At 71.4% G+C, this 55,539-nt stretch carries 57 protein-coding genes, 1 tRNA gene and 1 riboswitch; of the genes, 28 read left to right on the top strand and 30 right to left on the bottom strand.

The features are described 5' to 3' along the window. Positions 1-243 precede the first annotated feature (243 nt). The 7 genes from ACTJKO_RS07190 to ACTJKO_RS07220 all read left to right on the top strand — a co-directional run bounded on the left by ACTJKO_RS07190 (position 244) and on the right by ACTJKO_RS07220 (position 9,398). A complete protein-coding gene (locus ACTJKO_RS07190; protein WP_440687151.1) occupies positions 244-1,083 on the top strand; it encodes a PhzF family phenazine biosynthesis protein in 840 nt (279 codons plus the stop codon). Between the two features lie 167 nt (positions 1,084-1,250). Continuing rightward, complete coding sequence (locus tag ACTJKO_RS07195; RefSeq protein WP_440687153.1) at positions 1,251-2,606, top strand: extracellular solute-binding protein; 1,356 nt, start codon at positions 1,251-1,253, stop codon at positions 2,604-2,606. Positions 2,607-2,687: 81 nt separating this feature from the next. Continuing rightward, positions 2,688-3,638, top strand: coding sequence for a carbohydrate ABC transporter permease (locus ACTJKO_RS07200; RefSeq protein WP_440687155.1), 951 nt, complete (start codon positions 2,688-2,690; stop codon positions 3,636-3,638). After that, positions 3,638-4,537, top strand: coding sequence for a carbohydrate ABC transporter permease (locus tag ACTJKO_RS07205; protein WP_440687157.1), 900 nt, complete (start codon positions 3,638-3,640; stop codon positions 4,535-4,537). The genes ACTJKO_RS07200 and ACTJKO_RS07205 overlap by 1 nt, the downstream gene beginning before the upstream one ends. Positions 4,538-4,577: 40 nt before the next feature. Continuing rightward, the gene (locus tag ACTJKO_RS07210; RefSeq protein WP_440687159.1) at positions 4,578-7,691 is read left to right on the top strand and encodes an alpha-mannosidase; all 3,114 of its coding nucleotides are present in this window, start codon (positions 4,578-4,580) and stop codon (positions 7,689-7,691) included. Between the two features lie 107 nt (positions 7,692-7,798). Next, entirely contained in the window at positions 7,799-8,548 is a 750-nt protein-coding gene (locus ACTJKO_RS07215; RefSeq protein ID WP_440687161.1) for a histidine phosphatase family protein, read from the top strand. Next, the gene (locus ACTJKO_RS07220) at positions 8,538-9,398 is read left to right on the top strand and encodes an NAD(P)H-hydrate dehydratase (protein WP_440687163.1); all 861 of its coding nucleotides are present in this window, start codon (positions 8,538-8,540) and stop codon (positions 9,396-9,398) included. Before ACTJKO_RS07215 ends, ACTJKO_RS07220 begins: the two co-directional genes overlap by 11 nt. A gap of 103 nt (positions 9,399-9,501) precedes the next feature. Here ACTJKO_RS07220 and ACTJKO_RS07225 read toward each other — a convergent pair whose 3' ends face one another. Then, entirely contained in the window at positions 9,502-9,939 is a 438-nt protein-coding gene (locus ACTJKO_RS07225; protein ID WP_440687165.1) for a YdeI/OmpD-associated family protein, read from the bottom strand. Between the two features lie 180 nt (positions 9,940-10,119). Between ACTJKO_RS07225 and ACTJKO_RS07230 the strand changes: the two genes are divergently transcribed. From ACTJKO_RS07230 to ACTJKO_RS07245, 4 genes are read left to right on the top strand one after another with little or no spacing between them, the layout of a single operon-like run. Then, a complete protein-coding gene (locus tag ACTJKO_RS07230; protein WP_440687167.1) occupies positions 10,120-11,262 on the top strand; it encodes an ABC transporter substrate-binding protein in 1,143 nt (380 codons plus the stop codon). Between the two features lie 5 nt (positions 11,263-11,267). Further along, positions 11,268-12,257: an ABC transporter permease gene (locus tag ACTJKO_RS07235; RefSeq protein WP_440687169.1), complete on the top strand. Its 990-nt coding sequence runs from the start codon at positions 11,268-11,270 to the stop codon at positions 12,255-12,257. Further along, on the top strand, positions 12,254-13,150 hold the full coding sequence (locus tag ACTJKO_RS07240; protein WP_440687171.1) for an ABC transporter permease: 897 nt from the start codon (positions 12,254-12,256) through the stop codon (positions 13,148-13,150). The genes ACTJKO_RS07235 and ACTJKO_RS07240 overlap by 4 nt, the downstream gene beginning before the upstream one ends. Next, positions 13,147-14,217: an ABC transporter ATP-binding protein gene (locus ACTJKO_RS07245; RefSeq protein ID WP_440687173.1), complete on the top strand. Its 1,071-nt coding sequence runs from the start codon at positions 13,147-13,149 to the stop codon at positions 14,215-14,217. The genes ACTJKO_RS07240 and ACTJKO_RS07245 overlap by 4 nt, the downstream gene beginning before the upstream one ends. A 324-nt stretch (positions 14,218-14,541) precedes the next feature. Here ACTJKO_RS07245 and ACTJKO_RS07250 read toward each other — a convergent pair whose 3' ends face one another. Then, positions 14,542-15,021 carry an NUDIX hydrolase gene (locus ACTJKO_RS07250; RefSeq protein WP_440687175.1) on the bottom strand — a complete coding sequence of 160 codons (480 nt, stop codon included), beginning with the start codon at positions 15,019-15,021 and terminating at the stop codon, positions 14,542-14,544. A gap of 59 nt (positions 15,022-15,080) precedes the next feature. Here ACTJKO_RS07250 and nagB point away from each other — a divergent pair, with 59 nt between their 5' ends. Then, positions 15,081-15,866 carry a glucosamine-6-phosphate deaminase gene (nagB, locus tag ACTJKO_RS07255; RefSeq protein WP_440687177.1) on the top strand — a complete coding sequence of 262 codons (786 nt, stop codon included), beginning with the start codon at positions 15,081-15,083 and terminating at the stop codon, positions 15,864-15,866. Positions 15,867-15,875: 9 nt separating this feature from the next. Here the strand turns inward: nagB and ACTJKO_RS07260 are convergent, their stop codons facing one another. Next, a complete protein-coding gene (locus tag ACTJKO_RS07260; RefSeq protein WP_440687179.1) occupies positions 15,876-17,063 on the bottom strand; it encodes a MalY/PatB family protein in 1,188 nt (395 codons plus the stop codon). A 42-nt stretch (positions 17,064-17,105) separates the two neighbouring features. After that, positions 17,106-17,678, bottom strand: a complete 573-nt coding sequence (locus ACTJKO_RS07265; RefSeq protein ID WP_440687181.1) for a TetR/AcrR family transcriptional regulator — start codon at positions 17,676-17,678, stop codon at positions 17,106-17,108. A 68-nt stretch (positions 17,679-17,746) separates the two neighbouring features. On the opposite strand from ACTJKO_RS07265, the gene ACTJKO_RS07270 reads away from it, so the two are divergent. Further along, positions 17,747-18,640, top strand: coding sequence for an SDR family NAD(P)-dependent oxidoreductase (locus ACTJKO_RS07270; RefSeq protein WP_440687183.1), 894 nt, complete (start codon positions 17,747-17,749; stop codon positions 18,638-18,640). A 667-nt stretch (positions 18,641-19,307) separates the two neighbouring features. On the opposite strand, the gene ACTJKO_RS07275 is transcribed toward ACTJKO_RS07270, so the two are convergent. Beyond that, on the bottom strand, positions 19,308-19,484 hold the full coding sequence (locus ACTJKO_RS07275; RefSeq protein WP_440687185.1) for a hypothetical protein: 177 nt from the start codon (positions 19,482-19,484) through the stop codon (positions 19,308-19,310). Between ACTJKO_RS07275 and ACTJKO_RS07280 the strand changes: the two genes are divergently transcribed. Then, positions 19,474-19,677, top strand: coding sequence for a hypothetical protein (locus ACTJKO_RS07280; RefSeq protein ID WP_440687187.1), 204 nt, complete (start codon positions 19,474-19,476; stop codon positions 19,675-19,677). The genes ACTJKO_RS07275 and ACTJKO_RS07280 overlap by 11 nt on opposite strands. Positions 19,678-19,688: 11 nt before the next feature. On the opposite strand, the gene nagA is transcribed toward ACTJKO_RS07280, so the two are convergent. From nagA to clpS, 7 genes are all read right to left on the bottom strand, one after another. After that, the gene (gene nagA / locus ACTJKO_RS07285; RefSeq protein ID WP_440687618.1) at positions 19,689-20,852 is read right to left on the bottom strand and encodes an N-acetylglucosamine-6-phosphate deacetylase; all 1,164 of its coding nucleotides are present in this window, start codon (positions 20,850-20,852) and stop codon (positions 19,689-19,691) included. A gap of 8 nt (positions 20,853-20,860) precedes the next feature. Then, entirely contained in the window at positions 20,861-21,265 is a 405-nt protein-coding gene (locus tag ACTJKO_RS07290; protein WP_440687189.1) for a YrdB family protein, read from the bottom strand. Positions 21,266-21,273: 8 nt separating this feature from the next. Then, on the bottom strand, positions 21,274-22,143 hold the full coding sequence (gene purU, locus ACTJKO_RS07295) for a formyltetrahydrofolate deformylase (RefSeq protein ID WP_440687191.1): 870 nt from the start codon (positions 22,141-22,143) through the stop codon (positions 21,274-21,276). Between the two features lie 71 nt (positions 22,144-22,214). After that, positions 22,215-23,687, bottom strand: a complete 1,473-nt coding sequence (locus ACTJKO_RS07300) for an MFS transporter (RefSeq protein ID WP_440687193.1) — start codon at positions 23,685-23,687, stop codon at positions 22,215-22,217. Positions 23,688-23,712: 25 nt separating this feature from the next. Then, positions 23,713-24,138, bottom strand: coding sequence for a MarR family winged helix-turn-helix transcriptional regulator (locus ACTJKO_RS07305; RefSeq protein ID WP_440687195.1), 426 nt, complete (start codon positions 24,136-24,138; stop codon positions 23,713-23,715). 106 nt (positions 24,139-24,244) lie between these two features. Beyond that, a complete protein-coding gene (locus ACTJKO_RS07310; protein ID WP_440687197.1) occupies positions 24,245-24,721 on the bottom strand; it encodes a DUF2017 family protein in 477 nt (158 codons plus the stop codon). Further along, a complete protein-coding gene (gene clpS, locus ACTJKO_RS07315; protein ID WP_440687198.1) occupies positions 24,718-25,005 on the bottom strand; it encodes an ATP-dependent Clp protease adapter ClpS in 288 nt (95 codons plus the stop codon). Before clpS ends, ACTJKO_RS07310 begins: the two co-directional genes overlap by 4 nt. Positions 25,006-25,042: 37 nt before the next feature. Beyond that, positions 25,043-25,128: riboswitch (ZMP/ZTP riboswitch) on the top strand. Positions 25,129-25,186: 58 nt separating this feature from the next. On the opposite strand from clpS, the gene glyA reads away from it, so the two are divergent. The 3 genes from glyA (at position 25,187) to ACTJKO_RS07330 (ending at position 28,083) form a co-directional block, all read left to right on the top strand. Beyond that, the gene (gene glyA, locus ACTJKO_RS07320) at positions 25,187-26,470 is read left to right on the top strand and encodes a serine hydroxymethyltransferase (RefSeq protein WP_440687620.1); all 1,284 of its coding nucleotides are present in this window, start codon (positions 25,187-25,189) and stop codon (positions 26,468-26,470) included. Then, the gene (locus ACTJKO_RS07325; RefSeq protein ID WP_440687200.1) at positions 26,467-27,390 is read left to right on the top strand and encodes a tetrahydrofolate dehydrogenase/cyclohydrolase catalytic domain-containing protein; all 924 of its coding nucleotides are present in this window, start codon (positions 26,467-26,469) and stop codon (positions 27,388-27,390) included. The genes glyA and ACTJKO_RS07325 overlap by 4 nt, the downstream gene beginning before the upstream one ends. A 186-nt stretch (positions 27,391-27,576) precedes the next feature. Next, the gene (locus tag ACTJKO_RS07330) at positions 27,577-28,083 is read left to right on the top strand and encodes a hypothetical protein (RefSeq protein WP_440687202.1); all 507 of its coding nucleotides are present in this window, start codon (positions 27,577-27,579) and stop codon (positions 28,081-28,083) included. A gap of 111 nt (positions 28,084-28,194) precedes the next feature. Here the strand turns inward: ACTJKO_RS07330 and galK are convergent, their stop codons facing one another. Further along, positions 28,195-29,331 (bottom strand): galactokinase, encoded by a 1,137-nt coding sequence (gene galK / locus ACTJKO_RS07335; protein WP_440687204.1) that lies wholly within the window; start codon positions 29,329-29,331, stop codon positions 28,195-28,197. Further along, positions 29,328-30,437, bottom strand: a complete 1,110-nt coding sequence (gene galT / locus ACTJKO_RS07340; protein WP_440687206.1) for a galactose-1-phosphate uridylyltransferase — start codon at positions 30,435-30,437, stop codon at positions 29,328-29,330. Before galT ends, galK begins: the two co-directional genes overlap by 4 nt. Before the next feature lie 64 nt (positions 30,438-30,501). Here galT and ACTJKO_RS07345 point away from each other — a divergent pair, with 64 nt between their 5' ends. Both ACTJKO_RS07345 and ACTJKO_RS07350 read left to right on the top strand, forming a co-directional pair. After that, positions 30,502-31,347 carry a DeoR/GlpR family DNA-binding transcription regulator gene (locus ACTJKO_RS07345; RefSeq protein ID WP_440687208.1) on the top strand — a complete coding sequence of 282 codons (846 nt, stop codon included), beginning with the start codon at positions 30,502-30,504 and terminating at the stop codon, positions 31,345-31,347. Beyond that, positions 31,344-32,276: an aldose 1-epimerase family protein gene (locus ACTJKO_RS07350; RefSeq protein WP_440687210.1), complete on the top strand. Its 933-nt coding sequence runs from the start codon at positions 31,344-31,346 to the stop codon at positions 32,274-32,276. Before ACTJKO_RS07345 ends, ACTJKO_RS07350 begins: the two co-directional genes overlap by 4 nt. 348 nt (positions 32,277-32,624) lie before the next feature. Here ACTJKO_RS07350 and ACTJKO_RS07355 read toward each other — a convergent pair whose 3' ends face one another. The 4 genes from ACTJKO_RS07355 to ACTJKO_RS07370 form a co-directional block, all read right to left on the bottom strand. Beyond that, the gene (locus ACTJKO_RS07355; protein ID WP_440687212.1) at positions 32,625-32,945 is read right to left on the bottom strand and encodes a hypothetical protein; all 321 of its coding nucleotides are present in this window, start codon (positions 32,943-32,945) and stop codon (positions 32,625-32,627) included. A gap of 130 nt (positions 32,946-33,075) precedes the next feature. Further along, on the bottom strand, positions 33,076-34,605 hold the full coding sequence (locus ACTJKO_RS07360) for a DUF2142 domain-containing protein (protein ID WP_440687214.1): 1,530 nt from the start codon (positions 34,603-34,605) through the stop codon (positions 33,076-33,078). Between the two features lies 1 nt (position 34,606). Beyond that, a tRNA-Lys gene (locus ACTJKO_RS07365) sits at positions 34,607-34,679 on the bottom strand. A gap of 54 nt (positions 34,680-34,733) precedes the next feature. After that, a complete protein-coding gene (locus tag ACTJKO_RS07370; protein WP_440687216.1) occupies positions 34,734-34,895 on the bottom strand; it encodes a hypothetical protein in 162 nt (53 codons plus the stop codon). Between the two features lie 127 nt (positions 34,896-35,022). Here ACTJKO_RS07370 and ACTJKO_RS07375 point away from each other — a divergent pair, with 127 nt between their 5' ends. The 3 genes from ACTJKO_RS07375 (at position 35,023) to ACTJKO_RS07385 (ending at position 37,582) form a co-directional block, all read left to right on the top strand. Then, entirely contained in the window at positions 35,023-35,652 is a 630-nt protein-coding gene (locus ACTJKO_RS07375; protein ID WP_440687218.1) for a DNA-directed RNA polymerase subunit beta, read from the top strand. Between the two features lie 461 nt (positions 35,653-36,113). Further along, positions 36,114-36,713 (top strand): sigma-70 family RNA polymerase sigma factor, encoded by a 600-nt coding sequence (locus ACTJKO_RS07380; RefSeq protein WP_440687219.1) that lies wholly within the window; start codon positions 36,114-36,116, stop codon positions 36,711-36,713. Continuing rightward, positions 36,710-37,582, top strand: a complete 873-nt coding sequence (locus tag ACTJKO_RS07385) for an anti-sigma factor (RefSeq protein WP_440687221.1) — start codon at positions 36,710-36,712, stop codon at positions 37,580-37,582. Before ACTJKO_RS07380 ends, ACTJKO_RS07385 begins: the two co-directional genes overlap by 4 nt. Before the next feature lie 426 nt (positions 37,583-38,008). On the opposite strand, the gene pstB is transcribed toward ACTJKO_RS07385, so the two are convergent. The 8 genes from pstB to ACTJKO_RS07425 all read right to left on the bottom strand — a co-directional run bounded on the left by pstB (position 38,009) and on the right by ACTJKO_RS07425 (position 47,257). Then, positions 38,009-38,788: a phosphate ABC transporter ATP-binding protein PstB gene (gene pstB, locus ACTJKO_RS07390; RefSeq protein WP_440687223.1), complete on the bottom strand. Its 780-nt coding sequence runs from the start codon at positions 38,786-38,788 to the stop codon at positions 38,009-38,011. A 17-nt stretch (positions 38,789-38,805) separates the two neighbouring features. Further along, a complete protein-coding gene (pstA, locus tag ACTJKO_RS07395) occupies positions 38,806-39,891 on the bottom strand; it encodes a phosphate ABC transporter permease PstA (protein ID WP_440687225.1) in 1,086 nt (361 codons plus the stop codon). A gap of 15 nt (positions 39,892-39,906) precedes the next feature. After that, positions 39,907-40,854, bottom strand: a complete 948-nt coding sequence (gene pstC / locus ACTJKO_RS07400; RefSeq protein WP_440687227.1) for a phosphate ABC transporter permease subunit PstC — start codon at positions 40,852-40,854, stop codon at positions 39,907-39,909. Between the two features lie 136 nt (positions 40,855-40,990). Then, on the bottom strand, positions 40,991-42,103 hold the full coding sequence (pstS, locus tag ACTJKO_RS07405; RefSeq protein WP_440687229.1) for a phosphate ABC transporter substrate-binding protein PstS: 1,113 nt from the start codon (positions 42,101-42,103) through the stop codon (positions 40,991-40,993). Between the two features lie 368 nt (positions 42,104-42,471). Next, a complete protein-coding gene (locus ACTJKO_RS07410; RefSeq protein WP_440687231.1) occupies positions 42,472-43,419 on the bottom strand; it encodes an NUDIX hydrolase in 948 nt (315 codons plus the stop codon). Then, positions 43,416-45,581 (bottom strand): RNA degradosome polyphosphate kinase, encoded by a 2,166-nt coding sequence (locus ACTJKO_RS07415; protein WP_440687233.1) that lies wholly within the window; start codon positions 45,579-45,581, stop codon positions 43,416-43,418. Before ACTJKO_RS07415 ends, ACTJKO_RS07410 begins: the two co-directional genes overlap by 4 nt. A gap of 90 nt (positions 45,582-45,671) precedes the next feature. Next, positions 45,672-46,589 carry a mycothiol synthase gene (mshD, locus tag ACTJKO_RS07420; RefSeq protein ID WP_440687235.1) on the bottom strand — a complete coding sequence of 306 codons (918 nt, stop codon included), beginning with the start codon at positions 46,587-46,589 and terminating at the stop codon, positions 45,672-45,674. After that, complete coding sequence (locus ACTJKO_RS07425) at positions 46,586-47,257, bottom strand: response regulator transcription factor (RefSeq protein WP_440687237.1); 672 nt, start codon at positions 47,255-47,257, stop codon at positions 46,586-46,588. Before ACTJKO_RS07425 ends, mshD begins: the two co-directional genes overlap by 4 nt. A gap of 237 nt (positions 47,258-47,494) precedes the next feature. On the opposite strand from ACTJKO_RS07425, the gene ACTJKO_RS07430 reads away from it, so the two are divergent. The 3 genes from ACTJKO_RS07430 (at position 47,495) to ygfZ (ending at position 49,647) form a co-directional block, all read left to right on the top strand. Further along, entirely contained in the window at positions 47,495-47,776 is a 282-nt protein-coding gene (locus tag ACTJKO_RS07430; protein ID WP_440687239.1) for a hypothetical protein, read from the top strand. A gap of 199 nt (positions 47,777-47,975) precedes the next feature. After that, positions 47,976-48,578, top strand: a complete 603-nt coding sequence (locus tag ACTJKO_RS07435) for an FABP family protein (protein ID WP_440687241.1) — start codon at positions 47,976-47,978, stop codon at positions 48,576-48,578. Between the two features lies 1 nt (position 48,579). Then, positions 48,580-49,647, top strand: a complete 1,068-nt coding sequence (gene ygfZ / locus ACTJKO_RS07440) for a CAF17-like 4Fe-4S cluster assembly/insertion protein YgfZ (RefSeq protein WP_440687243.1) — start codon at positions 48,580-48,582, stop codon at positions 49,645-49,647. 187 nt (positions 49,648-49,834) lie between these two features. Here the strand turns inward: ygfZ and ACTJKO_RS07445 are convergent, their stop codons facing one another. After that, positions 49,835-50,608, bottom strand: a complete 774-nt coding sequence (locus tag ACTJKO_RS07445; protein ID WP_440687245.1) for a class I SAM-dependent methyltransferase — start codon at positions 50,606-50,608, stop codon at positions 49,835-49,837. Positions 50,609-50,651: 43 nt separating this feature from the next. Between ACTJKO_RS07445 and ACTJKO_RS07450 the strand changes: the two genes are divergently transcribed. Next, on the top strand, positions 50,652-51,398 hold the full coding sequence (locus ACTJKO_RS07450) for a phosphoglyceromutase (protein WP_440687246.1): 747 nt from the start codon (positions 50,652-50,654) through the stop codon (positions 51,396-51,398). Positions 51,399-51,449: 51 nt separating this feature from the next. Here the strand turns inward: ACTJKO_RS07450 and ACTJKO_RS07455 are convergent, their stop codons facing one another. Together ACTJKO_RS07455 and phoU are read right to left on the bottom strand one after the other, a co-directional pair. Continuing rightward, positions 51,450-51,998, bottom strand: a complete 549-nt coding sequence (locus tag ACTJKO_RS07455; RefSeq protein WP_440687248.1) for an AAA family ATPase — start codon at positions 51,996-51,998, stop codon at positions 51,450-51,452. Positions 51,999-52,029: 31 nt separating this feature from the next. Beyond that, positions 52,030-52,698 (bottom strand): phosphate signaling complex protein PhoU, encoded by a 669-nt coding sequence (gene phoU, locus ACTJKO_RS07460; RefSeq protein WP_440687250.1) that lies wholly within the window; start codon positions 52,696-52,698, stop codon positions 52,030-52,032. Between the two features lie 158 nt (positions 52,699-52,856). Here phoU and ACTJKO_RS07465 point away from each other — a divergent pair, with 158 nt between their 5' ends. Both ACTJKO_RS07465 and ACTJKO_RS07470 read left to right on the top strand, forming a co-directional pair. Beyond that, positions 52,857-54,023, top strand: a complete 1,167-nt coding sequence (locus ACTJKO_RS07465) for a sensor histidine kinase (RefSeq protein ID WP_440687252.1) — start codon at positions 52,857-52,859, stop codon at positions 54,021-54,023. Then, a complete protein-coding gene (locus ACTJKO_RS07470) occupies positions 54,020-54,700 on the top strand; it encodes a response regulator (RefSeq protein ID WP_440687254.1) in 681 nt (226 codons plus the stop codon). Before ACTJKO_RS07465 ends, ACTJKO_RS07470 begins: the two co-directional genes overlap by 4 nt. 79 nt (positions 54,701-54,779) lie before the next feature. Here ACTJKO_RS07470 and ACTJKO_RS07475 read toward each other — a convergent pair whose 3' ends face one another. Then, positions 54,780-55,424, bottom strand: a complete 645-nt coding sequence (locus ACTJKO_RS07475) for a hypothetical protein (protein ID WP_440687256.1) — start codon at positions 55,422-55,424, stop codon at positions 54,780-54,782. Positions 55,425-55,539: the final 115 nt, after the last annotated feature.

Consider the following 55,539-nt stretch of genomic DNA (forward strand, 5'->3'; position numbering starts at 1 on the left):
CGTCGCTGTCGTACGACGGCGACAACGTCGCTCGTTGCGCGCGCGGGCGTGCCGCGTGGCCGGTGCGACATTGTCGCTGCCGTACGACGGCGACAACGTCGCTCGTTGCTCGCGCGGGCTGTGGGCGTGCGGCCGGTGCGACATCGTCGCTGTCGTACGACGTCGACTTCGGCGTACGACAGCGGTCCACCCGCCGCCGATCGGCCCGCGCGACCCCGGCCCGACCCCGGCTACCGTCGCAGCATGAGCGTCGAGATCCTCCGGTACACCGCCTTCGCCGCAGAGCCGGGCGGCGGCAACCCCGCCGGCATCGTGCTGGACGCAGGCGACCTGTCCGACGACGACATGCTCGCCATCGCGCGCGACGTCGGGTACCCCGAGACCGCGTTCGTCGTCGGGTGGACGCCGTCCGGTCCGCGGGTCCGGTACTTCTCGCCGGGCGCCGAGGTCCCGTTCTGCGGTCACGCGACGATCGCCACCGCCGTGGTGCTCGCCGAGCGCGAGGGCCCCGGCCGCCGGGTGTTCACGACGAACGCCGGCGAGGTCGCGATCGACGCGGGAACGGATGACGACGGCAGGGTCCAGGTCGCGATGACGAGCGTCGAACCCGCGGTGCGGTCGATCGACCCCGCGCGGCTCGACCGGTTGTCGGCGCTCCTCGGACTCGTGCCGGGTGACGTCGCCGAGGGGTTCCCGGTGCTCGAGTCGTTCGCCGGCAACTGGCACCCCGTGGTGGTCCTCGCGGACGAGGAACTGTTCCACCAGTTCCGGTTCGCGCCCGCACCGCTCGCCGAACTCATGCGGGCCAGCGACTGGTCGGGGACGGTCACGGTGTTGCACCGCACGGGGCCGCTCGAGTACGAGGCGCGCAACCTGTTCCCGGTCGGCCGCATCACCGAGGACCCGGCGACGGGTTCGGCCGCGGCGGCGACGGGCGCGTACCTCCGCGAGGTCGGCGCGGTGTCGGCGGGGGACCGCGTCGTGATCCGGCAGGGGCGGCACGTCGGGCGTCCGAGCGTGCTGCTCGTCGACGTGCCGGAGACCGGCGGCATCACCGTGACGGGCGGCGCGACCCCGGTCTGACCCCGACGAACCACGGAACCGACGTCGAACCAGCACGTGCTCGTGGTTCGGCGTCGGTTTCGTGGTTCGACGCGGCAAACCTCTTGACAGCAATAAGTCCATACGGTGGACTAAGTGTGCGCGCGGGCGACGGAGCCCGCGGACATCACCCGTGCAAAGGAGCACCGATGAAACGCACCCGCATCATCGCCGGACTCGCAGCCGTGGCCGTCGCCGCGGTCGGCCTGGCAGGCTGCTCGAGCTCGGGGTCCGCCTCGAGCGACACGATCAAGATCGCGTACCAGAAGTTCGGCGCCTTCCAGCAGCTCGACGCCCAGATGAAGGTCGTCAAGAAGGAGTTCGAGAAGGAGCACCCGGGCAAGAAGGTCGAACTCGTGCCGATCCAGGCGCAGGAGAACGACTACTACACGAAGCTCGCGCTCATGAACAAGGCGCCCGCCACCGCGCCGGACGTCATGTACGAGGACACCTTCCTCGTGAAGTCGGACGCCGAGGCCGGGTACCTGCTGCCGCTCGACAAGTACACGGCGAAGTGGAAGGACTGGGACCAGTTCTACGACAACGCGAAGCAGGCCGGTCAGGGCGACGACGGCAAGATCTACGGCATCCCGATGGGCACCGACACCCGGGCGCTCTGGTACAACAAGGACATCTTCGCCAAGGTCGGCCTGCCGGTGCCGTGGCAGCCGAAGACCTGGGACGACGTCCTCGCCGCCGCGAAGACCATCAAGGAGAAGGACCCGGGCGTCATCCCGTTCAACCTGTACTCCGGCAAGCCGCAGGGCGAGGCGTCGACGATGCAGGGCTTCGAGATGCTCCTGTACGGGGCGGACGGCTCGGGCAACACGCTCTACAAGGACAACAAGTGGGTCGTCGGCTCGAAGCAGTTCCAGGACTCGCTGCAGTTCGTCAAGGACGTCTACCAGGGCGGCCTCGGCCCGACACCGCAGCAGGCGCTCGACAGCCAGGTCGGCACGACGATCGCGCAGACGTGGCTCCCGAAGGGCCAGCTGGCGATCGACCTCGACGGATCGTGGCAGTCCGGCACCTGGCTGAAGTCCGGCACCGCGCCGTGGGCTGACTGGTCCAAGGTGATGGGCCAGGCGCCGATGCCGACCCAGAACGGTCAGGACCCGGGCTACAACTCGATGTCCGGTGGCTGGACCCTCGCCGTCGGCAAGAACTCGAAGAACCCGCAGGCCGCGTTCGACTTCATCTCGACCTTCCTCAACCAGAAGGGCTCGCTGAAGTACGACATCGAGAACAGCCAGATCGCGGTCCGCAAGGACGTCGCCGAGGACCCGTCGTACGACGCCTCCAACCCGACGTTCAAGTTCTTCTCCGGCCTCGTGGAGCACACGAACTTCCGCCCGGCGACGACCAACTACTCCCAGGTGTCCAACGCCATCCAGGTGGCGATGGAGTCGGTCATGACCGGCCAGCAGACGCCGAAGCAGGCGGCGGCCGCGTACGACTCCTCGGTCGAGGGGATCGTCGGCAAGAAGAACACGGTCTCCGGCTGACGGACTGGAGGCGCGGTGNCGCCTCCCGTCAGCCCGACCCACCCACCTTCGGACCCTCTCCGCACCCGGAAGGCAACCCCCGTGTCCAGCACCCCTCTCGCGCCGACGCTGTCGGCGCCCGGCGCGCCGAAGCGCACCGATCCACCAGCACCGCGCAAGCGGCGCCCGCTGCGGAACGTGGGACGAGCCGTCCCGCTCCTCCCCGCCGTCGTCCTCCTCGTCCTCTTCCTGCTCGGCCCCGTCATCTCGTCGTTCTACGGGTCGTTCACCAACTCCGCCCTCACCGGCGTCGGCGCCGCGGACCAGCAGTTCGTCGGCCTGAAGAACTACGTCGAACTGTTCCAGGACCCGGACTTCCCGAAGTCGGTCATCCTCACCATCGTGTTCCTGCTCGCCTCGGCCGTCGTGGGGCAGAACGTGCTCGGACTGGGACTGGCACTGCTCATGCGGAGCGCGAACCGAGCCGTCCGGGCGATCGTCGGCACGTTCGTCGTCGCCGCCTGGGTCCTGCCCGAGATCGTCGCGTCGTTCGCCGCGTACGCGTTCTTCAACGACAAGGGCACGCTCAACACGTTCCTGGCCGGCATCGGCATCAGCGGCCCGAACTGGCTCTACACGTACCCGATGCTCGCCGTCATCCTGGCGAACATCTGGCGCGGGACGGCGTTCTCGATGCTCGTGTACTCCGCCGCCGTCCAGGAGGTGCCCGAGGAGATCACCGAGTCCGCCGAGGTCGACGGCGCGACCGGGTGGCAGCGGCTCGTCTTCATCACGCTGCCGGTGATCCGCCGGTCGATCTCGACGAACCTCATGCTCACGACGCTGCAGACCCTGTCGGTGTTCACCCTCATCTACGTGATGACGGCCGGCGGCCCCGGGACGAACTCGTCCACCCTGCCGATCCTGGCATACCAGGAGGCGTTCAAGTTCTCGCAGCTCGGGTTCGGGACCGCGATCGCCACGATCCTCCTCATCGTGGGCGCGGTGTTCTCGATCATCTACATCCGGGCACTCAAGCCGGAGGTGGACTGATGGCGCTGACCGTGTCGTCGCCCGACGCGACCACGACCCGTTCGGTGACCGCACCGGGCGCGCTCCACATGACGTCCCCGCGCGGCCGGACCATGCGGTGGGTGGCGAACGTCGTCCTGCTCGTCATCGCGATCTGCTTCGCCGTGCCGCTGCTGTGGCTCGTCCTCGCGTCGGTCGACCCGGACGCGTCGCTCTCCGTGAAGATCCCGTCGCACCTGACGCTCGACAACTTCACGAAGGTGCTCACCCCGGAGCTGTCGTTCATCCCGCTCGCGAACAGCCTGCTCATCTCGGGCGGGTGCGCGCTCGTCACGGTCGTCGTCGCGATCCTGGCCGCCTACCCGCTGTCCCGCTACAAGATGCGCGTGAACAAGCCGTTCCTGTACGGCATCCTGTTCGGCACCGGCCTCCCGATCACGGCGATGATGGTGCCGGTCTACAGCCTGTTCGTGTCGCTCAACCTCATCGACAACGTGTGGGGCTGCATCTTCTTCCTCGCCGCGACGAGCCTGCCGATGGCGATCTGGATGGCGAAGAACTTCATGGACTCCGTCCCGATCTCCCTCGAGGAGGCGGCCTGGACCGACGGCGCCTCGATGCTGACCACCCTCATGCGCATCGTCGTGCCCCTCATGCGACCGGGCATCGCCGTGGTGTTCATCTTCGTGTTCATCCAGGCCTGGGGGAACTTCTTCGTCCCCTTCGTCCTGCTCCTCTCGCCCGAGAAGGTGCCCGCCGCGGTGAGCATCTTCAACTTCTTCGGACAGTACGGGGCGGTGGCGTACGGGCAGCTCGCGGCGTTCTCGATCATCTACTCCGTGCCCGTCATCGCCCTCTACGTGCTCGTGTCCCGGGGCCTCGGCGGCGGCAACGCCCTCGCCGGCGGCATCAAGGGCTGACACGCGCCGTCCCACGATCCGTCCACCTGGAAGGAACCCCATGCACCACGACGAACCCCTCGTCGAAGCCCGCATCGCCCGACTCGTCCGGGACCGCATCGACCCAGCGGTCCACCGCCGGTCCGCGCCGGTCGAGATCGCGGCGTGGACCGTGCCGGACGAACCGGTGCCGTTCGACGTCGCGGTCGCCGCCGAGTACGAGCCGTTCGAGGTGGGCGGGTCCTGGGGCGGTCGCCCCTGGGGCACGACCTGGTTCCGCGTCCGCGGCACCGTGCCGGACGACTTCGGGACGGCGCCGGGCACCACCGCGGAACTCCTGGTGGACCTCGGCTTCACGAAGCGGCAGCCCGGCTTCCAGGCCGAGGGCCTCGCCTGGCGTCCGGACGGGTCGACGATCACGGGCATCGAGCCGCGGAACGACACGGTGCCCGTCGAGGTCGGACCGGGTGAGTCCTTCGAGCTGTACGTCGAGGCCGCCGCGAACCCGGACATCGGCGGCGACTCGTTCCAGGGCGCCACCCCGCTCGGGTCGCGGTCGACGGCGGGCACGGAACCGATCTACCGGCTCCGCGCACTCGAACTCGTCGAACGCGACGACACCGTGTGGGAGCTGCAGCAGGACTTCTGGGTGCTGCGGGGGCTCATGGCCGAGCTGCCGACCGACGGTACCCGCGGCGCCGACATCCTCCGGGTACTCGAACGCGCCGCCGACGCCATCGACCCCGACGACGTCGCCGGGACCGCCGCCGACGCCCGTGCCGTCCTCGCCCCGGCACTCGCCGTCCCCGCCAGCGCCGCCGCACACCGGGCGGTCGCGGTCGGGCACGCCCACATCGACTCCGCCTGGCTCTGGCCCGTCCGGGAGACGATCCGGAAGTGCGCCCGCACGTTCTCGAACGTGCTCGACCTGATGGACCGCGACCCGGACTTCACGTTCGCCTGCTCGTCCGCGCAGCAGTACGCGTGGATCCGGGACGGCTACCCGACGATCTGGGCGCGGATCAAGGAGCGCGTCGCCGAGGGACGGTGGATCCCGGTCGGCGGCATGTGGGTCGAGTCGGACACGAACCTGCCCGGCGGGGAGGCCCTCGCACGCCAGTTCGTCGCCGGCAAGCGGCTGTTCCTCGAAGAGTTCGGCATCGACACCCCCGAGGCCTGGCTGCCCGACTCGTTCGGCTACTCGGGCGCCCTGCCGCAGATCGTCCGGGCCGCGGGCTCGAAGTGGTTCGTCACGCAGAAGCCCTCGTGGAATGAGACGAACGTCATCCCGCACACCTCGTTCCACTGGGAGGGCATCGACGGCTCCCGCGTCCTGACCCACCTGCCCCCGGCGGACACGTACAACTCTGACGTCTCGCCCGCCGACCTGCACCGGGGTGAACGGCAGAACAAGGAACGCGGCGTCGCGAACACCTCGATGCTCCTCTACGGCTTCGGTGACGGCGGTGGCGGCCCCACCCGCGAGATGGTCGCCGCGGCACGTCGGCAGCACGACCTGGACGGTTCCCCGCGGGTCGACCTCGGCACCCCCGCCCAGGTGTTCGAGGACCTCGAGGCCGCGCTCCCCGCGCCGGCGGTGTGGTCGGGGGAGATGTACCTCGAGTTCCACCGCGGCACGTACACGTCGCAGATCCGCACCAAGCAGGGCAACCGTCGCTCCGAGCACCTCCTGCGCGAGGCCGAGCTCTGGGCGGCGACGGCGGCTGTCCGGCTCGGACTCGACTACCCGTACGACGAACTCGAGGAGGCCTGGCACACCGTCCTCCTGCAGCAGTTCCACGACATCCTGCCGGGCTCGTCGATCGCCTGGGTGTACGAGGTCGCCGAGGAGAACTACGCCCGCGTGGCCGAGGTGCTCGAGGGGCTCATCGGCAACGCCACGACGGCGCTCGCGAACGGCGGCGCCGCGGCGCTCGCCGGGGTCGGCGCGTCGTCGACCGCACTGGCCGGAGGCGGTGATGCGCTCCTCGACGCGCCGACGGGCCCGGACGCGATCGGCGGCACCGGCAGCTCCGGCACCGTCGTGTGCTTCAACGCCGCCCCGGTGTTGGCGGGGGACGTAACCGCCCTGGGTGGTTCCGTCGGTGAGGAGCCGCGAGCCGTGCCTCCCGTCCCGAACGGCGACCGCTTCGTGTTCGACACCGGTGTGGCGACCGCGACCATCGACGCCGACGGCCACCTCGTCTCGTTCCTCGACCACGCGACCGGACGCGACGCCGTCGCCCCGGGTTCGTCCGCGGCGGAGTACACCGTCTTCCGGGACACCCCGAACCAGTGGGAGGCGTGGGACATCGACCGCGCGTACCAGCGCAGCGGGACCGTGCTGTCGGCGACGTCCGTGTCCGTCTCCGGCGACGAGCTCGTGGTCGTCCGACCGTTCGGCTCGTCCACCGTCACGACCCGGTACTCCGCGGTCGCGGGCGAGCCCGAGCTGACGGTCCGGACCGAGGTCGACTGGCACGAGCACCAGAAGCTGCTGAAGCTGGCGTTCCCGCTGGACGTCCGGGCCTCGTCCGCGTCGAGCGAGATCCAGTTCGGGCACATCGAGCGACCGACGCACCAGAACACCTCGTGGGACATGGCCCGCTTCGAGACAAGCGCCCACCGCTGGGTGCACGTCGCGGAACCGGGCTTCGGCGTCGCCGTCGCGAACGACTCGACGTACGGGCACGACATCACCCGGGACACCCGGCCCGACGGCGGTACGACCACGCTCGTGCGCGAGTCGCTGCTACGGGCCCCGACGTTCCCGGACCCGCACGCCGACCAGGGGCACCACGTGTTCCACACCGTGCTGCGGATCGCGCCCTCGGTGCTCGACGCGGCGGACTCCGGGTACCGGCTCAACCTGCCGGTGCGCCGGGTCGCGGGGTCGTCCAGCGTCGAACCGCTCGTCACGGTGTCCTCGCCGCAGGTGTTCGTCGAGGCCGTCAAGCTCGCCGAGGACCGCTCCGGGGACGTCGTCGTGCGGCTCTACGAGGGGTCCGGCGGTCGCGCGGCGGACGTCGGCATCGACTTCGGGTTCGAGGTGGCGTCGGTCGCGGCCGTGGACCTCTTGGAACGCCCGGCGGGGGACTCGTGGGGAGCGGGGGAGCCGGTCGTGCTCACCCTCCGGCCCTTCGAGATCGTGACCCTGCGGGTGCGCCGGGCCTGAGGCAGCGGGTCCGGCCGGGAGACCGCGGCGCCGGACGGGACACGGGTGCGTTCCGTCCGGCGCCGTGCTGCGTGCGGGTGCAGGACCGCTCGGCTACCGTCCACCCCATGGCAGTCACCGAGATCTGGCTCGTCCGCCACGGGGAGTCCACCGCCAACGTCGCCGCGGCCCGGGCCGAGGCCGCAGGGGCGGAGGTCATCGAGGTCGACCACCGGGACGCCGACGTCCCGCTGAGTCCCCTCGGCGAGGAACAGTCCCGAGCGCTCGGCGCCGAGCTCGCCGACCGCGGCGTGGACGACGTCCCGGTGGCGCTCTGGGTGTCGCCGTACCTGCGGGCCCAGCAGACCATCGGGATCGCGCTCGAGGCGGGCGGACTGCGGGAACCGTCGCGCCGCGTCGACGAACGGCTCCGGGACCGCGAGCTCGGCGTGCTCGACCTGCTCACCAGCACCGGCGTCCGCAACCGGTTCCCGGACGAGGAGCGCCGCCGCCGGTGGCTCGGCAAGTACTACCACCGGCCCGCGGGCGGCGAGTCCTGGGCGGACGTGATGCTCCGGCTCCGGTCGCTGCTCGTCGACGTCGACCGGCTCGACGGCCCGGATCGGCTGCTCGTCGCGGCGCACGACGCCGTCGTCATGCTCACCGTCGCGGTGTGCCTCGACCTCGACGAGCCGGCGATCATGGAGTTCGCCCGGACGCACACGGTCGCGAACGCCTCGCTCACGAGACTGCGACGCGACGCGGTCGGCGCGCCGTGGACCCTCGAGGAGTTCTCCGCCGTCGAGCACCTCGCCGAGTCGCCCGACGCCGAGGTCACCGAGCACAGCGGCCGGAAGGACGACGCCCGTGTCCGCTGAACCGATCACTCCGAACGTCCTCCGCTCCTGGCCCCTCCCCGAGGCCGGGGCCGGCAAGTACGACCGCGGGCAGGTGCTCGTCATCGGCGGTGCCGCGCGCACCCCCGGCGCCGCGCAGCTCTCCGCCCTCGCGGCACTCCGGGTCGGCGCGGGCCGGCTCACCCTCGCCGTCGCCCGGAGCGTCGCGCACGAGGTCGCGGTCGCCGTCCCCGAGTCCGGCGTCGAACCGCTCGACGAGGACGCGGACGGCCACGTCGCCGTCGGTGCGATCGAGGGTGTCGCCGCGGACGCCGGCAGCGCCGACGCCGTCCTGGTCGGCCCCGGGCTCGACGAACCGGACGGCAGCCGGGACCTCGTCGCGGGCATCGCCGGCGTCGTCGGTCCGGACGCCACGGTCGTGCTCGACGCCTTCGCGCTCGGTGTCGCCGCGGACGTCCGGGACCGGCTCGAACCGTTGCGCGGTCGGCTCGTGATGACCCCGAACAGCGGGGAGGCGGAGCGGCTGCTCGGGCGCGAGTGCAGCGACGACGAGGCGGACGCCCGGGCGATCGCGGAGCGGTTCGGAGCCGTCGTCGCGCTCGCCGACGTCATCGCTGCTCCGGACGGACGGGCCTGGGTGAAGGGCACGGGGTCGGGCGGGCTCGGGACGAGTGGCAGCGGGGACGTGCTCTCCGGCGCGATCGTCGGACTCCTCGCGCGCGGTGCCGAGCCGGCGCAGGCAGCGGCGTGGGCGTCGTACGTGCACGCTGCCGCGGGGGACCGGCTGGCGGTGCAGGTCGGACCGCTCGGCTACCTCGCGCGGGAGCTCGTCACCGAGATCCCCCGCGTGCTGGTCGAACTCGGCGGCTGAGCGACCGCGACGCGAAGGACGCGCCCGGCACGCCCGCCGCGACGCGCAGGCCGGCCGCGACGCGCAGCCCGGCCGCGACGCGCAGCCCCGCCGCGCCGCCTGCTCAGGACCGCAGCGACTCCACCGCCTTCTCGATGCGCCGCTGCCGCGTCTCCGGCGCCTTCGCCTGCTCGACTGGGTCCACGATCGCCCGCTGCCGGGAGTTCGACAGCGTGTCGAACGCCGCCCGCACCCCCGCGTCGTGCAGCGCCGCGGCCAGGTCGGTCGGCACGTCGACGACCCGGGGCTGCGCGTCCACCTCGATCCGGACCTCCACCGTGTCCCCGGCCTCGAGGCCCGCTGCCGCCCGGTGCTCCGCCGACAGCGGCACGAGGAACTGCTCGTTCATCACCCCGACCGTGGACCGGTAGGTGTAGCCACCGTCCAGCGTGACCACCACGGGCGGACGCTTCCCCGCGCCCAGCGCGTCGATGACGTCGGACGGGACCGGCAGCCCGGTCGCCGTCTTCCGTGCCAGCAGGACCGTCGTCGTGAACTGCATGCGTGCCTCCAGGCCGTCAGTCGCGGCACAGCATCGCCGCTGCCACAGGCGAAACCGTACAGGCGCACCCGCTGTTCCGCCACCGTTCACCATCGCAGCACGGACCGGAAACCGGCCGCGTCCACGATCATCCAGAACCCGAACCCCGGGACCCACATCCCCTCCCGAAAGGCACATCCCGTGCAGCACAAGCGCACCCTGGCCGGCATCGCCCTGGCCGCCGCCGCGATCGTCACCCTGGCCGGATGCTCGGCGACGAGCTCCGCGAGCACGACGAAGGACGACACCGACTGGAAGACCGCCACCAGCGCCCAGTCCGCGGGCGGCATGGACGCCCTGGTGAAGGCCGCCAAGGCGGAGGGGCAGCTCAACGTCATCGCGCTGCCGCCGTCGTGGGCCAACTACGGCAAGATCATCGACGGCTTCACGAAGAAGTACGGGATCAAGATCAACTCCGCGAACCCGAACGGCTCGAGCGCCGACGAGGTCGCCGCGGTGAAGTCGCAGAAGGGCCAGTCGACGGCCCCCGACGTGCTCGACCTCGGCAACGCGGTCCTGCAGCAGAACCTCGACCTCCTCACCGACTACAAGGTGGCGAACTGGGACGACATCCCCACGACGCTCAAGGACAGCAAGGGCGCGTGGACCCGCGACTACACGGGCCTCATGTCGATCGGCTACGACTCCTCGAAGATCAAGGACGCGCCGAAGGACCTGGGCGACCTGCTCGGCAGCGAGTACAAGGGCAAGGTCTCGATCTCGGGCGACCCGACGCAGGCGAACCAGGCCGCGTCGGCCGTCTACCTCGCCGCGCTCGAGAACGGCGGCTCGGCGGACGACATCACCAAGGGCGTCGAGTACTTCGGCAAGCTCAAGCAGGCCGGCAACTTCCAGAACGTGCTGCCGACGCAGGCGACGGTCGCCTCGGGTGAGACCCCGGTCGTCATCCAGTGGTCCTACAACAACCTCGCCTGGGGCCCCGCTGCCGGCGCCTCCGGCAACAAGAACTGGAAGACGGTCGTCCCGGAGGGTCAGGCCCTCGGCTCGTACTACTCGCAGGCGATCAACAAGGACGCCCCGCACCCGGCGGCCGCGCGCCTCTGGCAGGAGTACATCGCCAGCCCCGAGGTGCAGAACCTGTACCTCCAGGCCGGCGCCTTCCCGTCCACCCTCGCCGCGCTCGAGAAGTCGGGCAAGGTCGACCAGGACGCCCTCGACGCCGCCGGCGGCGCACCGAAGGACTACGTGGAGCTGACCGACGCGCAGGCCACCGCGGCTGCCAAGGTGCTGTCGGCCAAGTGGGCCTCCACGATGGGTTCCTGAGCCGCATGACCAGCGCATCGGCACCGGGCGGGAGCGCGTTCGCGCCGGGCGCGACCCCCGCTCCCGCCACGGCCGGGCCGGCCGCCACCAGCGTCGCGCCGGCCTCCGCCGAAGCCGCCGCCCGCCGCGTCGCCGGACCCCGCGTCCGGCGCCGCGGCGGCGTCGCGTGGCTCGGCCTCACCCCCTTCGCGGCGTACGTCGTGCTCTTCCTCGCGGTGCCCGCGGTGATCGCGGTCGGCAGCGGGTTCTTCGACGCGGCCGGTCACGTCACCCTCGCGAACCTCGCGGCGTTCTCGGACCCGTCGGTGCTTCGTGCCTTCGGCGGCTCGTTCGCGCTGTCGGCCGTCTCCGCCGTGCTCGGGGCCGTCATCGGAGCGATCGTCTGCTGGGCGCTCGCCGCGCTCCGGCCCGACGGGCTCGTCCGCTCGATGATCGACTCCGCCGCCAGCGTCCTCGCGCAGTTCGGCGGCGTCATGCTCGCGTTCGCGTTCATCGCCACGATCGGCGTGCAGGGACTCGTCACGTCGTGGCTGGTGTCGGCGTTCCACATCGACCTCAACGCGAACGGCACCTTCCTCTACACGGTGCCGGGCCTCGTCATCCCCTACGTCTACTTCCAGGTGCCGCTGATGGTCCTCACGTTCATGCCCGCACTCGAGGGCGTCAAGGCGCAGTGGGGCGAGGCCGCCGCCACGCTCGGCGCCTCCCGTGCGACGTACTGGCGTCGCATCGGGCTGCCGGTGCTCGCGCCGGCGTTCTGGGGATCGCTGCTGCTCCTCTTCGCGAACGGCTTCTCGTCGTTCGCGACCGCCGCGGCGCTCATCTCGCAGGGCGGCATCGTGCCGCTGACGATCCGCGCGCAGCTCACCAGCGAGACCATCATCGGGCTGCAGAACGTCGCCGGGGTCCTGGCGTTCGGGATGGTCGTCGTGATGGCGGTCGTCATGGGCGCGTACTCGCTGCTCCAGCGTCGGGCCGCGAGGTGGCAGCGATGACCGCCGCGACGTCCGGTCCGTCGCGTGCGTCCGGTCGGTCGCGTACGTCCGCTCCGTCGCGTCGGCCTGGAGGCGCGGGTCGCCCCGGTGGCTTCGGCGTCGCCCCGTCACGGGTCACCGCCGCCGTCGTGCTCGTCGTCATCGGTCTCGTGTTCGCGGTCCCGCTCGTCGCCCTCGCGGAGTTCACCTTCCGGCAGGGCACGGACGGCTTCACGCTCGCGCACTGGTCGGCGATCACCGATCCGGTGAACGCGCCGACGTACCAGCCCGTGTTCGACGGCCTCGGGGCATCGCTGCTCATCGCGGTCCTCACCGTCGCGATCGTGCTCCTCGTGCTCCTGCCCGCGCAGATCATCACCGCGCTCCGCTACCCCCGCCTGCGCCGCGTGCTCGAGTTCGTGTGCATCGTGCCCATCACGGTGCCGGTCGTGGTGCTCGTCGTCGGGTTCATCCCCGTGTACCAGGTCGTCGCGCAGGTCTTCGGGTCGGACGCGTGGACGCTGGCCTTCGCGATCGGCATCGTCTCGCTGCCCTTCGCCTTCCGGCCGATCGCGGCGTCGATCACCGCGATGGACATGAACGTGCTCTCCGAGGCCGCGCGGTCCCTCGGCGCCTCGTGGTGGACGGTGACGTGGCGGGTGCTCCTGCCGAACCTCCGCCGGGGCATCACCGCCGCGTGCTTCCTCACGATCACGGTCGTCCTCGGCGAGTACACCCTCGCCTCGTTCCTCTCCCGCACGACGTTCCAGACCGCGCTCGTGCTCGTGCAGCAGACCGACCCGTACGTCGCCGCGATCTTCTCGCTCGGCGCCCTCGTGTTCGGGTTCGTGCTGCTCGTCCTCATCGGCCGCGTCGGGACCTCCCGCCGGTCCCGCTCCAAGGAGTCCGCATGACCGTCACCGCCCCCGCCGCCCCGGCGTCGCTCGCCACCGCCGGCGCGACCGTCGAGCTCGAGGCCGTCGAAAAGCACTACGGCACGCACCGCGCCCTCGCGGGCCTGTCGCTCCGGATCGAGCCCGGCGAGTTCGTGTCCTTGCTCGGCCCGTCCGGCTGCGGCAAGACGACCGCCCTCCGCGCCCTCGCCGGCCTCGAGGGGATCGACTCCGGCTCGATCCGCATCGACGGTTCCGACGTCGCGGGCACCCCCGTGAACAAGCGGGACATCGGCATGGTGTTCCAGCAGTACTCGCTGTTCCCGCACATGACCGTGCGGCAGAACGTCGCGTTCGGCCTCGAGATGCGCAAGGTCCCCGCCGCCGAACGCCGGACCCAGGTCGTGGATGCGCTCGACATGGTGCACCTCGCCGAGTTCGCCGACCGGTACCCGCACCAGCTCTCCGGCGGTCAGCAGCAGCGTGTCGCCCTCGCCCGCGCCCTGGTGACCCGCCCGCGCGTGCTCCTCCTCGACGAGCCGCTCTCCGCCCTCGACGCGAAGGTGCGGGTGTCCCTGCGCGACGAGATCCGCCGCATCCAGAGCGACCTCGGCATCACGACCGTGTTCGTCACGCACGACCAGGAGGAAGCGCTCGCCGTCTCCGACCGCATCGCCGTGATGAACGCCGGCGACATCGAGCAGGTCGGCACGCCGGAGGAGCTGTACCGCTCCCCGCGCTCGGCGTTCACCGCGGACTTCGTGGGGCAGTCGAACCGCCTCCGCGGGGACCTGCGCGGCGGCGACGTGTTCGTGTACGGGTTCCGGGTGCCGGCCCTCGACGCCACGGTCGGGGACGGGCCGGTGCTCGCCTACGTCCGCCCGGAGGACGTCGCCTTCGCGTCGGAGGGCGTCACCGGCACGGTGGTCGCGTCGAGCTTCCTCGGCTCCATCCGTCGCACGACCGTCCGGCTCGACGACGACACGGTCGTGACGGTGCAGCACGAGGTCGGCGACCGCCGGACGGCTGGCGACGCGGTGGCCGTGCGGCTGCTCGGCGCACCGGTGGCGGTCGCGTCGATCGCGTAGCCCCGCGGCCCGCGGGCGCGGACCCGTGGGCCCGCGGGCCCGCGCCCACGGCCCCGCGCCCGAGTCTCGGCGCAGCGGCGCCGAGACTCGCGCTGGGCGACACCGCTCGCGCTCCGAAGCCCGAGGACCGTCGCCAGGACCGAGTCTCGCCCGCGCCGGTGACGGACGGGAGGCGCGGTGCGGGCCGGCACCGCGCCTCCCGTCCGCGCGTGGTCGCGCCCGGCGGCCGTGCCGAGACTCGCGCTGGGCGACATCGCTCGTGCTCCGGAGCCCGAGGACCGTCGCCAGGACCGAGTCTCGGCGCCGGGCGGGCGAGACTCGGGGTCAGCGCTGGAAGCGGGCCGCCGGCTCGTCGGCGAGCGCTGCCTGCACACGCGCGAGCATGTTCGCGGACATCTCCGGCAGCGCGTCGACGGGCGCCCAGAACGCCTCGGTGTTCTCGCCGTCGGCCGGGAACGGCTCCCCGGAGACGTACCGGCACGCGAACACGAGGTCGAGGTACTGCGCACGGTCGCCGTTCGGGTACGTCATCTCCGGCAGCGTCTGCACCCACGCCAGACGTTCGGCGACGGCGACGACGTCCGCCTCCTCGAGCACCTCGCGCTCGGCCGCCACCGCCGGTTCCTCGCCGGGGTCGACGATCCCCGTCACCGGGGTGAACGCACGGGTGTCGGCCCGGCGCACGACGAGCAGCTCGCGATCCGGGCCCTCACCGCGGGTGACGACCGCGGTCACCCCGGTCAGCCAGAGCGGATCGTGCCCGATCTTCGAGCGGAGGGACAGGACGAAGTCTGGCGTCGGCATGCCGCCACGCTACCGATGGCACCCTGTCGCGGACTGGTCATGACCAGTAGGCTGTGCTCGTGGAGATCATCATCCTGCCCACGCCGGACGAGGTCGGTCGCGTCGCAGCGGCCAAGATCGCGTCCGTCGTCGCGAAGAAGCCGTCCGCCGTCATCGGAGTCGCCACCGGGTCCAGCCCCCAGGGCATCTACGCCGACCTCGAGCGTCGTGTCCGCGCCGGCGAGATCTCGTTCGCCGAGGCCCGCGCGTTCGCCCTCGACGAGTACGTCGGGATCCCGCTCGAGCACCCGGAGTCCTACGCGAGCGTGATCGCCCGCGACGTCACCGCGCCGCTCGGCTTCGACCCGTCGCGGGTGCGGGTGCCGGACGGCCGCGCCGACGACCTCGAGTTCGCGGCGAAGGAGTACGACGCCGCGATCCGTGCCGCCGGCGGGGTCGACGTGCAGATCCTCGGCATCGGCGCGAACGGTCACATCGGGTTCAACGAGCCGACGTCCTCGTTCGCGTCCCGGACGCGCATCAAGACGCTCGCCCCGTCCACGCGCGAGGCGAACGCGCGGTTCTTCGACAACCTCGACCAGGTGCCGACCCACTGCATGACCCAGGGCCTCGGCACGATCCTCGAGGCGCGCGAGCTCGTCCTCGTCGCACAGGGCCCGACGAAGGCCGACGCCGTCGCCGCCGCGGTCGAGGGACCCCTGTCGTCGTTCGTGCCCGGTTCGGCGCTCCAGCTGCACCAGCACGCCACCGTCGTTGTCGACGAAGAAGCAGCGGCGGGGCTCCGGCTCGCCGACTACTACCGGTACACCTACGAGAACAAGCCGGCCTGGCAGCGCTTCGAGTGACCCTTCGGCTCAGCCGTCGGCGCGCCGCTCGTACGCGCTGCGCAGGCGGCTGAGTCCCTCGTCGAGGGTCTCGGCCGAGCACCCGAAGTTGAGCCGCGCGAAGCCGTTGCCCTGGCGTCCGAACGCCGGCCCGCTGCCGAGCGCCACCTTCGCCTCGTCGACGAGCGCCGCGGCCGGGTCGTCGCCCCACGGCAGTGCGCGCAGGTCGAGCCACGCCAGGTACGACGCCTGTGGCTGCCGGTAGCCGACGCCGGGCAGTACCTCGCCGATCCGTTCGGCCAGGGTGCGCCGGTTCGCCGCGAGCTCGGCGAGCAACGATGCGAGCCAGGGGCCGCCCTCGCGGAACGCCGCGACGCTCGCCGTGTACCCGAGGATGCCGGTGCGCTCGACGACCTCGCCGGGCAGTCCGTCGAACCAGCCACGGGCACGGTCCGACGCGCCGACCATCAGCGCGCACTTCGTCCCCGCGAGGTTCCACGCCTTGCTCGCGCTCGTCAGTGCGACACCGAGACCCGCGGCCTCCTGGCAGGAGTCCAGGAACGGGGTGAACGTGGCGTCCGCGTGCACGAGCGGTGCGTGGATCTCGTCGGACACGACGACCGCGTCCCACTCCGCCGCGAGCCGGGCGAGCGCGGCGAGGTCGTCCCGGGCGTGCACGAGCCCGAGGGGGTTGTGCGGGTTGCAGAGCAGCACCGTGCGGGCTCCGTCGGCGAACGCCCGTGCGATGCCGTCGAGGTCCATGCGCCAGCCGGCGGTCGTGTCGAACGGGTCGGCGTCGCCCTCCGGCGCGAGCAGCGGGACCTCGGTGACGGAGCCGCCGGCCTCGGCGACGTACTCCCAGAACGGCGGGTACACGGGCGGCATGATGACGACCTGGTCGCCCGGCTCGATCACCCGGCGGAGCACCTCCACAGCAGCGACCGAGACGTCCGTGGTGGTCCGGACGAGGTCCGGGTCGACGTGCCAGCCCCAGCGGTCCTCGGCGAAGTCGGTGAAGGCCTCGGGCAGGGCCCGGCCGTGTCCGACGTACCCGGTGTCGCCGTTGGTGACAGCGGTCACGAGGGCGTCCCGGACGGGTTCGGCGAGCATCGTGTCCATCTCGGCGACGAACATCGGCAGCACCTCCGGCGGGTAGGCCGTGTACTTCTCGCTCGTGCGGGTGCGGTGTGCATCGAAGGCGGAGACCATCACGCTCATGGCCTCATCCTGGCAGCGTTCAGCACCGGGCGCCCGGGGTGCTCAGGCCGGACGCATGCCGGCGATCAGGACCTCGGCGAAGCGGTCCGGGTCGTCGACCGTCCGTCCACCGGCCACGGCCGCCGCGCGCATCCCGCACAGCAGCCGCCGGAGGTCGTCCGCGTCGAGGTCGGCGCGGACGAGGCCCGCCGCACGGCACCGCCCGAGCAGCTCGCCGACCTCGTGCACCAGGTCGCCGGCGAGCCCGAGCGTGTCCGCGCACGAGAAGCCGCCGCCGGTGAGCAGGTCGCCGAGGGCCGCGTCGCGCACCATGCTGCGGAAGGCCTCGAACACGACCGCGCGCAGGGACTCCGCCGGGTCCGGCAGGGCCACGGCGTCGCGGACCCGGTCGAGCATCTCCTCGAAGGCGTCGATGGCGAGCGCCTCGAGCAGGTGCTGCTGCGTGGGGAAGTGCCGGTAGGCGGTCCCGACGCCGACTCCCGCCTGGTGCGCGACGGCGTTGAGCAGCGCCGGTTCGCCGCGGTCCACCAGGGTCCGGGCCACGTCCAGCAGCGCGCTCCGGTTGCGCTGGGCGTCCGATCGCAGGGCTGCGGGGCGGGCCAGGGCGTCAGTCATGCGGACAGTCTATCCGGTTGTGCTAGCGTTCCGGATGAGTCATCCGATTTCAGACCCGAGGAGCCGCCGTGCCCAGTACCCGTACCTTCGCGTGGACGCCGTCCGACCTGCCCGACCAACGTGGACGGACCGTCGTGGTCACGGGCGCGACGAGCGGCCTCGGACTCGTCGTCGCCACCACCCTCGCCGCCGCCGGAGCGCACGTCATCGCCGCGGTCCGCGACCCCGGGAAGGCCGCCCGGGTCCTGCCCGACGGCCTGGAGGCGCGGGTCGTCGACACCGCGTCCGTCGCCTCCGTCACCGCCTTCGCCCGGCGACTGGCCGCGGACGGCATCATCCTCGACGCGCTCGTCAACAACGCGGGGGCGTCGCTCGGTGCCTTCGAGCGGACCGACGAGGGGATCGAACGCACCTGGGCGACGAACGTCGTCGGGCCTGCCGTCCTCGCCGACGCCGTGCTGCCGATCCTCGGCGGTCCGGCCCCGAGGATCGTCCTCGTCGGGTCGAACTTCTCGCAGCGGACCCGCCGTGTGCCGCCCGCGGAGGCGCTCGACGACCCGCGCCGCTACGCGCAGCTCCGGGCGTACGTCGACTCGAAGACCGCGGCGGCCGCGCTCGCGGTGGACCTGGGGGAGCGGCTGCGCGCCACCGGGTCGGACGTCCGGTCGGTGATCGCGCACCCCGGCGTCGCCGCGACGGGGATGAACGGCCAGGCGGAGACTCTGACGCAGCGGATCGGCGGCAGGATCGCGCGACTCCTCGCCCGCACCCCCGAGGACGGCGCGCGTTCCACCCTGTGGGCAGCGACCGATCCCGACGTCACCGAGGGCGTGTTCGTCGGTCCCGCGCTCCGGCGTGGTGACCACCGCCTGCACGTCGTGCCCGTGCGGGGCCCCGCCGCCGATCCGGCGTTCCGGTCGGCCGTCCACGCGGCGGTGCAGCGGGCGGCGACCATGCCCTGAGCCCGAGCGACCACGACCGTGCTCCGAGTGCCGGCGACGGCCGGGCGCCGGGAGCGAGCGGCGGCGCTCCGTCAGGGCAGCTCGCGCCCCGCACCCCACACGCGTCGCACCTCGAGCGACGGGGACAGCGCGACGAGGTCCGCCGCGTACCCCGGGACGAGACGACCCAGAGCGTGGAGCAACCGTCGGCCGCGCCGGCCGCACCCACCGCGTCGGTGACGAGTGCGACCCGACCGGGAGCGGCGCGGAAGAGCGTCTCAGCGATGACGGGGTGCATGTGGACTCCGTCGAGGATGAGGTGCTCCTCGACCCGGAGCAGGCGCACGTGCTGCTCGTCTCCACGGCGGTGCCCGGGGTCGAGAGTCACGAACGTCTGCGGCTCCTGTCGGTGATCGGCGCGGCCTGGCGGTTCCCGTGGACCGAGGCGCCGTGCGGTCGACGGTGGCCGGATCGTGACCACGCGCCCGGGAACGATCGGCGAGCATGGTCGCATGGGCCGCAGGACGGGGTTCGCGGTGGTCGGTGTGGTCCTGCTCGCGGCGCTCGCAGGCGGTTGTGCCGGGTTGCTGCCGACCGCGTGTCCGGCCATCGGGTGGAGCAACGTGGTCGAGGTCAGGGTGCCGGGGTCGTCGGACCCTGGGTCCCCCGTCGTGTCCGTGGCCGTCTGTCAGGGGAAGGACTGCACGCCCGGTCTGTCGGCGATCCCCGAACCGACCCGGACGCCAGCTGCCACCGGCGCGGCGACCCCGGCGGCTACGCCGAGCAGCTTGCTCCCTACCCCGGCCGTCACGAAGAGCGGTCCTGGCGTCGCCACCAGTGCGACGCCGCCGAGCGTGATCGACACGACGACGCGCATCGGTGACGTCTGGAACGTCCAGGCCACGACGGGTATCGAGAGCCATGGTCGGGTCGCCCTGCTCGACGCGGACGGGCAGGTCCTGGTGCAGCGCGACGTCGACCTGGAGTGGGTCCGGCACGGCGGCTCGGAGCAGTGCGGCGGCCCTTCGACCGCGCAGGTCGTGGTCGAGCTGCCCTGAACCGGTCGCGGCTAGCGCAGCTCGCGCCCCGCACCCCACACGCGTCGCACCTCGAGCGACGGGGACAGCGCGACGAGGTCCGCCGCGTATCCCGGGGCGAGACGACCCAGGCGGTCCCCGAGGCCCAGCGCGGCCGCCGGCACGCTCGTGAGCGCCGCCACGGCCTCGGGCAGTGTCCGTCCGGCGCGCGTCACCGCGTTCCGCAGCGCGGCGTCCTGCGTGAGGGTCGAGCCGGCGATCGTGTCCGTCCCGGCGACGTGCGCGATCCCGTCGGTCACGGTGACGGCGAGCGACCCGAGCGTGTAGGAACCGTCGGCCGCACCGGCAGCGCCCATCGCGTCGGTGATGAGGGCGACGCGTCCCGGAGCGGCACGCAGGAGCAGCGAGGCGACGGAGGGGTGCACGTGGACGCCGTCGAGGATCAGTTCGAGGGTCACCCGTTCGTCGGCGACGGCGGCGGAGACCGGACCGGGTGCCCGGTGGTGGATGCCCGGCATGGCGTTGAACGCGTGCGTGAGGAGGGTCGCTCCGGCGTCGAACGCGGCGCGTGCCTGGTCGAAGGTGCCGACGGTGTGGCCGACCGCGACCCGGACTCCGGCCTCGACGAACCGCCGGGTCGCGTCGAGGGCGCCGGGCAGTTCGGGCGCGATCGTGATCTGGCGCAGCACGCCCTCGCCCGCGGTCAGGAGCGCGTCCACCGCGTCGGGTGCCGGGTCGATGAGGAACGACTCGTTGTGGGCGCCCTTGTTGTGCGGGGACAGGAACGGGCCCTCGAGGTGGACACCGAGCACGAGCGGGTCGGCGGCCATGACCTCGCGGACGCGGTCCAGCGAGGCGACGAGGGCGTCCACCGGGTTCGCGACGAGCGACAGCACCGAACGGGTGGTGCCGTGTGCGCGGTGCACGGCGAGTGCCGGAGCGATCGTGGCGTCCTCGTACGCGGCCCCGGCACCGCCGTGACCGTGCAGGTCGACGAAACCGGGCGTCAGGACGGCATCACCGAGGTCGACGACCTCGTCGACCGAGGACGCCGCCGGTGCCCCGGCCCCGGCTCCGACCGCGTGGATGCGGTCGCCGTCGACGAGGACCCATCCGTCGTCGGTGGACCCGGCCCCGTCGACGACGCGTGCGGCGCGGACCAGGGTGCGCCGTCCCTCCGGGCCGATGCCCGTCATGGACCCGCTCACCGCGTCTCCTTCCGGAACTGGACCACGCCGGACAGTGCCGCGACGAGGACGAAGACCAAGCCGACCACCGGGTGCCCGATCGAGACCCAGCACGCGCCGGCCGCGACGACGAGCGCGACCTCGACGATCGTCTTGCCGACGACGTCCGTCTCGATCGGCGACGCCGGCGAGCGGAACAGGTACCACACCAGGGCGGCGAACGCCGGAGCGCCGATCATGAACAGGATCCCCGGCATCGGGAACGGCCACGCGAAGTAGCCCCACGTCGCCAGTGACAGCAACCCGAACGTGCAGACGACGATGCGCAGGAGGCGCCAGCCGTCGAACTCGCGGCGGGGCTTCCCGATCGCCGAGGGGTCGGGGACCTCTCCCCAGTCGACCGGGGACTGCGGTGCTGACATGCGCGGACCTACTTGAAGATGATCGTGCGGGCGCCGTCGAGGAGGACCCGGTCCTCCGCGATCCAGCGCACCGCCTGGGTCAGGGTGCGGGACTCCTCGTCCTGCCCGATCGACACGAGCTCGGCGGGGTCCTTCGTGTGGTCGACCCGGACGACGTTCTGCTCGATGATCGGCCCCTCGTCGAGGTCGCTCGTGACGAAGTGCGCCGTCGCGCCGATGAGCTTCACCCCGCGGGCGTGCGCCTGCCGGTACGGGTTCGCGCCCTTGAATCCGGGCAGGAACGAGTGGTGGATGTTCACTGCGCGGCCCTCGAGCGCGGCGCAGAGCTCCGGCGAGAGGATCTGCATGTAGCGGGCGAGGACGACGAGCTCGATGTCGTGCTCCTCGACCGCCTGGAGGATCCGTCGCTCCATGTCCTGCTTCGAGGCCGCGTCGGTGACCGGGCGGTGCTCGAACGGCACCGAGTAGAACGCCGCGAGCTCGGACAGGTCGGCGTGGTTCGACAGCACGAGCGGGACCTCGATCGGGAGCTGTCCGCCGCGCTGCCGGTAGAGGAGGTCGTTGAGGCAGTGCCCGGCCTTCGACACGAGCACGAGCGTGCGCATCGGGCGGCCGACGACGTCGAGCTGGACCCGGGCGGCGTACCGCTCGGCGACGGGGGCGAGCGCTGCCTCGAACGTCGCGCGGTCGACGGGCGCCAGGACCTGCAGGCGCATGAAGAACGTGTTCGTGTCGCCGCTCGAGAACTGCTGCGACTCGGTGATGTTGCCGCTGGCCGCGACGACCGCCCCGGAGACGGCGTGCACGATCCCGGGCTGGTCGTCGCAGACCAGCGTGAGGGTCCAGTGCGTGGGGGTCTGGTCGGTCGGGTCGGTCACCGCATCAGGCTACCGGGATCGAGCGGACGGGAGGCGCGGCGCGGCCCCGCGGTCGGGCCGCGGCCCGTCGGTCAGCGCGGCAGCGGCCGTGCCAGCGCGCGGTCGGAGAGGGTGAGCACGCTGAGCAGCACCGCGACGCCCACGATCACCCACGCCAGCACGTGCAGGTCGGGCGTCGTCGGGGCCTGACCGAACACGCCACCGATCAGCGAGGACGCCCCGATGGCCCCGATGTAGACGCTCGTGCGCGACAGACCCGCGGCGGTGCCGATGTACTCCGACGGCACGACGCGGTACAGCGCCGCCTGGTTCGACACGGAGGCCAACGCCTGCGGGACGCCGAACAGCGCCGGCGCGAGCACGAGCAGGGCCACGGGCGACCCGGCGTCGAGGAACAGGAGCAGCAGCCCGCCGAGGAGCGGCACCACGGCTGCGACGACCAACGGCCCCCGGACGGCGGTCTTCCGCGCGATGAGGAACGACACCACCCCGGCGACCACGGCCGCGGGGAGCTGCAGGTACCCGGCCACGTCGCTCGGGTACCCGGCGACGTCCTGCACCCACTGCGAGAACCCGTAGGTCATCGTGTACGCGAGCAGGTAGGTGAGGAACAGGCGCAGGTAGGTCCGGGACAGGGCGCCGTTCCGGGCGAGCAGCCGCACGTCCACGAAGGGCTTCACGGCACGCAGTTCCCAGAGCACGAGCGCCACGGTCAGGACGACCGCGGTGCCGAGGAGCCACCACAGCCCGGCCGACAGGTCGAGCAGGAACACGAGCAGCGCGGACACGGCGCCGGTCATGAGCAGCATGCCGAACGGGTCGAGCGCGGTGTGCACCGGCAGGTCGTCGTCGTTCCGGGGGCGGAGCCGGTCGGACGGCAGCCACAGCGCGGACACGACGATGCCGAAGACGGCGAGCGGGACGTTGACGAGGAAGATCGCGTGCCACCCGAACGCCCCGATGAGCGCGCCCCCGAGGGGCGGTCCGGCGGCGGCGGACACCAGCGAGGTGATCGACAGCGCGCCGAGGACGAGCGGTGGCGTCGGCTTCCCGATCCGGGCGGAGTGCTGACGCAGGGTCGTCAGGGCCGCCGGGTACGCCGACGACGTCCCGATGCCGATGAGCACGCGGGCGAACACCGCGCCGCCGAAGCCCGTCAGCAGCTCGGGGACGACGCCCGCGACCCCGACGATGACGAGCCCGGTGAGGAACACCTTCTTCGGGCCGAACCGGTCGGCGAGCTTCCCCATCGTGGGTTGGGCCACGGCGCTCGCGAGGTACAGCGCGGCGACGAGCCAGATCGCCTGCGCTGCCCCGATCCTGAGGTCGCGGGAGATCGGCGCGAGGGCGACCGACACCATGGTGGTGTTGATCGGGTTGAGCAGCGGTCCGACCAGGACGGGGACGAGGAGCTTCGGGCCGAAGCCGCTCCCCCGTGGGTCGGTCGTCGGTGCGGCGGGTGTGGAGGCGGTGGCGCTGGACGTGGTGGTCTGCCTTTGCGACGTGGTCGCGTCGGGACGGCCGGGAGGCGCGGCACGCGTCACCGACGCGGGTCGCCCCCGTGGGCGGTCACGGTTCGACGAGGGTTCTCAGGATGGCGAGCGAGCGCGCGACGGTGTCGCGGTCGTCCGGACCGAGCGCCGCGAGACGCTCGGCGAGCAGGCGGGTGCGGGCGCGGTGGGACTCGTCACGGGCGGCCCGGCCGGCGTCCGTGGCGCGGACGATGGTGCGGCGGCCGTCCGCGGGGTCCGGTTCGCGTTCGGCGAGGCCGAGGTCGACGAGCGCCTGGACCGTCGCACCCATGGACTGTGGACGGACGCCCTCGGCGCGCGCGAGCTCCGCCGTGGTGGTGGCACCGTCGCGGACGAGCCGACCGAGGGCGGCGGACTGGGACGCGGTGACCTCGTCGACCTTCCCGACGAGCGTCGTGCGGCGGATGCGTCCGTAGAGCGTCAGCAGGTCGCCGGCGAGGTCGGACGACTCGGACGATTCCATACCGACACGGTACTACTTCGCCAGGGTGACTTGCAAGGTTGCCTGTTGATCTCGGTGACGCGACCTGCGCTCGGAGCCGTGCCGCGCCTCCCGGACCGTCCTCGGGTCAGCGTGCCGAGGTGAGCGTCTCGACCAGGTGCTCCTGCACGTACCCGAGCCAGTCGTAGACGTCGCGGAGTCCCACGCCCGCACCGGCCGCGTACGACTGCTCCTCCGTGGCCGCGTCGACGATGCCGAGCCGGTCGGCGATCGTCAGCCGCAGGTCCGTCAGACAGCGGAGCCAGGCCTGCTCGTCCTCCGGCGTGAAGGCGCCGTCGCGTGCTCCTGTCAGCCACGCGTGCACGGTGGACGCGTTCGTCGTCTTCTGCGCCAGGAGGTCCGACTCGGTCCAGCGCCGGAACTCCGCGCTCGCCTCCGCGTCGTCGCGGTACGCGTCCGGGAACATCCGCGCCGCGACGGGATCCGACGACAGGTCCCCGTCGAACACCTGCTGCAGCTGTTCCGTCAGCGACGTGAGCACGCCGCGCTCGCCGGAGGACATGCCGAGGTGCACACCGTCGGAACGGCGGAAGAACGGGATCACGGCGCCGGTGCCCGGTCGACGGACGCCTGCAGCCCGTAGCCGTGCATGGCCTCGACGTGGGCCTCCATCGCCTCGCGCGGGCCCGTCGCCACGATCGCCCGGCCCTCGTCGTTCACCTGGCGCATGAGGCGCTCCGCCTTCGCCCGGGCGAACCCGAAGTGCTGCTGGAACACGTACGTGACGTAGGACATGAGGTTCACCGGGTCGTCCCACACCACCGTGACCCACGGGGTGTCCGAACGCGTGCTCGTGCGCTCGTCCAGGTCAGGGGACAGCAGGGTCATGGAACCAGGGTGACACGAACCGGCCCGCTCGGTACGATCGTCAGGTCGCGACTGGCGTTGGATGGGTCACCATCGGGGAGCGACACCTGACACGGTGCGCCGCCGTACGCCTGGGCCGCGCCCCACCGTCCACCACGTCGTGCACGCGCGCGACGGACAGACAACGAGGAGTCCCGTGTCCATCACCGATCTGCCCCCCGCAGCGACGCAGTCCACGTTCAACGCCCCGCTGAGCGAGGTCGACCCCGAGATCGCGAAGGTGCTCGAGCAGGAGCTCGGCCGTCAGCGCGACTACCTCGAGATGATCGCCTCCGAGAACTTCGTCCCGCGTGCGGTGCTCGAGTCGCAGGGCTCCGTCCTGACCAACAAGTACGCCGAGGGCTACCCGGGCAAGCGCTACTACGGCGGCTGCGAGTACGTCGACGTCGCGGAGTCCCTCGCCATCGAGCGCGCCAAGAAGCTCTTCGGCGCCGCCTACGCCAACGTCCAGCCGCACTCCGGCGCCACGGCGAACGCCGCGGTCCTGCACGCCATCGCCTCCGCCGGGGACACCATCCTCGGCCTCGAGCTCGCCCACGGTGGTCACCTGACCCACGGCATGAAGCTCAACTTCTCCGGCCGCATCTACAACGCCGTGTCGTACGGCGTCGACCCCGAGACCTTCGAGGTGGACTACGACGACATCCGCGCGAAGGCCGTCGAGCACCAGCCGAAGGTGATCATCGCGGGCTGGTCGGCGTACCCGCGTCAGCTCGACTTCGCGAAGTTCCGTGAGATCGCGGACGAGGTCGGCGCGACCCTCTGGGTGGACATGGCGCACTTCGCCGGGCTCGTCGCCGCCGGTCTGCACCCGTCGCCCGTCCCGCACGCCCACGTCGTCTCGTCGACCGTGCACAAGACGCTCGCCGGTCCCCGCTCGGGCCTGATCCTGTCGAACGACGAGTCGCTCTTCAAGAAGCTCAACTCGGCCGTGTTCCCGGGTCAGCAGGGCGGCCCGCTCATGCACGTGATCGCCGCCAAGGCCACCGCGTTCCTGCTCGCCGGCACGCCGGAGTTCAAGGACCGCCAGGAGCGCACCATCCGCGGTGCGAAGGCCCTCGCGTCGCGCCTCACGCAGCCCGATGCCAAGGCCGCGGGGATCGACGTCCTGACCGGCGGCACCGACGTGCACCTGGTGCTCGTCGACCTGCGCGAGTCCGAGGTCGACGGCAAGCAGGCGGAGGACCTCCTGCACGAGGTCGGCATCACCGTGAACCGCAACTCGGTGCCCTTCGACCCGCGTCCGCCGATGGTCACGTCGGGTGTGCGCATCGGCACATCGGCGCTGGCGACCCGCGGCTTCGGCGACGCCGAGTTCACCGAGGTGGCCGACATCATCGCGCTGACCCTCATGCCGAACCCCGACATCGCAGCGCTCTCGGCCCGGGTGGAGGCCCTGACCGACGCGTTCCCGCTGTACGCGTGAGCGCGGCGCTCCCCCGTGAGCGCTGGGCCGGTGAGGGCACTGCCGTCCGCATCGACGGCACCGCCCTCGCCGCCCGCACGCTCGACGACCTGACGACCCGCATCGACCGGTTGCACGACCACGGCTTCCGGCCGGGCCTCGGCACGATCATGGTGGGCCAGAACCCGGGCTCGGTGTCCTACGTGGCCGGCAAGCACCGCGACTCGGCGCAGATCGGGCTCGACTCGGTCCGCATCGACCTGCCCGAGACGGCGTCGGCCGCGGACATCCGGGCCGCGATCCTGCAGATGAACGACGACCCCCGGGTCACCGCGTTCATCGTGCAGCTGCCGCTGCCGCAGGGCATCGACCCGACCCCGATGCTCGAGCTGATGAACCCGGCGAAGGACGCCGACGGGCTGCACCCGACGAACCTCGGCGAGCTCGTGCTGGCCGTCCCGGGTGGTGCCGGCACGATCGACGCGCCGCTGCCGTGCACCCCGCGGGGCATCGTCGCGATGCTCGAGGCGTACGACGTCCCGATCCGGGGCCAGCACGTCACGATCATCGGCCAGGGGCTGACGGTCGGGCGCCCGCTCGGTCTGCTCCTGACGCGGCTCGAGGCCACCGCGACCCTGACGCACTCCCTGACGGAGGACGTCGCCGCCGAGTGCCGCCGTGCCGACATCATCGTCGCCGCGGCCGGCGTCGCGGGACTCGTGCAGCCGGACTGGGTGAAGCCCGGCGCTGCGGTCATCGACGTGGGCATCACCCGTGTCGTCGACGACACCACCGGCAAGGCGAGGCTCCGGGGCGACGTCGACCCCGCGGTGGCGTCGGTCGCCGGGTACCTGTCGCCGACGCCGGGCGGCGTCGGGCCGATGACCCGCGCGATGCTCATGAAGAACGTGGTCGAGGCCGCCGAGCGCCACCTGCACTGAGCGGGCGCAGGCGGAGGCGGGCTGGCGCGCGCTGGCACTTCACGCGCTCAGCGACACCTCACGCGGCCGACAGGCCGTGAGGTGTCGCTGAGCGCGTGAACCCGGAAGCGTGGCAGGCGCCTCCCACCCGGACTGGAGGCGCGGCTCGGCCCCGCCACGCCCCGCAGGCAGTGCTACGGTCACCGCATGGGGGAGAACGAGGCGGTCTTGTCGGCTCCGGTGATGGCGCCGGAGGGGCGGAAGCTCCGTCCGCGCGCGTGGGGGCTCGTGCTCATCGGCGTGGTCGCGGTGCTGTTCTCGGGCAACACTCTGTGGAGCGCCTCCGCCGGCTACGGCGGGGTCGACGCCGACGGGCACTGGATCGACGACGCTGGCGATCGGGTGTCGGTCGCGCCACCGACCGTAGACGTGCAGGCGCACACGGCCCCGGCCGCCCTGGCCGTCCTGTTGCTCGTGGTCGTCGTCGGCGTGGTGGTCCCGCCCACGCTCGCGCGGTACGGGCGCCCGGCGCTCGGCGACGTCGTCCGATGGACGTCCTACGCGGCCGTTCCGGTGTGCGTCATCGCCGGGGTGCTCGTGTACACGGTCTGGCAGGGGCACGTCGTGATGGACCAGATCGACCACCACGTCCTGGAACCGCACGGTTTCCCGTGGGGCGGCGTCACCGTCACCACCGGACACGAGACCCGATGACGGCTGACGCCCGTGCGCGGCACGGGACGAACCACGAATCCGACGTCGAACCTCGCACGCGGGCGGGTTCGACGTCGTATTCGTGGTTCGACGCTGTCCGAGCGGAGCGCGTCAGTCGCGGCGGGCACCCTGCGCGGCGTGCACGGTGAAGACGTTCGGTTCGCGGTACCCGGCGGCGGCGAAGGCGGACGTGACGGCGTCCGCGATCGCTCTGCGCGCCTCCCGGTCGACCAGCGCGATCGCCGCACCACCGAAACCACCGCCGGTCATCCGAGCCCCGACGGCGCCGTGCGTCATCGCGGTCTCGACCGCCAGGTCGAGTTCGGGCACCGAGATCTCGAAGTCGTCCCGCATCGACGCATGCGACGCGACGAGCAGCTCGCCGATCGCGCGCGGTCCCTGCTCACGGAGCGTGCGGACCGTGTCGAGGACGCGCTGGTCCTCGGTGACCACGTGGCGGACGCGACGGAAGGTCTCGTCGTCGAGGAGCTCCTGCGCCCGGGGCAGGTCCTCGACCGACAGGTCCCGCAGCGCCGACACCCCGAGGGCCTGCGCGCCGCGCTCGCACGAGTCCCGCCGGGCCTTGTAGCCGCCGGTGGCGTGCGCGTGCTCGACCCGGGTGTCGATCACCAGGACCTCGAGGTCGTTCGCCTCGAGCGCCAGGTCCACGACCGCGGTGTCGAGCGTGCGGCAGTCGAGGAAGACGACCGCGTCCTGCTCGCCGAGGAGCGACGCGGACTGGTCCATGATGCCCGTCGGCGCGCCCACCGCGTGGTTCTCCGAGTACTGCCCGACGCGGGCGAGTGCCTTCCGGCTGAGCCCGAGGTCCCAGAGTTCGTCGAAGGCCAGCGCGACACCGCACTCGATCGCGGCGCTCGACGACAGTCCCGCGCCGACCGGCACGTCCGACTCGATGAAGACGTCGAAGCCGGTCTTCCCGGTCAGGTCGGCGCCGGCCTGCTCACGGAGCGCCCAGGCGATGCCGAACACGTAGGCGGACCAGCCGCCCATCCGCGCCGGTTCGAGTTCGTCCAGCGACAGTTCGTGCACGGCGTCGGGCTCGAAGGCCGACGCGACCCGGATCGTCCGGTCGTCACGTTCTGCGATCGACGCGGTGGTGCGACGGTCGATGGCGAACGGGAGCACGTACCCGTCGTTGTAGTCGGTGTGCTCCCCGATCAGGTTGACCCGGCCGGGAGCGGAGTACCGCACCGTCGGCTCGTACCCGTAGACCTGCTGGAACGTCATGCGCGTTCGATCCCTCCTCGGATGAACTCGGCGGCCTGCTCGGGCACGAGGTCCCCGATCCAGGCGCCCATGGCGGCTTCGCTGCCGGCCAGGAACTTCAACTTGCTCGCCGCCCGACGCGGCGAGGTGATCTGCAGCATCAGCCGCACGGTGTCGCGCCCGGTGTGCACGGGCGCCTGGTGCCACGCGGCGATGTACGGCGTCGGGTCGTCGTAGAGCTCGTCGATCCCGCGGGTGAGCCGGAGGTGCATGTGCGCCAGCTCGTCCTTCTCGGCATCCGTGAGCCCGGCGAAGTCCGGCACGTGACGGTGCGGCAGCATGTGGATCTCGATCGGCCAGCGCGCGGCGAACGGCACGAACGCCGTGAAGTGCTCACCGGCGAGGACGACCCGCTCGGAGGCGCGCTCGTTCGCGAGGTGCTGCTCGAACAGGTCCGGGCCGAACCGCTCAATGCTCGCGAGCAGGCGCTGCGTGCGCGGCGTGACGTAGGGGTAGGCGTAGATCTGCCCGTGCGGGTGGTGGAGCGTGACGCCGATGGCCTCGCCCCGGTTCTCGAACGGGAACACCTGCTGGATGCCCGGCATCGCCGACAGCGCGGCGGTCCGGTCCGCCCAGGCTTCGACGACGGTGCGGGCGCGCGACTCGGAGATGGACGCGAAGGACCCGGTGGTCTCCGGCGAGAAGCACACGACCTCGCAGCGGCCGACGCTGCGGAACTGGCGGTTCAGGCCGACCTCGGTGAGGGCTTCGAGCGAGGGCGGTGCGTCGGGCGCTCCGTCCGGGCCGCCGAGCTCGGGGCCGAACGAGGGGGACCGGTTCTCGAAGACGGCGACGTCGTAGCGGCTCGGGATCTCCGACGGGTTCGCCGGCGACTGGGGTGCGAGCGGGTCCTGGTCGGCGGGCGGCAGGAACACCCGGTTCTGCCGGCTCGCCGCGATCGAGACCCATTCGCCGGTCAGGACGTCCTGACGCATGCGGGCCGTCTCGGGCCGCGGGTCGAGGACACGCTCGTCGATCCGGCGCTCGGCCGGCAGCGTCGAGTCCGCGTCGTCGAAGTAGATGAGGTCGCGGCCGTCCGCGAGCTTCGTCACGCGCTTGGTGATCACCGGACCACCCTACTCGCTCTCCGAAGCGTTGCGAAAGGTTCCGTAAGTGCGTGAAACTGGACCGGTGAGCTCTTCTCCGCCGGACGCAGCGCTGCCCGCACCGCTCCGTCACGATCGCATCGTCTCGCTCGTCGAGGGCGCGTCCGGCCTCGTCCGCACCGCCACCCTCGCAGCGGCGCTGGGCACCAGCGAGGTGACGGTCCGGCAGGACCTCACCACCCTCGACCAGGAGGCGCGGATCCGGCGGGTTCGCGGCGGTGCGGTCCGCCTCGGGGCCGGTTCCCGTGAACGTCCGCTCGAGGAGACCGCCGTCGAGCACCAGACCGCGAAGGCAGCGATCGGCCGCGCCGCCGCGGCACTCGTCCGCTCCGGGGAGTGCGTCGTGCTCGACGTCGGGACCACCCCCGCCGCCGTGGCCGCCGCGCTCGTGGCCCGCGAGGACCTCGACGACGTCACCGTCGTCACGAACTCCCTGACCACCGCGCTCGCACTCGAACCCGCGATCCCACGCTTCACCGTGATCGTCACGGGCGGCACGCTCCGCCCGCTGCAGCACTCGCTCGTCGCACCGTTCGCCGACGCGGTCCTGGCCCGTGTCGCCGCCGACGTCGTCTTCCTCGGCGGGACCGGGCTCGACGTCGAGCACGGCCTCACGAACGTGAACCTGCCCGAGACCGAGACGAAGCGGCGACTCGCGGACGCCGCCGGGCGTACGGTCGTGGTCGCGGACGGGTCGAAGTTCGGCCGTGCCCACATCGGGATCGTCCGTGCACTCGAGGACATCGACGTCGTCGTCACCGCCGGCGCCGCAGCCGACGCGGTCGCCCCGATCCGGGCAGCCGGCGTCGAGGTGGTCGTCGCCGACGGTGAGCGGCACCACGACACAGCTGGAAGGAACGACACCGCATGACCGCAGCTCCCACCGGAGGGCAGTACCACCTCCGCCACGCCGGACCCGACGGCGTCGTCGAGGCGATCGTCACCGAGGTCGCCGCCGGCATCCGCGAACTCCGTGTCGCCGGATTCGACCTCACCGAGCCGTTCCCCGTCACGTCGCAGCCGCCCGGGGCCGACGGCATTGTGCTCGCCCCCTGGCCGAACCGCGTGGCCGGTGGCGTCTGGGAACTCGACGGTGCACGGCAGCAGCTCGACATCTCCGAGCCGAAGTACGGCAACGCGTCGCACGGACTGCTGCGCTTCACCCCGTACCGGGTCGTCGACCAGACGGAGTCGTCCGTCCTGCAGGAAGCGACGATCCACCCGCAGCACGGCTGGCCGTTCACCCTCGAGACCCGTGTGCACCACGAACTCGTCGACGACGGCATCCGGGTCACCCACGAGGTCGTGAACCGCTCGGCGTCCCGTGCGCCCTTCGCGATCGGCGCCCACCCGTACCTGCGCGCCGGCGACACCCCGGCGGAGGACCTCGTCGTCACGCTCGACGCCGCCACCGCCTTCACCGTCGACGAGCAGAAGATCCCGAACGGCACCGTGCCGGTGGACGGGACGCCCTACGACCTGCGCGGCGGGGTCCGGGCCGGCGACGCGGACCTCGACACGGCCTACCGGGACGTCGCTCCCGATGCGGACGGTGTCCGGCGCACGACGCTGCACGGACCGGAGGGCGACGGTGTCGAGCTCTGGCAGGACGAGTCGTTCGCGTACGTGCAGGTGTTCACCTCCCGCGAGTTCCCCCGCGGCGACGGGAAGGGGTTGGCCGTGGCGGTCGAGCCGATGACCGCGCCGGCGAACGCGCTCAACTCGGGGGAGGGCCTGCGATGGCTCGAGCCCGACGAGCGGTGGTCCGGCTCGTGGGGGATCCGGCGCGTCTGGTCCTGAGGCGCGGCGCGCCGCGTGGCGTGCAGTGGCCGCGAGTCTCGCGCCCAGCGACGTTCCTCGTGCCTGCGGGCGCGTGATCTGTCGCGCAGCCCGAGTCTCGCCGGTGCCGCGGCGAGACTCGGCGCCGCCGCCGCGAGACTCGGCCGCCCCGCGAGATCTAGCCCCGGTAGCGCGAGTCTCGCGTCCAGCGACGTTTCTCGTGCCCGCGGACGCGTGATCCGTCGCGCAGCCCGAGTCTCGCCGGCGCCGCGGTGAGACTCGGCACCGCTGCCGTGAGACTCGGGCGCGCACGACGAAGGCCGCCCCGGATCGGGGCGGCCTTCGTGCGTTCGGTACGGGAGCGCCGGGTCAGGCGCGGCGCATGCGGAGCGCCTCGACCGCGAGCGACTCGGACGCGTACCGCCCGACCTCCTGCGCCCACGCCGGGTCGTCCCCACGGAGCGCGATGAAGTCCTTGCGCTGACGGCACACGTACCCGAGGACCGCGGTGGCCGTCGCGACCTCGACGAAGTCCTTGCGGATGTGGCGGGTCGTGACCTGCGCGTTGCGGCGGAGCGTGTCGAGCAGCATCTCGTTGCTCATGGACGTGTTGGTCGCTGCTGCGAGCTCGACGATGCGGCGCGCGTCACCGGTGGTGCTGGTCGGCGTGGCTTCGATGGGCTCGATCACGGTGTACCCCGTTCGTTGCTGGTGGTGCGGTGCTGCAGGATTCGTCGGTCGAATCCGGGAACGACACTATCGGCGGCAGGCCAACAAACTGCTGAACGCGGTCTGGACTGAGGACGGGAATCCCCAAGAGTCAGCTGTGGCGGCCTTGTACCCCGATCGGCCGCACTCGAGGGTGGCGCAGGACGGCTCGCACTGCGAGTCCGGCCGCCACGAGGACAGCGACGACGGTGAGGATCGCAGCGACCGCGAACGGGGTCGCTCCGAACGGCGTGGCAGCCGCGAGCTTCCGGAGGCCCTCGACCGAGACCTCCAGGTGGCTGTCCTCGTAGAAGCCCCGGTACGCCACCGTGTACCCGTAGAGCGTCATCGCGATGCTCGCCAGCACGAGGGCCACCCCGACCTTCCGCCGTGACCCGGGCTCGGGCACGAACCGGAGCCAGGCGATCGCGCTGACCACGGCGAGGGCTCCGACGGCGACGAGGTAGTAGCGCCCCTGGATGCCGCCCATCCCCGTCGTGCGGAGGTACGTCGTCCAGTTGTTCTGCACGCCGGACGCGAGGGTCATCAGCGGGAGTGCGATCAGGCACCACGCCACCAGTCGGTTCGGTCCGCGGCGGAACCCCCACACGATCAGGACACCGAGCGCGGTGATCGTGAGCACGTTGATGACGATCGGGCTGGACGGGTACGCCAGCGGACCGTACTGCCCCCAGAAGGAGTTGATCACCCGGTTCCAGAAGGTGTTCGCGAAGCCTCCGACGTCGGGCCCTTCGCCCGGTGCGAACGCCCGGTGCTTCATGGAGGACGGGAGCCCGGCTGGTTGGAGCGTGTGGAACACGAGCACGTTCCGCACCCACCACCACGACGTGAGCGCGACCGGGACGACGAGGGCGACGGCGCCGCGCAGCCACCGTCCGGGGCCTCGCGTGCCGAGCACGGACGCGAGGACGGCGAAGGGCACGAGGGGGAGCGCGGTCGCCTTGCACGCGGCGGCGAGGGAGACCACGAGCACGAGGAGGCCGAACGTCAGCCAGCGCCGATCGCCGGTCAGGACCCGGCAGGCCAGGAGGACGGCGACCGCGCCGAGGATCACGACGGGCGGGTCGTTGCTCGCGCTCGCGCCGATGAAGCCGACCTGCGGGACGAGGAACGCGGCGACGCCGCCGACGATCGCAGCGCGGGGCGAACGAGTCACCCGACGGACGGCGGCCCAGAGCACCAGCGGCAGCGCGGCGACCAGGGCGACGTTCACGAGGCGCATCGTCATCAGCGCGACGTCCCACCGCCGCTCCTCGAAGTGGATGAGTCGCAGGGCCTCCGCCGCCAGGGCGTACCACGTCGGGGGGTGCTGGCTCATCTGGTTCACCGAGCCGTTGCCGGGGTGCGCCGCCAGGAGCGCGTCGATGGACGGACGGTCGGCCGCGGCGACGCTCGCCGACTCCGCCTTCAGCGCGAGAGAAGCGTTGAGGAAGTGCAGCTTCGCGGGGTCGGGCCAGCCGTGGCCGAGCGCGAGCTGCACCACGGCGTCGAAGTGGTTCACCTCGTCGGGGGCGCCGAACGCCGGCGTCAGGAGTGCCCAGAGCACCAAGGAGAACGCGAACGCGACCGTGACGACAGCGATCGTGAGCCATTCACTGCGGCTGACGCGAGGGGGTTCCACGTGGGCCCCGTGGGGCTCGAACCCACGACCCTCGGATTAAAAGTCCGGTGCTCTACCAACTGAGCTAGAGGCCCTCACCCGCAAGGCTAGCGGGTGAGGGCCTCCAGTTCGGAACGGGTTCCGTGTGGTCAGCTGCGCCGACCGGTGAGGGCCCGCAGGAGCCAGGCGATGACCGCGATGATGAGCAGCACGATCCCGACCCACAGCAGGAACTTCAGGCTCGCGGCGAAACCGCCGACGAACAGCAGGATGACCGCGATCACGGCCAGGATGATGAGCAGGGCGTTCATGGAGTGTCCTCTTCTTCACGTCCGGGAGGAGTGCCTCCCTGGCGGAGCACAGTACGCCGGAACGGCCGGTTGCGTTCTCGGCGAACGGGGGACAGGCGGTGTCGCCGGCCGCGCCTACACTGTCGCGGTGCCCCGCGATCACCACCGCCCCGTCCACTTCACCGACCAGGAGTTCGCCGCGATCCAGGGCGGCGAGGACCCCGCCGTCGTGAACCGCGTCGCGCACGAGACGGCGAACGCCCTGTTGCACCGCGTGCGGCAGGACCCGGACCCGGCGGTCGTGGAACGCCTCGTCACCTACACCGACGTGCACGGCATCGACGCGATCGCCGAGCTCTGGGCCCGGGTGGGGGCACACACGCTCCCGGGCGCGCTGTGGCGGATCTACCTCGTCCGGACGGTGATCCGGCAGGCGCCGGAGGAGATCGCCTACCTGTTCGAGCGCGGCACGGAGCGCATCGGCACGATCGACCAGGCGGTCGCCGGCGCCGAGCAGCCGACGGGCCCCGCAGAGATCCTGACGCTGGCGGACCGCATCCTGCAGGGCCTCTACACGGGCGACCTCGCGGTGGCACTCGACCGCGGCGCAGCGTTCTGCCGACTGACCGCCGCCGGTGCGACCGCCGTGGCGGACGAGTCGGAACTCACCGCCGGTGAACGTGCGACGGAGCTGACCACGCGCGCGCTGCGTCTCTCGGAGCTGGCTGCCGACCTGACGGAGGCGGCGGCGCTCTGGCGCCGCGACAGCCTCGACTGAGCAGCCTCCGCGGCGGGCGTGCACCGTGCCTCCAGGCCGGAACGCGTCGCGATCGAGCGGAGCCGTCCGGGCACGAGAAGACCGGGCCGCAGAAGCGCCTCTCGGCGCGAGGCCGCTCGAAGCGGCGAATTTTGGAGCCCGGGGCTTGCTGCGGCCCGGCGACGTTGATTCTACGAGACGCCTGCTGTGCACACGACCCTGTTCACTGTCGGTGGACACGGGCGAGCCCGGGCGTGTGACGCGGAAGAGGGTGAGAACGCCTCCAATCCGACGAGCCGACGGTGCCGAATGACCACTGTGGCGGCCGGAATCGTCCGACACGACGCGAGGGTCCCGTGCGACCCGGTCCGTCCCCTGGCGGTCAATTCCCTGCGGATCACGCGGGGCCCTCGTCCCGCTCCGCAGTGCGTTCCCCGACGCGCGGGTCGGGGAAGACGCAACCGAGAGGAGGGAAACCTGCAATGCTTGCCATCGTGGAACGCGACACCGAGAGCTGGAGCTCACCCGAGCCGGCCCAGGCGTCGCCCGACGACCTCCTCGCCCGGGTGGCGACCGGCGACCAGGCGGCCTTCTCCGAGCTGTACGACGCGCTCTCCGGACGTGTCCTCGGCCTCGTGACGCGCCTCCTCCGGGACCGCGCCCAGTCAGAAGAGGTCACGCAGGAGGTCTTCCTCGAGGTCTGGCAACAGGCCACCCGCTTCGACCGGAAGCGCGGCACGGCCGCGAGCTGGATCCTCACCATGGCGCACCGCCGAGCGGTCGACCGGGTGCGGGCGTCGCAGTCCTCGCACGACCGGGACACCCGGATCGGCATCCGCGACTTCGAGGCCGGCTTCGACCAGGTCTCCGAGTCGGTGGAGATCCGGATCGAGCACGAACGGGTCAGCCGCGCGCTCGCGAAGCTCACCGAGTTCCAGCGCCAGGCCGTGCAACTCGCGTACTACGGCGGCTACTCGCACAGCGAGATGGCCGAACACCTCGGTGTCCCGATCGGCACCGTCAAGACCCGTCTCCGTGACGGGATGATCAGACTCCGCGACGAGATGGGGGTGACGTCATGACCGAACGCCACGACGACCCGGCCCTGCTCACCGGGTCGCACGCCCTCGACGCTCTGTCGGACGACGAGCGCGCCCTGCTCGAGACCACGCTTTCGACCTCGCCGGAGTTGCAGGCCGAGACGGACTCCCTCCGTGAGACCGCCCTGCAGCTCGCCTACGCGGTCACCCCGATCGAGCCGCCGGCGTCGCTCAAGGCGTCGCTGATGGCGCAGATCGCGTCGACTCCGCAGGCGGCTCCGCTCGACGCTGCCACCGACGCGCCGGCCGCTGACACGGCCGCTGACACCACCGTCACGGCCCAGGAGGCGCGACCCGCCCCCGTCACGGACCTCGCCCAGGCGAACGGACCGGCAGCCGCCGCCGCGCGCCGACGGTGGTTCCAGCGCCCGGCGGCAGCCCTGTCCGCCGCAGCCGCGGTGGCCGTGGTGTTCCTCGGCGTCGGACTCGGCGTCGGCACCGCAGTCGCTCCCTCGAACGAGCCCGGACCGGGCACCACGCAGGCGAGCAGCGGTCTCGACCGGATCTACGCCGCGTCGGACTTCAAGCGGAGCACCGCGAAGGTGGCCGGCGGCGGGACGGCCACGGTCGTCTGGTCGACCGAGCTCGGCAAGTCGGCGGTGATCCTCGACGGCGTCCCCGCGGCGCCGGCCGGCAAGACCTACGAGCTCTGGTACATCGGCTCGGAGGGCACCGGCGGCAAGATCAACGCGGCCGGCCTCATGGACGGTGTGTCGTCCGGTGTGCACTCGGCCGTGCTCACGGGCACGATGACGCACGGCGCGACGATCGGCATGACGGTGGAGCCCGCCGGTGGCTCCGCCCAGCCGACGACCACGCCGGTCATGGCGGTTCCCACCACGTCCGCCTGAGCGGTTCGGCGCCGCGTCGCGCCGGGCGTGCGTGCGGGGCGACATCGTCGCTGTCGTACGACGTCGGTGTTGTCGTTCGGCGGCGCTCGCGGAGGGCCGCGCGTGAAAGGGGCGACATTGCCGCTGTCGTACGACGTCGGTGTTGTCGTTCGCAGCCGCCCGCCGGTGGCCTGCGTGCGCAGGAATGTGGCGCGTGCGCAGGGCGACGTTGTCGTTGTCGTACGACGTCGGTGTTGTCGTTCGGCGGCGCCCGCGGAGGGCCGCGCGTGCAAGGGGCGACGTTGTCGTTGTCGTACGACGTCGGTGTTGTCGTTCCGGGGCGCCGCGCCCGCCCCGCCCGCGCACGCGGAAGAGGCCCGGCGCCCGTCCTGTGGGACGTGCACCGGGCCTCCTGGCCGTCCCGTCAGGCGACGGAACGGAAGCCGATCAACCGAAGCGGCCCGAGACGTAGTCCTCGGTGGCCTGCACGGACGGGTTCGAGAAGATCGTCGCGGTGTCGTCGAACTCGATGAGCTTGCCGGGGTGACCGGTACCGGCGATGTTGAAGAACGCCGTCTTGTCGCTCACGCGCGAGGCCTGCTGCATGTTGTGGGTCACGATGACGATCGTGTACTCCTTCTTCAGCTCCTCGATGAGGTCCTCGATCGCGAGGGTCGAGATCGGGTCGAGCGCCGAGCAGGGCTCGTCCATGAGGAGCACGTCCGGCTGCACGGCGATCGCGCGGGCGATGCAGAGGCGCTGCTGCTGGCCGCCGGAGAGGCCCATGCCGGGCTTCTCGAGGCGGTCCTTGACCTCGTTCCACAGGTTCGCGCCCTGCAGGGAGCGCTCGACGATGTCGTCGGCCTCCGAGCGCGTGAGGCGCTTGTTGTTGAGCTTCACGCCCGCGAGGACGTTGTCCTTGATGGACATCGTCGGGAACGGGTTCGGACGCTGGAACACCATGCCGACCTGGCGGCGGACGAGCACCGGGTCGACGCCGGCGCCGTAGAGGTCGTCGCCGTCGATCTTCACGGAACCCTCGACGTACGCGCCGGGGATGACCTCGTGCATGCGGTTGAGCGTGCGGAGGAAGGTGGACTTGCCGCAGCCGGACGGGCCGATGAAGGCGGTGACGGTGCGGGGCTCGATCGTCATGTCGACGCCCTCGACCGCCTTGAACTTCGAGTAGTAGACGTTGAGGCCGTCGACCTCGATGCGCTTGGACACGTGGGACCTTCCGGGGGCTAGCGGGGGAGCTTGGGGGCGAAGAGGCGGGTGATGAAGCGGGCCAGCAGGTTCAGCGCCATCACGATGAGGATGAGCAGGAGCGCAGCGGTCCAGGCCCGGTCGACGAACGGTACCGGGTTGGCGCCCTGCTGCGAGTACTGCGTGTACGCGAACACCGGCAGCGTCATCATCGGGTTCTTGAAGAGGTCGTAGTTCATCGACGCGGTGAAGCCGGCGGTGACGAGCAGCGGGGCCGTCTCACCGATGACGCGGGCGATCGAGAGCATCACACCGGTGGTGATGCCGGCGAGCGACGTGGGGAGGACGACCTTCACGATCGTGAGCCACTTCGGCACGCCGAGGGCGTACGAGGCTTCGCGGAGCTCCATCGGCACGATCTTGAGGACCTCTTCGGTGGAGCGCACGACGATCGGGATCATCAGCACGCTCAGCGCGATCGAACCGACGAGACCGAAGCGGGCACCCGGGCCGAGGAACAGCGCGAACAGCGAGTAGGCGAACAGACCGGCGACGATCGAGGGGATGCCCGTCATGACGTCGACGAAGAAGGTGATGCCCTTCGCGAGCGCGCCCTTGCCGTACTCGACGAGGTAGATCGAGGTGAGCAGACCGATCGGCACCGAGATGAGCGCCGCGAACAGCGTGATCTCGACCGTGCCGATGAGCGCGTGGATCGCGCCGCCGCCCTCGGCGATGACGCCGCGCATCGACTCGGAGAAGAACTGCGCGTCGAAACGGGCGAGACCGTCGGCGAGCACCGTCCAGAGGAGGGAGACGAGCGGCAGCACCGCGATGACGAACGCCGTGATCACGAGCGAGGTGATGAGGCGGTCGACCGCCTTGCGTCCACCCTCGACGATGCGGGAGACGACGACGATGAGCACGTCGAACAGGACGGTGCCGAGGAACAGTGCGGCGACGACGTTGAAGTTCTTCACCGCGCCGCCGGCGTTCAGCAGGGCGAACACGAGGATCAGCGCGACCCACGAGCCGATGAGGAGCAGCCACGGCACCGACTTGTGCAGCTTGCCGTTGGCGTAGACGTTGCCGGCCACGCCGGACTGACGGAGTGCGAGGGACATCGGGTGTTGCACCTCTCAGCTGACCCGCGCGCGGACGATGTACCGCGCGAGCATGTTGATGACCAGGGTGATGACGAAGAGGATCAGGCCCGACGCGACCAGGGCGTTCAGCGCGGTGCCCGAGGCCTCGGCGAACTGCAGGGCGATGTTCGCGGCGATGGTCGAGGGGTTCAGCGACGTGAGGACCTGGAAGGTCACCTTCGTCGAGACCGACAGCACCAGGGCGACGGCCATGGTCTCGCCCAGCGCACGCCCGAGCCCGAGCATGATCGCGGAGACGATGCCGGACTTCGCGAACGGCAGGACCGAGAGGCGGATCATCTCCCACCGCGTCGCGCCGAGGGCGAGCGCCGCCTCCTCGTTGAGGGTCGGGGCCTGCAGGAAGATCTCGCGCATGACGGCCGTCATGATCGGGATCGCCATGACCGCGAGCACGATCGAGGCGGTGAGGATGGTGCGGCCGGTGCCGGTCACCTGGCCGGAGAAGAGCGGGAACCAGCCGAGGTACTCGTTGAGGAACGCGTAGAACGGCTTCACGAACGGCGCCAGCACCACGATGCCCCAGAGGCCGTAGACGACCGACGGCACCGCGGCGAGCAGGTCGATGACGTAGCCGAGCACCGGGGCGAGACGCCGCGGTGCGTAGTGGGAGATGAAGAGGGCGATGCCGATCGAGAGCGGCACGGCGATCACGAGCGCGATGAGCGCTGACCAGACGGTGCCGAAGACGAGCGGACCGACGTAGTCCCAGAAGTTCGTCGCGTTGTTCGGGAGCTCGCTCGCCTTCGCCGTGAGTGCCGGGATGCTCTGCCACACGAGGAAGGCGGCGACCAGCACGAGGACGACGAGGATGAGGCTGCCGGAGATGACCGAGGCTGCGGAGAACACGCGGTCGCCGATGCGGACGACGGCCTTCGGCTTCTTGATGACGGTGGCCCCTTCGCGGGCCGGTGCGGTCGTCATGGGACTCCTGTCGGAGGATCTCCCGTGGTTCGGGAGGTCGGAGTGGGGGAGGGTGTCACGGGCGGTGCCGTGACGGGCGAGTGCCCGGACGCCGGTCGTGTGTGGGTGGGACCGGCGTCCGGGCGCTCAGGGGGACTTACTTGATGGAGGCGACGGCCTTCGCGGCCTTCTCCGACAGGTCGCTCGAGAGGGCGGCCGACTTGGCCTCCTTCGCGGCGGCGTCCTGCGCGTCCTTCGAGACGACGTAGTCGAGGTAGCCCTTCACGAGCTTGCCCTTCTCGGCGTCCTTGTACTCCTGGCACGCGATCGCGTAGGAGACGAGGACCAGCGGCCACGCGTTGTCGGCGGTGTCCGTGCGGTTGATCTCGATCGCGAGGTCGTTGTCCGCGCGGCCGGAGACCGTCTTGGAGTCCGCGACGACGGTGGCGGCACCCTCGGCCGAGATCGTGGTGGCCTTGTCGCCGACCATGAGCTTCGCCTTGTCGAGCGAACCGGCGCCCGAGTCGTCGATGTAGGTGATGGCGTTCGAGGCGCTCGCCATGGACGAGGCGACACCCGAGGTCTTCGCGGCAGCGTCACCGACCTGGTACGGGAAGGTCTGGCTCGGCTCCTTGCCCCAGACGTCCTTCGCGTTCGCGTCGAGGTACTCCGAGAAGTTCTCGGTGGTGCCCGAGTCGTCCGAGCGGTGCACGACGGTGATGTTGGCGTCCGGCAGCTTCGCGTCCTTGTTCAGGGCGGTGATCTGCGAGTCGTTCCACTTGGTGATCTTGCCGGAGAAGATGCCGGCGATCGTCTTCGCGTCGAGCGTGAGGTCCTTGACGCCGTCGACCTTGTAGGCGATCGCGATCGGGGAGATGTAGACCGGGATGTCGATGGCCTTCGAGTCCGCGGCGCACGCAGCGAACTTGCCCGAGAGCTCGTCGTCCGAGAGGGCGGCGTCGGAGCCGGCGAAGTCTGCGGCACCCGAGATGAAGTTCTTGCGGCCGGCACCGGAGCCGTCCGGCGAGTAGTTGACCGTGACGCCGGAAGCGACGTTCTGGAAGCCGGCGGTCCAGGTGGCCTGCGCGGTCTGCTGCGCGGACGAACCCGAGCCGGTCAGCGTGCCGGAGAGCTTCGAGTAGTCCGTGCCCGAGCTCGACGAGGCGGAGGCGCTGTCGCTCGCGCCGCCTTCGTTCGAGGCGCAGGAGGACAGCGCGACGGCGCCGACGATCGCGATCGCCGCGACCGTGCCGATTCGCTTGATGTTCACAGGGGTCCCTTCGGGAATGTCAGTGCAGGTTGGGACCGCTGCTGGTCCCGCGGGCCGGTGCTGACCCGGGAGCGACTGTAGGGACGCGAGGTGACGGGGATCACGCACGCCGGTGAACGGAAGGTGAACGAGGGGTTGTGCCGGTCGAGGCGGCGTGCGCTCGCCGTCGGACGGGTGCAGGATCGGGGGCATCGTGCTTCGGCGCGGCTCATGCAGATGCATGGGTCGCGGCGGGCCTGGAGGCGCGGCGCGGGTCCCGCAGACGCGGCTCGGTCCTGACGGCGCGGCCCAGGGTCCTGGAGGCGCGACACACGTCTCGGGGACGCGCCCTCGTCGCCGCGACACGGGTCGCTGCGCCGGGTGCGTGCCTACGCGGAGATCGGGTTGCGGTGGGTCTCGACGGCGACGAGTCGGCCGTCGGCGATGTGCATGACGGCGAAGTCGCCCACGGAGAGCATGGCGGCGCGGCGGAGGTCGAATCGGCCGCTGTCGTCCGCTGTCGCGGTCGCGATGCGGGCGATGATGTCCGGCAGCACGGGCCCGTGTGAGCACAGGACCGTCGACTTCGCCTTCTCGAGGCGCTTCTGCACGACGCCCTTGACGTTCGCCGCGCCCTGGTCGTGGGCGTCCTGGCTGATGTCCGGCGTGCTCGAGACGCCGAGCCGGGTCCGGGCCGACAGGGGCTCGACCGTCGCGAGGCACCGGGCCGCCGTGCTGCTGACGATCTTCTTCGGACCGAACGCGGCGACGGGGGCCGCGACCGCCTTCGCCTGGGACCGGCCGACGGGCAGCAGCGGGCGGGTGGCGTCCGGGCCGTCCCAGTCCGAGCCGGGCACGGTCTTCGCGTGACGGAGGGCGATGAGGGCGAACGTGCGGTGTTCCCCGGCGGCGACGCGCTCGGCGAAGCGGTCGAGGATCGCGACGTCCCGCTCGTACGTCAGGCGACCGCGGGCGTCGTCGAGCGTCACCCACTCGACCGACGCGACCTCGTCGTTGGGTCGGAACGCGCCGGCCCGGTCGTACTCCTTCGAGGAGACCCGCGCGGACCAGTAGTGCACGACCTTGTCGCGGCCGCTCGGCAACACGTACTCCGCCACGCCGAGCGGTGCCCCGAGGTGCACCCGGTACCCGGTCTCCTCGTCGATCTCGCGCACCGCGGCCGTCGGGACGCTCTCGCCCGGGTCGACCTTGCCCTTGGGGAACGAGACGTCCTTGTGGTGGTCCCGGTGGATGAGCAGCACGAGCGGCACGCCGTCCTGTTCACGCCAGACGACGGCGCCCGCGGCGACGACCGGCCCTGAGGAGCCGCCGCTCACCGAGTGGAGCGCTTCCGCGCCGAGATCTTCCGCATGAGGACATTCTGCACGTCGTCGAGCGGCCGGCCGTCGTCGTCGGTCGAGTGGCGCGTCCATTCGCCGTCCGACTCGAGGTGCCACGAGCTCGTGGTGTCCGCCATCGCGAGGTCGAACATCTCCTCGATCTCGTTCACGTGCGCGGGGTCGGACAGCCGCACGAGGGCCTCGACGCGACGATCGAGGTTGCGGTGCATCATGTCCGCCGAACCGATGAACACGACCGGGTCGCCGTCGTTGTGGAACGCGAACGCACGGGAGTGCTCGAGGTACCGACCGACGACGCTGCGCACCCGGATCGTGTCGCTGACGCCTTCCATGCCCGGCTTGAGGGAGCAGATGCCGCGCACCCAGACGTCGATCGGCACGCCCGCCTGGCTGGCGAGGTAGAGCGCGTCGATGATCTGCTCGTCGACCATCGAGTTGACCTTGATCCGGATGCCCGAGGGCTTGCCGGCACGCGCGTTCTCCGCTTCCGCCTGGATCCGCTTCACCAGGCCCTTGCGGAGGTGCAGCGGCGCGACGAGCAGGCGCTTGAACTTCTTCTCGATCGCGTAGCCCGACAGCTCGTTGAACAGGCGGGTGAGGTCCTTGCCGACCGTGTCGTCCGAGGTGAACAGGCCCATGTCCTCGTAGATGCGCGAGGTCTTCGGGTTGTAGTTGCCCGTGCCGATGTGGCTGTAGTGCTTGAGGGTGCCGCCTTCCTGGCGGATGACGAGCACGAGCTTCGAGTGCGTCTTCAGCCCGACCAGGCCGTAGACGACGTGCACGCCGGCCTTCTCGAGCTTGCGGGCCCAGGTGATGTTGTTCTGCTCGTCGAAGCGTGCCTTGATCTCCACCAGCGCCAGCACCTGCTTGCCGGCCGCCGCGGCGTCGATCAGCGCCTCGACGATGGGGCTGTCGCCGGAGGTCCGGTACAGCGTCTGCTTGATGGCGAGCACGTTCGGGTCGGCCGCAGCCTGCTCGAGGAACGCCTGCACGCTCGTCGCGAACGACTCGTACGGGTGGTGCACGAGGACGTCCTTCGACGCGATCGCGCGGAAGAGGTCGGGCTTGGTGTTCGGTTCGCCCGGCTGGAACTGCACGGGCGTCGTCGGCACGTGCTTCGGGTAGTGGAGGTCCGGCCGCGAGATCTTCGCGATCTCGAACAGGCCACCGAGGTCGAGCGGCGAGGGCAGCCGGAAGACCTCCTGCTCGGTGATGTCGAGCTCGCGCACGAGCAGGTCGAGGGTCACCGGGTCCATGTCCTCGGTGATCTCGAGTCGGATCGGCGGACCGAAGCGCCGGCGGAGCAGCTCGCGCTCGAGTGCCTGGATGAGGTTCTCGGCCTCGTCCTCCTCGATCTCGACGTCCTCGTTGCGGGTGACCCGGAACACGTGGTGCTCGAGGACCTCCATCCCCGGGAAGAGGTCGTCGAGGTGGTTCGCGATGAGGTCTTCGAGCGGGATGAAGCGCAGGCGACCGGAGTCGTCGTCCGGCAGCTTGATGAAGCGCGAGAAGTTCTGCGGCACCTTGAGGCGCGCGAACTCCTGCCGCTGCGACTTCGGGTTGCGGACCCGCACCGCGAGGTTGAGCGAGAGTCCGGAGATGTACGGGAACGGGTGCGCCGGGTCCACCGCGAGGGGCATGAGCACCGGGAAGATCTGCTCGTTGAAGTACTCGCGCATCCGGAGTCGGTCCGCCTCGTCGAGGTCCGACCAGTGCTCGATGTGGATGCCGGCGGCGTCGAGGTCGGGCTTGAGCGACCCGATGAAGGCGTGCGCGTGGCGGTCCTGCAGCTCGTGCGCCTTCGCTGCGATGTCGCGCAGGACGTCGCTCGGGGCCCGGCCGACGTTCGTGGGCACGGCGATCCCGGTGTCGATGCGGCGCTTCAGCCCGGCCACCCGGACCATGAAGAACTCGTCGAGGTTGGAGGCGAAGATCGCCAGGAAGTTCGCCCGCTCGAGCAGCGGCTGCGTGCGGTCCTCACCGAGTTCCAGCACGCGTTGGTTGAACCGGAGCCAGCTGAGCTCACGGTCGAAGTAGCGGTCCGTGGGCAGCGACTCATGCTCGATCTCGATGACCTCGTCGAAGTCGTCGAGGTCCGGTGCGACGGAGTCGCCGTCGAGCTGCGGTTCGGTGTCCATGCCCACATCCTGCCACCCGGTCCCTGCGGCCGGAGGGCTCTGGGTGGACGGTGTGGAAACCGAGCGTGAACGACGGGTTGTGCAGGAGGCTCAGGGTGCGGCGTACTGCACGTCGATCGCGGCCTGCTCGAACCCGGACCGCCGGTAGAGCGCCAGCGCGGGCTCGTTGTCGCCCTCGACGTAGAGCGCCGCCGCGGTGAGCCCCCGGCCGACCAACCGAGCGGTACCGGCATGCATGAGGACGCCGCCGAGCCGCCGTCCCTGCAGGTCTGGTCGCACGGCGACGGCGTAGAACTCGCCGATGCCGTCCGCGACCTTGAGCCAGCACGAGCCGGCCAGCTCGCCCGACGCGTCACGGAGCAGCAGCAGGTCCTCGCCGGAGAACCAGTCGTCGGCCTCGCGTGCGCGGAGGTCCTCGAGGGTCATCCGCCCCTGCTCGGGGTGGTGGGCGAAGGCCGTGGCGTTGAGGGTGAGCCAGTCGGACTCGTCCACGCCGACGCGGAACGCCGCGAGCGAGTACCCGTCGGGGACGGCCACGTCCGGCGCGACGTCGGGGATCGGCGCGCGGAGCTGCAGGAGCGTCCGGACCGCGGTCCACCCGAAGTGCGCGGCGAGCGCCCGGGCCGCGGGGTGGTTCCCGTGCGCCCACGCGAGCCGAGGTACCTCCGCGAGCCGAGGCGCCTCCGCCAGCCGAGGCGTCTCCACGAGCCGAGGCGCCTCCGCGAGCCGAAACGTCTCCGTGAGCCGAGACGCCGGGCCGACACCGCGGGCGGCCCCGCCGCCCGGGGTGAGCACCTGCGTCACGAGGGCGGTCCCGAGGCCGCGCCCCCGCGCCTCCCGGGCGACGACGAGTTCCAGCTCCCCGTCGCGCACGACGGCCACCCCGCGCTCGTCCCCGAGCACGGTGGCGCGGCCCGCGCGCACGTCGACCAGGGTCTGGTCGGAGAACGGCGGTGCCTCACCGGCGGCCGCGGCCTCGGCGAGGAACGGGCCGAGGGCGACGGTCACTGACCGGCCTCGTCCTCGGCGACGTTGAAGCGGTAGCCGACGTTCCGGACGGTGCCGATGAGCGACTCGAGGTCGCCGAGCTTGGCGCGGAGACGACGGACGTGCACGTCGACGGTCCGGGTGCCTCCGAAGTAGTCGTAGCCCCACACCTCGCTGAGCAGCTGCTCGCGGGTGAACACCCGGGACGGGTGCGTGGCGAAGAACCGGAGGAGCTCGAACTCCTTGAAGGTGAGGTCGAGCGGCCGGCCGCGCACCTTCGCCGAGTAGCTCGCCTCGTCGATCACGACGCCGGAGGCCTGGATCTTCGAGCCGGTCTGGTTCTTGGAGGCCCGCCCGGCGCTCAGCCGGATCCGCGCGTCGACCTCGGCCGGGCCCGCGGTCTCGAGCACGACGTCGTCGATGTTCCACTCGCTGTTCACGGCGGTGAGGCCGCCCTCGGTGACCACCAGCACGATCGGGGTCGTCGCGCCGCTCGTCACGAGGATCTTGCACAGCGCCTTCGCGCTCGCGAGGTCGGTGCGGGCGTCGACGAACACGAGGTCGCTCTGCGGTGCGTTGACCAGCTGCGACGCCTCGGCGGGGACGTGGCGGATCCGGTGGCTCAGCAGTCCGAGACTCGGCAGGACGTCGCCGGGCGCGGCTGAGGTGAGTACCAGGAGCTGGGCCACAGGACCTCCAGGGCGTGGGGGAGTCGTGGAGTCATCCTAGTGATGCCGCGGGAGCGCTCTTCCGGCCGGACGGTCGGGACGGGCGCACGCGGGCGCCCGCGACCGCCCACCGGCCGCCCACCGGCCGCCCGCGACCGACGCACGCGCCCGCCGTCGACCGACGCACGCGACCGCCGACGGCCAGCCGCCGCGCCCCGCGGACGGGCGCACCGCACCCGCTCCTGCAATGATGGGCGCGTGACCGAGCCCGTGCCGCCCACCGACCAGCGCCGCCTCAGGCTGACGTCCGTGCTGCCGGTCTGGCTGCTCGCGATCGTCGGCGCAGTGCTCGTGCTGACGCTGACGCAGAAGGACTCGTTCGCCTGGCTGCTCCTCGTCTTCGTGCTGTGCGTGCTCGTGAGCTTCGTGCTCCAGCTCATCACCGCGACGAAGGACGGGCTCGTCGAGCGGATCAGCATCGCGTCGTCGGGGTCGTTCGTCGTCGTGCTCGTCACCGCGGTGGTCCTGCTCGTCCGCTGACACGGCCGATCCACCGGCCCGGGGCGATCGTGCTGACGCGCCGCGACCGACCTGGCGCCGTCAGGCGTGCCGCGTAGACTCGCGGCATGGATTCGCTGCTTGCGCTCGAGCTCTTCTACGTGGGCCTGCTCGGCCTCGCGTCGCTCGCGATCGCGTTCGTCTCGGTGACCGTCGTCGTCAAGCTGTTCAAGGGTCAGCGTTGATCGAACTGCCCGAGGGCCTCGCACCCGAGCTCGTCCCGCTGTCCTGGCTGGTCGGCGTCTGGGAGGGCACCGGCGTGGTCGAGTACCCGGTGGGCGACGAGGAGACACCTCGCAAGTACGAGTTCGGTCAGCGGGTCAGCTTCAGCCACGACGGCCTGCCGTACCTCAACTACTCCTCCACGACGTGGTTGCTCGACGACGAGCACACCCCGCTCGCGGCCGAGATGGGCTACTGGCGCATCGACCGTCCGTCCGAGCCGGGAGACCGTGGTCCGGCGATGCTCCTCGGCGAGGGGCCGACGCCGTTCAGCACGGTCGAGAGCGTCGAGGCGCTGCGGAACACGACGGACGGCTTCGACGTCGAGGCGGCGATCATCCACCCGACGGGCGTCAACGAGCTCTACGTCGGCCGGGTGCGCAAGGGCCGCATCGACCTCGCGACGGACGCCGTCATGCGCTCGCCGAACGCGAAGGACTACTCCGCCGCGACCCGCCTGTACGGCCTGGTCGAGGGCAAGCTCTTCTGGGCGTGGGACATCGCCGCGCTCGGCAAGGAACTCACCTCGCACGCCTCGGGGCAGCTCGCGAAGGTCGACTGAGATGACCGCGGTCTTCGCCGAGCGGGACGGCTTCGTCGGCACGGAGGCCGGCCCCGCCGCGCACTTCGGCAACCCCCTCGGCGAACAACGCATGCTGGCGTCGGGCCGTGCCGTGGTCGAGCTCGGGCTCGGCGTCGTGACCGTGACCGGTCCGGACCGTCTGTCCTGGCTCAACTCGATCACGTCGCAGCTCCTGGTCGGGCTCGCACCGGGGATCGCCACCGAGACCCTGGTGCTCGACCAGTCCGGTCGCGTCGAGCACGCCGCACGCGTCGTCGACGACGGCACGACGACCTGGCTGCTCACCGAACCGTCCGACGCCGCACCGCTCGCCGCCTGGCTCGACTCCATGCGGTTCATGCTGCGCGTCGAGGTCGCGGACCGCTCGGACGACTTCGTCACCCTGGGGCGCTTCGACGCACCGGCGGCGGACGACGCGGTCGTCGAGTGGGTGGATCCCTGGGGGACGGTCACGCCCGGTGGGTGGGGCTACGCCGTCCAGGAGGCGCACCCCGGCTCCGACTGGACCCTCCGCATCGACGTGGTCACCCCGGAGGCCGCGGCTGCCCTGGCAGCGACCGGTGCGCCCGTCGCCGGGCTGCTCGCGTACGAGGCGCTACGGATCGCGGCTTGGCGTCCCTCGCTGGCCGACGTCGACGACCGGACGATCCCGCACGAGCTCGACTGGCTCCGCTCTGCCGTGCACCTGTCGAAGGGCTGCTACCGGGGACAGGAGACCGTCGCGAAGGTCCACAACCTCGGGCACCCGCCGCGCCGCGTCGTCATGCTGCACCTCGACGGATCGGACGGGGTGCTGCCGGCGCCGGGGACGCCCGTGCACGACGGCGACAAGGAGGTCGGGCGCCTCACCGCGTCCGCGGTGCACCACGAGCTCGGGCCGGTCGGGCTCGCGGTCGTGAAGCGCTCCCTCGACCCTGCCGCCACGCTGACGCTCGCCACGGACGACGTGGTCGTGTCCGCCGCCCAGGAGGTCATCGTGCCCCCGGGTGCCGGCGCGACGGCGAACGTCCCGCGGCTGCCCCGGCTCGGAGCGGTCCGCCGCTCCTGACCACGCGCGGTGCGCGCGCCGGCGCGTGCGCGCAGGCGCGCGGGCGCTGCGCGAGCGCGTGCGCCGCGGGGGCGCGCTGCGCGGGCGCGTGCGCCGCGCGGGGCGAGACTCGGGCTGAGCGACAGTCCTCGCGCTCCGGAGCCCGAGGAGTGTCGGCCACGCCGAGTCTCGGGCGTCCCGCGGCCGCTCAGGCGGGCTCGACCGCGGTCCAGGGCACGCTGAGCTCGCCCAGCCGCCAGCGCGTCACCCCGTGCAGCACGGGCCACCCCCGGTCGCGCATGCCCCGCACCGTCGCGATCCACCGCTGGCGTGGACCGTAGGTACCGAGCGGCGCGGCGACCGCCCACGCGAGGTCGAGGTCACGGAGGAACGCGTGCACCCGCTCCCCCGGGACGTTCCGGTGGATGAGCGCCTTCGGCAGCCGCTCGGCGACCACGCTCGGCACGTCGAGCCCCGCGAGCCGCAGCGACACCGTGAAGGTCAGCGGGCGGACGTCGTCGAGGGTGATCCAGGACGCCACCCGACCCACCTCGTTGCAGGTGCCCTCGACGACTGCGCCGCCGGGCTGCAGGCGGTCCTGCATGATCCGCCACGAGCCGACGACCTCGGACTCGTCGTACTGGCGCAGGACGTTGAACGCGCGGATCACGGCGGGCCGTCGGCCACCGGGCGTCGGGGTCTCGAAGCCGCCCAGCCGGAAGGTCACGCCGTCGCGGGTGCCGGCGTTCGCGAGGGCCACGCGTGCGGGTTCGATCTCGATGCCGGTGACCTCGACGTCCGGGCGGACCGCGGCGAGCCGGTCGCGGAGCTCGAGCGTCGTGGTCGGACGGGCGCCGTACCCGACGTCGGCCACGAGCGGGTCGTCCGTCCGACGCAGGACGGGCAGCGACGCGATCCACCGGTCGACACGGCGGAGCCGGTTGTACCCGGTCGTGCCGCGTGTGACGTTCCCGATGGGCATGCGTCCAGGGTACGGGCGTGCACCCGCTCGGTAGGATCGGGGCATGACCTCCACGCTCGTCCTGCTCCGTCACGGCAACAGTGACTGGAACCAGAAGAACCTGTTCACCGGTTGGGTCGACGTCCGGCTCAGCGAGCTGGGCGAGAAGGAGGCGAAGCGCGCCGGCGAACTCATCGCCGAGTCGGGCATCGTCCCGGACGTCCTGTACACCTCGCTGCTGACCCGTGCGATCCAGACGGCGGACATCGCCCTGCTCGAGGCCGACCTCGCGTGGCTCCCGGTGAAGCGCGACTGGCGGCTCAACGAGCGCCACTACGGCGACCTGCAGGGCAAGGACAAGGCCCAGACGCTCGAGCAGTACGGCGAGCAGCAGTTCATGGAGTGGCGTCGTTCGTTCGACGTCCCGCCGCCCCCGATCGCCGACGACGCCGAGTGGTCCCAGGCGGGCGACCGCCGGTACGCGGGCCTCGGGGACCAGCTGCCCCGGACGGAGTCGCTCAAGCTCGTGATCGAGCGGCTGCTGCCGTACTGGGAGTCGGACATCACGAAGGACCTCGCGGCCGGCAAGACCGTCCTCGTGACCGCGCACGGCAACTCGCTCCGGGCGCTCGTGAAGCACCTCGACGGCATCTCGGACGACGACATCGCGGGGCTGAACATCCCGACGGGCATCCCGCTGGTGTACGAGCTCGACGACGACTTCCGCCCGGTGAAGCCCTCGTACTACCTCGACCCCGAGGCCGCCGCAGCGGGTGCCGCCGCCGTGGCCGCGCAGGGCGCCAAGAAGTAGCGATCGCACGCACGACGACGGCCGCAGTCCCTCGGGCTGCGGCCGTCGTCGTCACATGAAGTGCGAGGCGATCTCCTGTACGAGGGCGCCGACGTCGTAGGCCTCGGTGGTGTCGACCCGCACCACGGGGACCCCGTGCAGGCCGACCGGCGCCGCCGACGTCCCGTGCTCGTCCCAGAACGTCAGGACGTCGTCGAGGTCGCCGTGGACCTCGTGGCGCACCGGCAGCGTGCCGGGTTCGTAGCGGTCGCGCAGCCGCTCCTCGGCCGTGCCGCGGTCGACGTGGCACCACACCTCGACGGCGCGCGGCGACCCGGCGGAGGCGAGCCCCGCCTGCAGGAGGTCGCGGTCGCGCTCGGGCAGCCAGACGGCGTCGAGGACGACCCCGTTGTCGACGGCCCGGGCCATCGACCACATGGTGTCCATCGCGATGGCGCCGAGCGGCCGGGATCCGATCATCGGTCCGACGAGGTCGGCGAGCGGCTCCTTGATCCGGTCCTTGGACAGGAACGGACACCCGAGCACCTCGGCCAGTGCGGCACCGATGGTGCTCTTGCCGGAACCGGGCATGCCGTTGACGATGATCGCGACCTGGGCCATGGCACGATCCTCGCAGAAGCGAGGGCCGGGGTCAGACCGTCGCGGTCGCCGCGGAGGCGCCGGTCCAGTCGCCCGTCGCCAGGTACTCCACCTTCTTGGCGATCGACACCGCGTGGTCGGCGAACCGCTCGTGGTAGCGCGAGGCGAGGGTCGCGTCGACGGTGTCGATCGGGTTGCCCTTCCAGGTCTCCCCGAGCACGAAGTCGAAGACGCTCGCGTGCAGCTCGTCGACGGCGTCGTCCTCGTCGCGGATCTCGGCCGAGAGCGCGATGTCCTCGGTGGCGATGAGGCGCGTGAGCTTCTGCGCCATCGCGACGTCGTGCGCACCCATCTGCTTGAAGGTGCCGCGCAGGCCCTTCGGCACGACCTTCTCGGGGAAGCGCTGGCGGGCGAGCTGGGCGATGTGCTCCGCCATGTCGCCCATGCGCTCGAGCGAGGAGCTGACGCGCAGGGCGGTGACGACGACGCGGAGGTCACGGGCCACCGGGGCCTGGCGCGCGAGGATGTCGATCGCGATCTCGTCGAGGCTGTTCGCCGCTTCGTCGATCTTGGCGTCGTCGGCGATCACCTCCTCGGCGAGGGCGACGTCGGACTCGCTGAACGCCTGGGTGGCGCGGGTGATCGCCGACTCGACGAGCCCGGCGATCTCGGTGAGTCGCTCCTGGACGTCCTGGAGTTCCTGCTGGAAGACTTCGCGCATGGGGGATGTGCCTCTCTGATGCGTACCGGACGAGTGTCGTCAGCCCAGGTGAACGAACGGTGACGTGCGGTTGAACGCTTCGCGATCCGGTGCCGCTCCTGCCCCGGAGAGGGGTGAACAGGGCCCGAACCCCGCGTGACCATCCCTACACTGACGGCATGGACAACGCGTGGCTCGTGCCACTGTCGATGCTCCTCGGCGGGGTCTTCGGCGCGGGCGTCGTGGTGCTGATCATCACCGCCGAGCGCACGGCTCGGGCAGCAGACGTGGCGGAACGGACGCTCCCGGACGGCGTCGCCGCGGTCATCGCCACGATGCACAACCCCGCCGTGGTCGTCGACCCCTCGAACACGGTGGTCGCCGCGTCGCCGCAGGCGCTGACGGTCGGGCTGGTCGTCCGACGGAAGCTCGTGCACCAGGAACTCGTCGCCCTCGTCGACCGGGTCCGCCGGAGCGGCGAGATGGGGTCGGAGGACCTCGAGCTGCCGCGTGGCCGCAGGGGTGAGCTGGTCGGCTACCTCAGCTTCCGCGCCGCGCAGCTCGGCAACCGCTACGTGCTCCTGACGGCGGACGACCTCACCGAGAGCCGGCGGATCGACGAGGTCAGGCGTGACTTCGTCGCGAACATCTCCCACGAGCTGAAGACCCCGATCGGCGCGATCGGCCTGCTGTCCGAGACCCTCGTCGCGGCCGCGGACGAACCGCAGCACGTCCGGAAGTTCGCCGCGCAGCTCGTCACCGAGTCGGAACGGCTGGCAGCCCTGACGAAGGACATCATCGAGCTCTCGCGGCTGCAGTCCGTCGACGCGCTGGAGAACAGCGAGGAGACCTCGATCGACCGCATCGTGCAGGCCGCCGTCGACGCGAACGAGATCGTGGCACGGGCACGGGACATCGAGATCGTCCGGGCGAAGAAGTCGAAGCTGAAGGTGATGGGGGACCCCGGGCTCCTGCAGATCGCGGTGTCGAACCTCATCGCGAACGCGGTGAAGTACTCCCCGGACCACACCCGCGTCGGGGTGGGCGTCCGGTCCGCCAAGGGGTTCGTCGAGATCGCGGTGACGGACCAGGGCGTCGGCATCCCCGAGGCCGACCTCGACCGCGTGTTCGAACGGTTCTACCGCGTCGACCCCGCACGCTCCCGCGCGACCGGGGGCACCGGCCTCGGTCTCGCGATCGTGAAGCACGTCGTCGGCAACCACGGCGGTGACGTGCGCGTCTGGTCGCAGCCCGGCAAGGGTTCGACCTTCACCATCCGTCTCCCCGAGGCGGACCCGGAACTGACCACAGCACTCGAAGAGCAACTGGAAGAGCAGCAATCGTGACCAAGATCCTCATCGTCGACGACGAGCCGGCCCTGAGCGAGCCCCTGGAGTTCCTGCTGCAGCGCGAGGGGTACGAGACCTCCGTCGCTGCGGACGGCGTGACCGCCCTGTCGAAGTTCGACGCGGAGAACCCGGACCTGGTGCTGCTCGACCTGATGCTCCCGGGGCTGTCCGGCACGGAGGTGTGCCGACAGATCCGCACGCGGTCGAACATCCCGATCATCATGCTCACCGCGAAGGACTCCGAGGTGGACATCGTCGTGGGGCTCGAGCTCGGCGCCGACGACTACGTGACGAAGCCGTACTCGACGCGGGAGCTCCTCGCCCGGATCCGTGCCGTGCTCCGTCGCCGCACCGAGGACGACCCCGCGGACAGCGGCATCCTGCAGGTCGGCGGCATCCGGATGGACGTCGAGCGGCACACCGTGTCCGTCGACGGTTCGGAGACGCCGATGCCGCTCAAGGAGTTCGAGCTGCTCGAGCTGCTCCTCCGGAACGCGGGGCGCGTGCTCACCCGCGGGCAGCTCATCGACCGGGTCTGGGGCTCCGACTACTTCGGCGACACGAAGACCCTCGACGTGCACATCAAGCGCATCCGCTCGAAGATCGAGCGCGTGCCGAGCGCGCCGGAGATCCTCGTGACCGTCCGGGGGCTCGGCTACCGCATCGAGGGCTGACCCGGGCGTGACGCACCGGAGGCCCGGTGCCGGCCGCGTGGACCGGCACCGGGCCTCCGGTGCGATGCGTGTGTGCTGACTAGCCGTTCGTGCCGGCGTCGCCGCTGGACGAATCGGTCTGCGAGTCACCGGGCTGCGTACCGGGAGCGGTCGCGTCGCCGGTCGGCTTCGTGCCGTCCTCCGACGGGGAGGTGGCGGTGCCGGACGGGGTGGGCGTCGGGGCGAGGGTCGCGTACTCCTCCTGCGCGCTGGTGAGCACCGGCACGCTGGCGGAGACACCCTCGGCGCCGGAGTACGAGAAGTAGACCTTGACGAGGGATCCGGGCTTGGTGTCCGCACCGTCGAACACGACGTCCTGCGTCCGGCCGGCCTTCGTGCCCTGCGTGGTCTGCCCCTCTTCGGTGGGCGACGTGGCCTGGGCGCTCGGCGCCGCAGCCGCCCCGAGGTCGACGTGCGTGTTCGCCGGGACCGTGACGGTCTGGGTGTCCCCGCCGACCTCGATCGAGAGGGTGATGTCGCCCTTGTCCGCGTTGTTCACGATGGTGCCGATGAACCGTGCACCCTCGGAGTCGTCGGCGATGAGCAGGGCGTTGCGGACGTCGACCTTGCCCGTCGACACGTTGACGCCGTCGGTGATCTGCTTGATCTCCGTCGTCTGTGCGGGCGACATGAACTCGCAGCCGGTGGCGCCGAGCGCGATGGTTGCCGCAACGGCGACGGACACGAGTACCCGAGCTCGCAAGAGATTCCTCCGGAAGATCACGATGTGGACCGGACGGTCCGACACCATCCTACCGATCGAGCGGGTGTGCGAATGGTTAGGTGCCCCTTACCCGAAA

The sequence above is a fragment of the Curtobacterium sp. 22159 genome, assembly GCF_052045775.1.
Lineage (GTDB): Bacteria > Actinomycetota > Actinomycetes > Actinomycetales > Microbacteriaceae > Curtobacterium.

What these genes read in the sequence shown, in the direction of transcription:
- ACTJKO_RS07205 (WP_440687157.1), top strand. Translation starts at nt 3,638, where the DNA reads ATGGCGCTGACCGTGTCGTCGCCCGACGCGACCACGACCCGTTCGGTG.
- galK (WP_440687204.1), bottom strand. Translation starts at nt 29,331, where the DNA reads ATGACGTTCCAGCAGGTCTACGGGTACGAGCCGACGGTGCGGTACTCC.
- ACTJKO_RS07240 (WP_440687171.1), top strand. Translation starts at nt 12,254, where the DNA reads ATGACCGCCGCGACGTCCGGTCCGTCGCGTGCGTCCGGTCGGTCGCGT.
- ACTJKO_RS07190 (WP_440687151.1), top strand. Translation starts at nt 244, where the DNA reads ATGAGCGTCGAGATCCTCCGGTACACCGCCTTCGCCGCAGAGCCGGGC.
- ACTJKO_RS07290 (WP_440687189.1), bottom strand. Translation starts at nt 21,265, where the DNA reads ATGTCAGCACCGCAGTCCCCGGTCGACTGGGGAGAGGTCCCCGACCCC.
- ACTJKO_RS07465 (WP_440687252.1), top strand. Translation starts at nt 52,857, where the DNA reads ATGGACAACGCGTGGCTCGTGCCACTGTCGATGCTCCTCGGCGGGGTC.
- ACTJKO_RS07225 (WP_440687165.1), bottom strand. Translation starts at nt 9,939, where the DNA reads ATGCAGTTCACGACGACGGTCCTGCTGGCACGGAAGACGGCGACCGGG.
- ACTJKO_RS07380 (WP_440687219.1), top strand. Translation starts at nt 36,114, where the DNA reads ATGCTTGCCATCGTGGAACGCGACACCGAGAGCTGGAGCTCACCCGAG.
- ACTJKO_RS07445 (WP_440687245.1), bottom strand. Translation starts at nt 50,608, where the DNA reads ATGCCCATCGGGAACGTCACACGCGGCACGACCGGGTACAACCGGCTC.
- clpS (WP_440687198.1), bottom strand. Translation starts at nt 25,005, where the DNA reads ATGACCCTGCTGTCCCCTGACCTGGACGAGCGCACGAGCACGCGTTCG.
- ACTJKO_RS07455 (WP_440687248.1), bottom strand. Translation starts at nt 51,998, where the DNA reads ATGGCCCAGGTCGCGATCATCGTCAACGGCATGCCCGGTTCCGGCAAG.
- ACTJKO_RS07305 (WP_440687195.1), bottom strand. Translation starts at nt 24,138, where the DNA reads ATGGAATCGTCCGAGTCGTCCGACCTCGCCGGCGACCTGCTGACGCTC.
- phoU (WP_440687250.1), bottom strand. Translation starts at nt 52,698, where the DNA reads ATGCGCGAAGTCTTCCAGCAGGAACTCCAGGACGTCCAGGAGCGACTC.
- ACTJKO_RS07350 (WP_440687210.1), top strand. Translation starts at nt 31,344, where the DNA reads ATGACCGCAGCTCCCACCGGAGGGCAGTACCACCTCCGCCACGCCGGA.
- ACTJKO_RS07195 (WP_440687153.1), top strand. Translation starts at nt 1,251, where the DNA reads ATGAAACGCACCCGCATCATCGCCGGACTCGCAGCCGTGGCCGTCGCC.
- ACTJKO_RS07450 (WP_440687246.1), top strand. Translation starts at nt 50,652, where the DNA reads ATGACCTCCACGCTCGTCCTGCTCCGTCACGGCAACAGTGACTGGAAC.
- ACTJKO_RS07370 (WP_440687216.1), bottom strand. Translation starts at nt 34,895, where the DNA reads ATGAACGCCCTGCTCATCATCCTGGCCGTGATCGCGGTCATCCTGCTG.
- ygfZ (WP_440687243.1), top strand. Translation starts at nt 48,580, where the DNA reads ATGACCGCGGTCTTCGCCGAGCGGGACGGCTTCGTCGGCACGGAGGCC.
- nagA (WP_440687618.1), bottom strand. Translation starts at nt 20,852, where the DNA reads ATGACGGGCATCGGCCCGGAGGGACGGCGCACCCTGGTCCGCGCCGCA.
- ACTJKO_RS07250 (WP_440687175.1), bottom strand. Translation starts at nt 15,021, where the DNA reads ATGCCGACGCCAGACTTCGTCCTGTCCCTCCGCTCGAAGATCGGGCAC.
- ACTJKO_RS07210 (WP_440687159.1), top strand. Translation starts at nt 4,578, where the DNA reads ATGCACCACGACGAACCCCTCGTCGAAGCCCGCATCGCCCGACTCGTC.
- ACTJKO_RS07215 (WP_440687161.1), top strand. Translation starts at nt 7,799, where the DNA reads ATGGCAGTCACCGAGATCTGGCTCGTCCGCCACGGGGAGTCCACCGCC.
- ACTJKO_RS07385 (WP_440687221.1), top strand. Translation starts at nt 36,710, where the DNA reads ATGACCGAACGCCACGACGACCCGGCCCTGCTCACCGGGTCGCACGCC.
- ACTJKO_RS07415 (WP_440687233.1), bottom strand. Translation starts at nt 45,581, where the DNA reads ATGGACACCGAACCGCAGCTCGACGGCGACTCCGTCGCACCGGACCTC.
- ACTJKO_RS07265 (WP_440687181.1), bottom strand. Translation starts at nt 17,678, where the DNA reads ATGACTGACGCCCTGGCCCGCCCCGCAGCCCTGCGATCGGACGCCCAG.
- ACTJKO_RS07260 (WP_440687179.1), bottom strand. Translation starts at nt 17,063, where the DNA reads ATGAGCGTGATGGTCTCCGCCTTCGATGCACACCGCACCCGCACGAGC.
- pstC (WP_440687227.1), bottom strand. Translation starts at nt 40,854, where the DNA reads ATGACGACCGCACCGGCCCGCGAAGGGGCCACCGTCATCAAGAAGCCG.
- pstA (WP_440687225.1), bottom strand. Translation starts at nt 39,891, where the DNA reads ATGTCCCTCGCACTCCGTCAGTCCGGCGTGGCCGGCAACGTCTACGCC.
- ACTJKO_RS07330 (WP_440687202.1), top strand. Translation starts at nt 27,577, where the DNA reads ATGGGGGAGAACGAGGCGGTCTTGTCGGCTCCGGTGATGGCGCCGGAG.
- ACTJKO_RS07235 (WP_440687169.1), top strand. Translation starts at nt 11,268, where the DNA reads ATGACCAGCGCATCGGCACCGGGCGGGAGCGCGTTCGCGCCGGGCGCG.
- ACTJKO_RS07245 (WP_440687173.1), top strand. Translation starts at nt 13,147, where the DNA reads ATGACCGTCACCGCCCCCGCCGCCCCGGCGTCGCTCGCCACCGCCGGC.